The following is a 57,671-nucleotide window of genomic DNA, read 5'->3' as shown; positions in this document are numbered from 1 at the left end:
TTTTCCTTAGTTTTGAGTTCAAATCCCCATGCTTTTTGAGGATTGGGATGAGCCAGATAATACCCATCTTGATTTAAGATAAAAGATCGATCTGATAATTCATGATTAAAATTTTTAACCCTATCGATCAGAGTGCTACCCAGAGCATTGCTAATCAAAATACCTTGTCTTTCCCCTTTGGGATTAAAAATTGGAGTTGCGTAGCGAATTGTTGGCTTGTAAGGAATTTCTATTTGCCCCCTTTCCTGATTCAGCTCTAAAGAAGACACATAGACTTCTCCTAATTTTAGCTTCATAGTTGCCAGAAAGTAATTTCTGTCTGCTTTATTTTGTAGTTGAGAATCTGGAATAACTTGGATATTTTTGCCGTCAGAATCTACGCGCACGAGCTCCTTGCCACTGTTATCTATGTAACGTAATTGCATATAATATGGCTTAGCTTCCATCATGGCTAAAAATGTTAGTTGCATTCGATAAACCCAATCTTTATAAGTTGAATTAGTTTGTCTGTCTAATCCATTTCCTTCTTTAGCTCTAATCATTCCCTGAACAGGGGGAGTTTTGGGGAGAAACAAAATATCGGCTCTCAGATTTTCAAATTTGTTAATCATTTGATTGGCGGTAGAATTAACACTATCACTAAGGGTGATTAATGCTAAATTTTTCAGGGCTTCTGTTGAAGAAGAAATTCCATACCAACCAACAAGAGATACTGGAATCAAGGTACTTAAAATTAGGAGGAGGAGCAGTCGGTTCTGCATGTTTTGGAAAAATTTGTTCATCATTGGTTACGGGGAATTGGTTACTGGGAATTTGTACGCTCGCGCAGTCTAAGTATTGGAAATTGGAAAATTGTACGCTCGCGTAGCCGAAGTATTGGGAATTGGGAATTGGTAGTAAAGAAAAAATAACAACTTCCAAATAATAACTGACAAATCACAACTAACTACACTGCTGATTTGAGGTTAGGTTCTGATGTACCCAGAAGGAAGTTATTACTACCGTTAATATCGCTGGAATTCTACCGAGGCCGATCGCCAAAGCAAGTGATTTAATTTTTAAGGATATATTTGGCATTTTTTGGGAACTACTCATAATTCATGGCTCTCCTACAAAACTGCCTTCAAATCTAAGGCTGCTTCATTCAATTTTTGAGTGCCGACTTTAGTTTGACTGATACCGCAAGCGGTTTGGGCAGCCGCTTGATTGAGAGAGTTCATAGCTTGCACTACCTGTTCGATCGCGATCGCTTGCTGTTTGGCATTCAGAGAAATCTGCTGAGAACTCAAAACCACATTGTTAATGGCATTGGCCACTCCTGCAAATGCCGCTGCGGTTTCTGAGGCAATATTCACGCCCGATTCCACAGTTTTAGTCCCTTCGTCTGTCACCATTACCGTTGAGTTAATCGCCCTTTGAATATCAGCAACTAATAGATTAATTTGCGATCCTGATTTTTTACTGCGATCGGCAAGTTTGCGAATTTCTGAAGCCACCACGCCAAACCCCTTGCCGTGTTCCCCCGCTCGCACAGCTTCAACAGCAGCGTTGAGTGCTAACATATTAGTTTGATTGGCCAAATCGCTAACTACAGTTGAGATATTACCAATGTGATCTGTTTGTTCGCTCAACTCTATAATTTGTCCTTGGATATCCTGAACTTTAGTTTTTAGAGTTGCCATTGCTTCTAAAGTTTGTTCTACAGCTTTTGTGCCACCTCCAGCTAAATTCAAAGCTTGCATTGCTTGAACCACTGCTGTTTCTATCTGCTGTGATGTCGCCCTGGAAGATGCTCCCAATTCGTCCATTGTAGTAGTAGTTTGATTTACTGAAGCTGCCTGCTGACTTGCCATCCGTTCCTGTTCTTCCACAGTGGCTGCAATCTCAGTGGAAGAAGTGGCGATCGAGCTAATTGCGCGATCGATAGTTTGGGCAATTCCTGAAGAAGTCAGCCAAGCTATAACCGCACCTAACACCAACAAAAACACGGAACCAAATACCAATGCCGAGAGCAAGAAAACTAAAGATTGCTTCGTTTTTTCTCTCGCTTCCTTAATCGCTTTTAATTCTATTTCGCGAAATTGCGTATTTACTTCGACAAATTCATTCACAAATTGTGTCTGTTTTCCGGTGTTAAAAAGAGCCAATGCTTCGGCTCTCTTATTTTGTTGTAATAAAACAACTATTTCATTAGAACCCTCATAATATTCGTTGCAGAGTTCTAGCATCCTCTGTAAGCGCCTTCTCTGTTCGGGATTTTCTATCTTCAACTCCGCACTATTTCCCGAATCACGAGCTAATTTTTCTCCTGAATTAAAATCATTTAAAAACTGCTGATTTTTATTGATTAAATATCCGCGCATCCCCCGTACCATTTGTTCAGCACCAGTGGACATATCATTTGTGTATCCGATCACATTTTCGATTCTTTCTACTTCTTTAAAATTATTCAATGCCTGATTAGTAGTTGTATAAACTAGCAGAGGAAAACCCAAGTATATAGTTGCTGGTGCTACATATGCAAGCAGCATTCTATTTCTAATATTTAATTTTATTAATTTAGAAAACATATTTTTCTCCTTAATTTAAGCACGTGCATACACGAATTAGATTGCTTAGTCACATCTCGCTTGAAAAGCAGATTTGGTATAACCCAATATGCTTGGGTTAAAAATATTTATTACTCAGAGATACTCCTCGCATCCCCCGCATCGTTGCGAGGACTTTGAGTAAGTTCTTGTCCCCCCCTTGAGAAGGGGGGCTAGGGGAGATCTAGCTTAACTCAACCGTATTCTGGTATAACTAACTTCTTTAGTCCTGGACGCATTTCAAGATAATTCTCTCATGCTGAGTCTCAATCCTTATCAGTCCAGATCTCTGCGTTGGATCGGGATTCCGAAGGAAATGAAGTATCAAGCGAGATGCTTCACTGGACTCATGGCACATAGGCTTTGCGTAAGTCCTGTTCTGGATTCAAACCTCTTCATCAACAACTACTCCTCCTTTTGTCAGCAGTTTTTGCAAGTTCAGAATAGCCATAATTTTTTCCCCGTAAATAGCTGTCCCCCGTAGATATTCGCGGTTTGCAGAATGCAGTGCTGCCGGAACAGCCGCAATTTCCGACACATTTAAGTATATAATATCTAATATTTCGTCAACAACTATACCAGCGACCAAATCCGCCACTTCAACAACGATCGCCTTAGAGAGATAATTTGCAGCATCCGAAATATTTAAAGACATATTTAAAACACTGCGAATATCAATTAGCGTCACAATTTCTCCCCGTAAATTTATATTTCCCACTATGCGATCTGGAGTGCAAGGAACCGGAGTTACTTGGCTAATATCCGTAAATTCGCGGACTAGATCTAAATGAATACCAAAGTATTCGCCATTCAAAACAAACACCGCGAGGGACATATTAATTGCAGCATCGTTTTCACCCTCGCTTCGCCGCCTCAAATGATTAGCGCGCGATTGAAAAATTGCTTTTTCTTCCGGGGTAGCCTGCGGGCAAAAAACGTGACGATCGGTCAAATTTTTATAATTTTTTCCTGACAATTTTGCATTGATTTCCCAGTGTAAATTTTCCGTCTCTGCCTCACCTGCTGCTGCTTGACTACCTACATTGTTTGGAGAAACAGGCCAGCTTTCCTCTGGCTTTTCGGGAGAATATCGAATTAAGCGATCGAGATTCAGCAGCATGATAATATCGGCTTCGCAGCGGGCCAGTCCAGCTACAAAATGATGAGATGCTTCTGAATTCTTTCGCCCGTAAGATAGCTGCGGAGTGATGGCATCTTCTGAGAGTTCCTTAACTTCGCGAACTTGATTGACAATTATACCGACTTTCGATTCTTGCCACTCTATGACGATCGTACTATCTGTCACAGAATACTCTTGCCAAACGTATCCAAAACGGAGATTCAGATCCATCACGGGCAGAATTTCGCCCCGAAGGTCGATCGCCCCAACAATATCTTGAGGTGCTTCTGCAATTGCTGTCAACTCCGGCAGAAAGAAAATTTCCCGAACATAGCAGGCTTCTATACCGCAGAGAAAACCGTTCTGTTCAAAGATAAGATACGGTTTAGTTTCCATATTTTAGCGTACAGTTTCTTTACTGTATAAGTTTAACAATTTTTTTTTAACATTCATCAGCACTTGACTCGCTGTCATTTTCCCCTGTGAATCTATGGGAGTGTTTGGCGGTAGTGATTTCAGGATTTCACAAGATGAATTGTACATTTTAATAGCTCTTTTTACTTGACCTTCTTTATTGTATATATTCCCTAGTTCTATATAAGCTGCCACAAAAGATGGACACATATAAATAGTCCTCTTTAATAAACTCTTGGCTGTTTCCAATTGCCCCTGTTCTTCAGCAATTTGAGCTTGTAAATAATCAGTATATACCGATCCAGGCTCTACTTTTCTAGCTCGATTACAGTATTCTATTGCCTGAGAATAATTGCCGGCATTTGCCTGAACTTGAGCGATTAAAAAATAAGCATCAAAATTATGGCCCTGCAAGTCTATTACCTCTTGTGCCTTGTTGATTGCCTCAGCATAATTTTTATTTTTAAAAGATTTTTTAGCCTCTAAAATTAGCATTTGAGGCGTTTTATTTTGAGTATTTTCTGCTATTTTTTGTGTAACTGACACTGCCTTGTTCGGCAAGCCGTCCTCCAGATAGCGCGATCCCTGCATCTTTCCCAGCGGATTACTTATTTTTAATACGGGTGGCATCTCTATCTCTGGAAAATTGCTGTTAGTAGTAAAACTAGGTGGCATCGTTTCCCCTGTTAGCAACTCACCACTCTCATCGCCCATAGTATCTGCTTTCGCGAATTCCCGAAAAGCCGAGTTGGCTTCCCCTACCGTCGCAACCCTAGACTCTATTTGACACCCTTCCTCCGGTACTGCATCCCGACGCTGATACACCACCGACTCCGGGAAAATCTTGGGTTCAAACTCGTTCATAATTTGACCGTAAACTTCAGCGTGACCGGTCATTAAATATCCTCCAGGTCTCAGGGTCTTGGAAAATTTTTTCAGTACCAGTGAAATATATTTATGTTCAAAATACACAAAAACGTTTCTACACAAAATTAAGTCTATGTTATAAATATTTTGGTAAATATTGGGAAACTCATCTTTAATTAAATTTAAACAGCTAAAGTTGACACTTTGGCGCAATTCTAGATTAATTTCCCAATCATTTTGCCTCTGATGAAAATACTGCTTTTGTATCTGCGGTTCGACCAAGCGAAACGACCAATGACTGTAAACTCCCTGCGGCGCTTTTTTGATTACTTTTTCATTGATATCTGTACCTAAAATTAATATTTTCCATAGATCCCAATCGGGAATCAACTCTTTTAAAACAATAGCTAAAGAATAAGGTTCTTCACCGGTGGAGCAGCCCGCACTCCAGATTCGCAGTGTCGGCTGCATTCCCAAGGTCTTGTGCAAGTTTCTTTTCTGCTCTATCAATTCAGGAAAAATTACTCGTTTTAATAGAGCAAACTGTCCTTTATCTCGCATAAAATAACTTTCAATTGTTGTTAATAGCAATACTAATTCTGCCCATTCAGTTTGACTTTCAAAAGTTTTGGCAGTTAAAAGTTTATAATATTTTTCGGGTTCGGAGATTTTTTTCTCTCTCATCCGAGTCATGATTTTATGAGACAAACCCGCTCTGTCTTGGGTTCTAATTCGCACACCAATTTCCGCAGTAATTAAGTTGATAAATAGCTGAACTATGGAATCATTCATGTCCACTAAGGTAGATTAATTTAATAATTTTGGAAGTGGCAACTTTTACCGAGCTGGTGCTGAGTTTGTGCTGAGGATAGCTCCTAGGCTGCGGCTCGTCCGTTCGCGAAGCCGAAGGGAGCCGAAGGGAAGTACGTAGCCGAACTATTGGGAATTGGGGAAGTTGTAAGCTCGTGTAGTCGAAGTATTGGTGATGGGAAATTGGGGAATTGGAAATTAGAAATTGGGAATTTAGCCGATCGCATTAACAAGAACACTGTCACACCACATCATAATATCAGAAACTTGCCAGCGACTTAAAGGAAAAAGGCAAAAGGTAAAAGACAGAAGCCAGGAAAAAATTATCCCTTCTGCTTTCTACCTTCTGCCTTCAAAGGCACTACTCTCCAACTTTAAGCTGGATATATCCGCAAGCGGCGATTGGGTTCTTCCCCAAAACTGTGGGATTTCAGGTGATAGTGTTCCACAAGTTCGTGCTGCATTTTGCGGACGTTGGGAGAACGAGGCAGGAGTTCCACCGGCTGTCCCTTGGGAATGACAATTTGCTCGACTGCTAAGCGCGTTTCTTCGAGAGCTTCGAGCTCGTCAGAAGAACCGCTGCGGGAGAATAAGGCGAGGTCTGCCACTTCCGGGGTGCCCGGGTCATCCATGTCCAACAGGCGCCGCAAAGCTCTCGCTACGTGGGGAATAGTGCCGGCTTTAATTGTGTGCAGGGGAACTTGGCGAGTTTTGGCCAAGTGCCTCAATTTCGACTGGTTCCGAACGTTCGATCGCAAAGCCAAAACCACGTCAGCACTCTCAATATCCTTCGTCAGCAGCACCGGCAGGTTCAGCGTCGAAATCACCTGTTCGAGCTGGTGGCGAGCTATGCCGTAAGGATAAACGTGGAGGGGCAAATCTTCGCCGTTAGGGCCGACATTCTGGGAAAAACGTCCCGGCTTAGGTACCGGCTCGACGGACAGGGATTCTTCGAGCAGTTGCTCGAAATACCGAGTCTCAGCAACCGGCGCGCTTTTAGCAGCGAAGTTCTGGCTGGGAGCGGGCATCGGCACCATTTTGCCAGCACTCCGCCACCCAGAGAGCGGTGTGACGGGTCGGATTGCCGATACAGCAGCCGTGCTGCCAGAAGATGCCATCCCCGGAAACCGGGCGGGCGGAGCGGCAGACTCCCGCTCGATAATTACCTCTCCTGTCTCGCTGACGCTTCTGATTTGCTGGTTCGGTTCGCGTCCCCGCAGCAGAGTGTCGATCGAATCTGCAACTCGCTCGTGGATTACCCAGCGCTGGCGTTCCAGCATTTCGACGGCTATTTCAAAAGTTGGCGGTGATTTGCGCTCCAAAACCGTCTTTTGAGAACCGCGGCGCCTTGCTTCGTCATCTCCCAGCGTCACCGCTTGGATGCCCCCAATTAAATCTGCCAGAGTCGGGTTTTTCATCAAGTTTTCGAGCCGGTTCCCGTGGGCGGTACCGACCAACTGCACGCCCCTTTCGGCGATCGTCCGAGCCGCCAAAGCTTCGAGTTCCGTGCCGATTTCGTCAATCACGATCACTTCGGGCATATGGTTTTCCACTGCTTCGATCATGACTTGGTGCTGGAGTTCGGGACGGGAAACTTGCATTCTGCGAGCTCTGCCGATCGCCGGGTGCGGGATATCTCCATCTCCGGCGATTTCGTTGGAGGTGTCGATAATTACCACCCGTTTTTCCAAGTCATCGGCGAGCACGCGGGCAATTTCCCGCAGGGCCGTGGTTTTGCCGACTCCGGGGCGGCCGAGCATCAAAATTGACTGACCGGTTTCCACCAAATCGCGGATAATGCCGATCGTCCCAAACACAGCGCGGCCCACTCTCAAAGTCAGGCCGATAATCTCGCCGCTGCGGTTGCGAAGGGCGCTAATTCGGTGCAGGGTTTGCTCGATACCGGCTCGGTTGTCGCCACCGAAGTGGCCGACTCGCTCGATGCAATAGTTGAGGTCTGCTTTGGTAATCGGCGTTTGGGAAAGATGTTCGGCCGAGGATGGAAAACGAGCTTCTGGTCGGCGGCCCAAATCCATGACAATCTCAATGAGATTGTTGCGCTGCGGGTGCTGCTCTAAAGGCTGCCGGATCTCATCTGATACGATGTCTAATAATCTGTTGAGGTCGTCTGTAATCTGCATTCGCCTCGATGTGTTCGGTGACGTTTTCAACTTTTTAGTCAGTTGTCAGTTAACAGTTAACAGTTGTCAGTTAACAGTTGTCCGTTGCCAGTTGTCCGTTGTTATTTGTTGTTGGAATTAACTACTAACCACTAACCACTAACTACTGACTACTGACTGCTGACTACTGACTGCTGACTAAAATTCTTTGAGCTGGGAAACTAGAGAACGAGCTAAACTCACGGCCTCCGAGAGAAGTTCTGGGACTGCTTCGAGCTGAGGTAGCCGAGATGTTTGAACTCCGGCTGCTGGCCGCGCGAGTGCCACCGGAACGGCATAGGCTCGATCGGTCTGCATTGTTTCTAATTGTTCTAAAATTGGCGACAGCAAAACCCTGGCATAGCTGCCGTAAGCTACACCTGCAATGTACGGGACAGGGGGAACTGACAAATTTTTCCCGCCATCCAACAGCAGTCCGTCGGCTCTCAGCTTGCTGACAGTGTGAGCATTAGTGCCGCCTGCAAGTTGCACGTATCCCGGCAACTGGGCAGCTAAAACTTTTTGACCGAGTTTGACCGCGGCTCTAGCAGTTCCTTTTCCGATATCTCCGCTCATCGGCCTACCGTCGGTTTGCCAAATTAGGGGACAAGGAAGGGGGGAAATTATTTGATAGAGTGTCCGCAAATAATCAATCAAACCGTCTCCATCGGGGCAACTAATTGCTATTACCTTGAGTCGATCGACCCAGGGAGCTATGCTCGACCAAAGTCGCCCAAAATCTGCCTCTCTGCCTACTTGCGTGTGGATTTCTAGGGCGTCCGCACCGGATTGCAAGATTAAAGGCGCGATCGCGGCGGGAGCAGACACGTAAGAACGAGTATAAATTAGTTGGCTCGGACAAATCGGCAGACAGCGACCGCAGCCATAGCACTGCTGGTCTATCACCCCGGAAAAACCACTGCCAGCACTCTGAAAAACTATTGCTTCGGCTGGACATATTTTTTCGCACGGCCGCCAGCAGTCCGCCGGACAATCGGCTGGGTTGAATTCGGCTTTGCGAAAATGCGGGTCTTCCCCATCATTTAAACTCACCATCAGCAACGGCAACCCTTTGCCGCCAAACCTGCGGTTGTGAGTTCTTGCCTGTAATTCGCTGGCCACTTGTAGGGCTTCTTTCGCTGCGGTGACGGCGGCGGGATCTGCCGCGACATCGATACAGTCAGCGCCTGCTAAGGTGTAAGCCAAGGTGAGATTTCGTACAGCAGGCAGGTGTTGAAAGCTCGCCCCACAAATCAGCTTGAACCAATGGCCACTTTTTAATGAGTTTAGGGGATGATAATGTTCTGTCACCCTTATATGCTAATCCTTTGAGCTAAAAATTACGAGGTGCAAATTTCTACTTAATTTTAAAATTTAGGCTGATACAAGCTGGAAACGCTACTGATAGCAGTAGCTCTGGTGCTGTTTGCCCTATATGTAGAGTTCTGACGTAACTATTTTTTGAGAAATCTAATTTTTTTGAGAGTGACTGAGGATGACGCGATTTTCAACTTTGTCGATCGGCTTAACTTACAGACAGACTCTCTATCATATCATATTTGGGGGGATTTGGCAAGGTAAAAGTAGACTAGAGATTTTTTTTTGAAGTTGCGGTGCAGTGGCAATGGCCATAAAGTTCGATCGAGCATTGAAACCCATCGACCAACCGCAGATGAACATTCTCCTCCCTAACTAGAAGCTAAATTCATCTGGGTTAATCTCCGATTCAACGAGCTATGCTACTTGCTCAGCCGCTTGTAAACCGTAGCCAAAGCATGGCTATCGCCCACATTTCCCGGAAACAAAACCACTGGTAAATTGGGAAATAGAGGATGATTATCCTCGGTTTTGACCACAGAACAACCTGCGATAATTTGACCGATTTGCCTGACACTTTTTAGCGACAAACCTGTACTCAAAACATCATTAGAAGTAATGCCGCCCTTGCTAATTAAAAACCCGATCTCGGCAGGCAGTCCCCGCACGATATCCATCAATAAAGCAGAAACAGCCTCTCCAAATTTTAACCTAATTTCTGCATTTTCAAATTGTAGTTCCTGGCGGCTGGTATAAATTACAGGCGTTTTACCATCGGCATGAGCAGTGCGGGCTTTTTCGAGAATTTCATCGAGCATTTGGGTGCGATACTCGGGTGAATCTTCTAACAAGTGAGATACATCTATTTCAATGCTAACTGTATTGGGTTCTTTTAACAAGCGCTCCAATTGTTCAGTAGTTTTCTTAACGTGGGAACCAACTATTACTGCACCCGGTTTGCCATCCCTCACGTATTTTGCCATTTCGTCGGCTGCTACTGGCTGCGGGCCGAGGTCAGCTAAGGATGTCAAAATACTCGCCGCGCTGCGAAATAAAAACTTTTTGCCTTGACTGACTGCATTGAGAATGTGTTTGGCAAATGTGTCTAAATCGCCTTGGCTTTGACCGTCAACAACTACACATTGGTTGTCTTCCATCTCCATCAGTCGATCTAAACTTCCGTAGCGGATGTCTGCGAGTAAAATGCGATCGACTGCATCAGCGGGGATGCGACCTTTGGTTTTTTCTTCTACATAGTCTGGCAGGTAACTGTGACTGTACCCGAAGACTGAATCTTTGGCAAATTCGGTTTCGTGTACGGGTGTCGGGACGCTGTTAACTATTAGGTAGTGCACGCTGTGGCGGGTAATTCTGCCTCCTTCAAAAAAGGCGGGAATTAGAAAATGGGCGTCGAAGGGGCCGAGTTCTTCGGCGATCGCGTCGGTTTCGATCGGATAGTGGCCGCGCAGGGTAGAATCGGAACGGCTAACTATTAGGAAATCTTCGATTTCTTCGCTGGCGATCGCCCTTTTTAGATTTTGGCACACTTCGCGGGTGACGGAGGCTGCTTTTTCCGGAGTTAGCGATCGAGTATTTGTCAGTATGAAGAAAATCGGGCACTTGTCCCGCAGCCCCAAACGCAGGGTTTCTTCGTCCCAACGTGTCAGCAGCAAGCAACTGTGCACGGTTTGAGAACCTGTGGGATCGTCGTCGAGAACTATAATCTTGGGTTTGACAGAAGACATACTGACCTGGTTGTTAACGTCTCCTTTCCAAGATATCCTTACCTGTTACCTAACAGGTAAAAATTTACAATTATAGCAGCAGGAAGCAGGAAGAATCAATCAGGAAAAAGCAGTAACAGCAAGGGTTTTGGCTATTAAGAACGTCCTCAACCTCTGGCGCGGTTGCTAGATGATATTTCTTAACAATTCTCACAACTCATAAATTTTAAAATGTGTTTTAGTTGGAGCGCTTCAGTAAGGTGGGCGTTGCTACAAAATAAGGTGCGCGGCCCGGCGCACCCTAGTAATATTTTCCATTTTTTTAATTAGCTGCGTTTCGGTCTTGCAACTTTTTCATTTCTGCTTGAACTCCGATAGCTAGCTGCAAAGCTTCGTTGAGCAATCTCCCCGGCTGGCTCGATCTATCGCTAATTTGTAAAGCATTCAAAGTTCTCAAATTATTGGCAAACAATTCGGAGTTAGTAGCGACAAATTTTTTGTTTTCCCTGAGAATTCTCTCGGTTTTCAAAGCTCGAACTAAATCGTCTCTGATTAGCTGCAAGGCTTGAATGACTTTGGCGCGATCGCCGATTTTGACTTCCACATTGCCGGCATCTTCTATCTTGTCATTAATTTCAATCGCTTTGATTATACCGTTATAGCGATCGACATCATCAAAAAGATTGATTAAATGTTGGTTTTGGCGGCTGCACTGAATTTTCCACACATCCTCAAAGATTAAACCGGCGATCGCAGCGAGGTGGAGTGCTAGCCACAACACATACGCCCTAGGAAATATCGCAACCAGCAGCCAACAACTGATGAGAACCAAAACAATTAAACCGACTGTTTTGAGAACTTCGCGGGCAAACTTAGTAGCACTCGCCGGCCGGTATACGCGATCGGGCCCCGCGCCGCTGAGGTGCTTGAGCTCACCGACAGTAATTTCTAATCCCTGAATGTCAGCTCGCATAAATCTTTACAAATATTTGTTAATTATAAAGTTTTGTTGTAGAACAAGGGGCTCGTCTACAATAAACCTAACATTTTTTTCAACCAAAACTGCACTATGTCCGCACGTCCTATATACCTCGACAACCACGCCACAACTCCCGTAGACAAACGGGTGCTTGATGCGATGCTGCCGTATTTCACCGAACAATTCGGCAACGCAGCCAGTATCAACCACGTCTACGGCTGGGAAGCAGAAGCAGCGGTAAAACAGTCACGACAAATTTTAGCAGATGCTATCAATGCCTCCCCAGAAGAAATTGTTTTTACCAGCGGTGCAACAGAGGCAAATAACTTAGCGATTAAAGGCATCGCTGAAGCTTATTTTAGTAAAGGAAAGCACATTATCACAGTAAAAACCGAACACAATGCAATTCTTGACCCCTGTACCTATTTGCAAAAATTGGGGTTTGACATTACTGTTTTACCGGTGAAAAGCGACGGGCTGATTGATATAGGCGATTTGATCAAAGCGATTCGCGCAGAGACTATTTTAGTTTCAGTGATGACGGCTAACAACGAAATTGGCGTCATCCAGCCGATCGCAGAAATAGCAGCAATTTGTCGCGGAAATGACATTCTTTTTCACACAGATGCCGCACAGGCGATCGGCAAAATTCCCCTCGACGTACAGGAGATGAATATCGATCTAATGTCCTTGACAGCCCACAAAATTTACGGGCCAAAAGGCATCGGTGCTCTGTACGTGCGCCGCAACAAACCGAGAGTGCAGCTAGCGCCGCAAATGCACGGAGGAGGCCACGAACGGGGAATGCGATCGGGAACTCTCTACCCACCGCAAATAGTTGGGTTTGCCAAAGCAGTGGAATTGGCAATTGCAGAAATGCCGTCGGAAACAGAACGAGTTGTTAATTTGCGGCAGCGTTTGTGGGAAAATTTGAGTAAATTGGGCGACGTTGTTCTCAACGGTCACGCTACGAAGAGATTGCCGGGGAATCTGAATATTAGTGTAGGCGGCGTTGACGGTCAAGCGTTGATGTTGGGTTTGCAACCGGCGGCGGCAGTTTCTTCGGGATCTGCTTGCACTTCGGCGAAAATATCTCCATCTCATGTTTTAGCAGCGATCGGGCGATCGGACAAATTAGCTTACGCTTCTATTCGGTTTGGCATTGGTCGGTTCAATACCGAAGCAGAAATAGATGCAGTCGCCGAACACGCGATCGCAACCATTACATCTCTCCGACAAGCTCAAAAAGTCAATCAATTTTAGATTTTAGATTTTAGATTTTAGATGGGAGAATTGAAGATTAGGAAGTAGTTTTGAGTTTTGAGTTTTAAATTATTTAACTTAAAACTCAAAACTTTTCCTCTTGTTATCACCGAGTATAATTGGGATCGACCCCTTATTTAGAACCAAATACCTCGCGCACCCGATAAATAGGTTTTCCCTGCGACTCGTGATAAGTCCGCATCATCACTTCCGCCAGCAAACCAAAACAAAATAACTGCACGCCAGTTAACAGCAAAACCACAGCCAAAATCAGCAAAGGACGGTTCCCAATACTTTCACCAAAAGCCAATTTCAGAAAAGACAAATAAATTCCTAAAACCGTTCCCAACGTCATAGAACTCAGTCCCAAAAGTCCAAAAACGTGCATCGGTCGAGTCAGGAACTTTTTCATAAAAGAAATAGTCAGCAAATCCATCAACACCCGAAAAGTCCGCCAAATTCCGTACTTACTTTGACCGAAACGGCGGGCGTGGTGCCGCACTGGCAGTTCTGCAATTCTCGCGCCTTCAATAAACGCCAACGCAGGCAAAAATCGGTGCAATTCCCCATAGAGATTCAAGTCGGCTACCAACTCGGATTTATAAGCTTTCAAAGAACAGCCGTAGTCGTGCAAAGTTACGCCTGTAACGCGACCAATTAACCAGTTAGCAATTTTAGAAGGAATCAACCGACTAATAGTATTATCCTGCCTATTTTTCCGCCAACCACTCACTAAATCGTAGCCTTCATCTAACTTTGCCAACAACAGCGGAATATCAGCCGGGTCATTTTGCAAATCGCCGTCTAGGGTAACAATAGCACGACCGCGAGCGCGATCGAAACCTGCGGACATGGCAGCAGTTTGTCCGTAATTGCGGCGCAAAATTACAGCACAAAGGTCATCGCGACTGCTGGCTAACTGCTGGAGAAGTTCAGCAGAACCGTCCTTAGAACCGTCATCTACACAAATAATTTGATAACTGAGTCCAGATGGTTGGATAGAAGAGGCGATCGCCTCAATCAAATGAGGCAAACTTTCCACCTCATTATACACCGGCACCACCACCGAAACGTCGAGAACAACCTCATCGCCAGCCTGCTGTGCAGCCAATTTTTCCAAAAATAATGCAGCGTCCATTTATTTATTCGATAACATCAGTAATCGTTAGTCATTGGTCATTAGTCCTTAGTTAACAACTAACTAGGTAGATAACTTGCCACAACTTTACCACATCCCCGCAATTGCTGGTAATAAGCTTGACTGACTAGATCCCCATCCTCCGACAAAACATCGATACCGATACCGTTGCGACCTTGTACTTGTCCAGAACTGTGAATGTAGCGATTATCTCCGAGATACAATCCTACATGAGTGGCTTTTTCCGGCGTACCAAAAAATACTAAATCCCCCGGTTCTAAATCAGTAATACTAATAGGTTTAGTAAAAGCTTCCTGCTGATAAGCATCTCTAGGCAACCAGATGCCCGCAGCCAGAAAAGCCGCTTGCATCAAGCCAGAACAATCATAATTCGGGCCGACTGTACCGCCCCAAAGATAATAATTGGATTGGTTCATAGCCTCGCGAGCAAAAGTAATTACAATTGGTAATTTTTCCCTAACTTCCTCCTCAGAAATCACCAGAGGATGATACACTGTTTCTGCCACATCAAGCAACTCAACATCTCGAAGATCCAGCCATCCCGGATAATCATCTTCGCACAGCCGCACCATCACAGCCGTTGTATCCCCCTGAACAACCGAGTCTATACCATTTGTCATCCCCTCGATCGGGGGGGGGTCAACGACGCGCAAATGTCGCCCCATGGCTGCTTGAGTTGCCAATCGATCGCACTTTGGGGAATCGTAAATATTTATGTGCGATCGGACCCGGTACTCCACAACATCAGATAATTGATAATTGGCCATTGCTAATTGCTAATTGTTTACTGTTAATTGTTCGCATTTAACGATAGATTGCCATTAGCTGCTAGCCGTTAACCGTTAACTGTCAGCCATTAACCATGACATTTTTTCACAAAGACGAACAATTAGAAACCCTCGGCAGTAGCATTATAGACTCCGCATTGTCAGAATTTACAGGATTAAGTGGCGATCGTACAGCGATTACCTGGATAGTCTACGATCCCCCGGTGCGAGTCAATACAGGCGGCGCCCTGAGCCCAGAAGAATTTTGGAAATATCAACCGCGAGGTTTTAGCGCCAGAGCTTCCGAACGAATTTATCCCGCCAGCATCGTCAAATTATTCTACCTCGTTGCCATCTGGGAATGGGCACAAAAAGGCATGATTCAAACATCGCCAGAATTAGAACGCGCCGTCCGAGATATGATAGTTGATTCTAGCAACGACGCCACCAGTTTAGTAGTAGATGCCCTCACCGGCACTACCAGCGGCCCAGAATTATCACCAGGCCCCTTTGAAACTTGGAAACAGCAGCGAAACATCGTCAACCGTTACTTTCAATCATTAGATTGGCCGGAATTACAAAATATTAACGTCAATCAAAAAACCTGGTGTGACGGCCCCTACGGTCGCGAGCGAGCAGTTCTGGGAGAATTAATGGAAAATAGAAATATGCTGACCACAAATGCAGCGGCGCGTTTGCTGCACAGTATAATCGGCGGCGTAGCTGTTTCTGCCAAAGCATCGCAAGAAATGATGGGTTTAATGAAACGCAGTTTAGACCCAGCAGAATTAGAGGCAGATCCCGAAAATCAAGTAACGGGTTTTTTAGGCGGTGGATTGCCAGAATCAGCAAAATTGTGGTCAAAAGCGGGACTGACAAGTCAAGTGCGTCACGATGCTGCTTATATTGAAATATCGGGCTTGCGGCCGTATTTGTTGGTTGTATTTACCGAGGGGAAAGAGAATAGCAAGAATGAAGAGATTTTACCTTTTATCTCGCGGGAAGTTGTCGAAGCGATGAAAGTGCTTAATTAAACTTTAACTTGTAAATTGACAAAACTTAAATTTTTTGTGGAGCCTGCTCTTATGCCAGCCCCAAATTAGGAGCTTAAAGATACAGCAGGCTGCAGGTTTATGGAGTACAGTGGCAGCAGTTTCTAAAACACTTTCGTAAGTGCTTGGGATTAAAGCGTACTCTATTCACCTGTACTCTACTGTATCATTTAAATAGCGTGATATAAAAGAGGTCAAATATGGACATACAGCTTATCCCTCTACGTGCTGCCGTTTGTTCCGAACGCTCAACGACTCTAGATGTTTTAGTCAGAATTACGCCCCCAGCACCGGAAAAAACAATTGAGCGACCGCAGCTTAATTTAGGTTTAGTAATTGATCGCTCTGGTTCTATGGGCGGACAAAAAATTGAATACGCACGGCAAGCAGCTAGTTACGCAATCGAACAGTTGTTGCCAAGCGATCGCGTTAGTATCACAATTTACGATAACCAGATAGAAACCCTAGTCCCTAGCACCCTTGCTACTCATAAATCCCCCTTTTTGCAGCAAATTCAAAAAATTCAGGCCAGAGGCAGTACGGCACTGCACGCCGGATGGATGCAAGGAGGAATTCAAGTTAGCCAACACCTCAATCCAGAACACTTAAATCGAGTCATTCTCTTATCAGATGGACTAGCCAATGTCGGTGAAACAAATCCCGATGTAATTGCCTCCGATGTGAACGGTTTAACCAAACGAGGTGTCAGCACTACCACAATGGGAATTGGTAATGATTACAACGAAGACTTGCTAGAAGCAATGGCGCGGAGTGGGGATGGCAATTATTATTACATTCAATCTCCCGAACAATTGCCCAGTATTTTTCAACAAGAATTACAGGGCTTAATGGCGACACTTGGCACAAATGTCACCTTGGGAATTGAGCCACAAGCTGGAGTAGAAATGGTTGAGGTACTCAATCAGCTAGATGTCACCCCAAATGGTCGATTTCGCTTACCTAATTTAGTAATTAGTAATCCAGTTGATGTAGTGGTGCGGCTGAAAGTGCCAGCCATGACAGAGGAAGTAGATTTATGTTATTTTCGCCTCAGTTGGAACGACCCCGAACAACCACAGGAGCAAAAAATCCGCGTTTCCTTGCGCTTACCCGTCGTCAGTGCTGCACAATTAGAGGAATTTCCCTTCAACTCTGAGGTACGACAGCAAGCGATTTTAATGATGACAGCACGCGCCAAAAAAGAAGCCGTCAGACTGGTAGATGGAGGGAATTACGATCGCGCCAGCCAACTATTGCAGGAGACAAAACAGCAGTTGCTCAATAATCCCGATCTGCCCATGAGTGCGCCAGAAGCGGAGGCAATCGCCGACTTAGAACTACAACTCAAACAGCGAGATTATAACACATATCGCAAAACGTCAACTCATCAAAGCTACAGCCGTACTACTACTACTCGCAGTAGCGGTCATGTCAGCCTTTTATACGCCTATCGCAAAGGCCCTGTATTGGGGAATATTACTGAAAATTTAGGAGTAGATGCGATCGTTAACTCGTGCGATCGCTACCTATCCAACTCTGGTGCCATATCCAGCGCAATTCACCAAGCAGCAGGACCAGAACTTCTAGAAGAATGTCGCCGTATAGGTGGTTGTGAGGAAGGGGAGGCGAAAATTACTCCTGGCTATAATTTGCCCACACCGTGGGTTATTCATACGGTTTGTCCCCTTTGGCGCGGTGGCTCTCAGGGAGAGGAAGAGCTATTAGCAGAATGTTACTGGAGTTGTTGGGAATTAGCTGTACAGCATTCACTTCGGAGTATGGCTTTTCCAGCTATTGGAACGGGAGCAATGGGTTTTCCACCCGAGCGTGCGGCGGAAATTGCTTTTGAGCAAACCAGTCGCTTTCTTTTAACATCTAGTGCGATCGGATCTATTCTTTTTGTTTGTTTCGATTCAGATACTCATCGTTGCTTCCAAAATGAATTCTTGAAAATTTCTGGTTTGTAATGGTTTTAGTAACAAAACTAAGGTAAAACGCGATCGCTTCTAGAGCCCCGACTTCTTGAAGAAATCGGGGCTCTAGGTAGGGTTTGCTGAATAATCGATCGCACGTTACGTAGCGAAAGCGATCGAGAGCGTGCGAGCGAGTGAAAAGTGCAAGATTGACTGGTAAAATGGGTCAAAACCCGTGCATCACCATCTACAAAAGTGTATCGAAAAGTTGAGCAAGCTCAAAGTCCCCCATCCGAGTTTGAACTACCCTTCGGGGGCAAGTTGTCAGCGGACAACCGTTGGGTAAAAATGGCCGAACTGATACCTTGGAATGAATTTGAAGCAGAATATGCTAAAATTTTTCCGAGCGAAAAAGGTGCGCCAGCCAAATCTTTTCGGATGGCATTGGGGGCATTAATTATCAAAGAAAAACTGGGTATCAGCGATCGTCCAAGAGTAGAACAAATTCGTGAAAACCCCTATTTGCAATACTTTATCGGTCAATTAACATACAGTAATGAACTGCCCTTTGACCCATCACTATTAGTTCACTTTCGCCAACGTATCGGCGCGAACCTAGTCAATAAAGTGAACGAGCGCACGATTGAAAAAATTCGAGAAACCACCGATAGCCCACCAGAAAAAAAAAAGCATTCGGACGCAGAAAATGAGTCATCAAATCGAGGAAAACTGATTATAGATGCCACCTGCGCCCCCGCCGACATCAGCTATCCCACCGACATAGGACTATTAAATCAAGGCCGAGTTCATACCGAAAAAATTATAGACATCCTCTATAAATCCCTCAAAGGTCAAATTGCCAAAAAACCCAGAACCTACCGCAAAAAAGCCAGAAAAGATTACTTATTCATAGCCAAACAAAAACGAATTTCTCGTAACAAAAGAAGGCAAGGAATTAAAAAACAACTGCAATATATCAAAAGAAACTTCGGTCATATTGAACAGCTAATAAACTCAGGTGCTTCCCTGACAAGTTTGACGAAAAAGCAATATAAAACCTTGCTAGTAGTCACAGAAGTCTATCGGCAACAGCTCTGGTTATTTGAGAACAATAAACAGAGCATATCGGATAGAATAGTCAGCTTAAGCCAACCTTACATCCGTCCCATAATCAGAGGAAAAGCAGGAAAAAATGTAGAATTTGGAGCAAAACTGTCAGCGAGTTGCTTTGAGGGGTATGTATTTTTAGACCGAATAAGTTGGGATAATTTTAATGAGTCAGGGGACTTAAAAGCGCAAGTAGAAGCTTATTATAGATTCACAGGATACTATCCGGCGTCAGTTCATGCCGACCGCATTTATCGAACAAGAGAAAACCTTGCTTGGTGTAAAGAGAGAGGAATTAGAATTAGTGGACCGACTTTAGGAAGGCCTCCACTTGATGTCAGTAAATCAAAAAAGAAGCAAGCTCGAGAAGATGAGAAAATTCGTCAGGCGATCGAAGGAAAATTTGGACAGGGTAAACGAAGATTTAGCTTGAACCGAGTGATGGCAAAACTTAGTAATACGAACTCTACAGCGATTGCAATTACTTTTTTAGTAATGAACCTTTCTACCTGGTTGTACCGGGTTTTTTTGTGTGTTTTTATGTCGAGTAGCCCAAACAACACCTGTTTTGAGATTGAGAATAAGCTTCACTTATATTTGAAACAAATTAATACAGAAAAACTCATCTTAAATGGAGCTAGAGGATATCGATCGCACTTGTTCTTTGCGGGCGATCGATTATTCAGCAAACCCTAGGTATTCTATTTTGTTAGCTGGGCTTTTAGAACGGAGAGGGAGGGATTTGAACCCTCGAAGGATGTTAACACCCTTAACAGATTAGCAATCTGCCGCTTTCGACCACTCAGCCACCTCTCCAAGATGACAGTAACTAACTATAGCACACACATCTTCTTCTTGCCAACCCCTAATTTTAAAATTCCTCAATCCCTTACTCTGTATACTTTTCGCCGCCGGCAAAAGGCAGGTTTTACCCTATATCCGCCTCTGATCCAACTCGATACTCGAAACCTACTCCCCAAAGCCCCTAGCCTTCAAGTGCTTCTCCCAACTAAAATTGGAACTCAAAAAGAACCTCTTAGTATACAAATACCCCAAGCGGTACAGGTGAGCCTTGCGATCGGCATCGAGATTAAAGTCGGTCGTCGTCACCCCAGCTTCAGTCACATCAATATTAATCACCCTGCCTTTATCCATCTCCCGCTGGTGATAGCGGTCTCTTGCTTTCATCATCGTTCTGAACATCGCCGCCAGCATCGACAGCGGAGTATCAATCTTAGCTTTAGTCTCAATTCCGGTATCGACTAATCGAAACCCAAAGGTAAACCAGCGCGGCGCCGCAGGAGTCGAACCGACGGATTGTTTGTCATAAATCCATAGGGGGAAATTGCTCAAAATTCCGCCATCTACAATTAAGTCATCGCCGAGTTTTCCAGGTTCAAAAAATAGCGGAATACTCATCGACAACCGAACCGCTTCAGCCACGCTAAAATGTTCAGCACTTTTGAGTCGCAACTGTTCGTACAAAGGATCGGAATCCGTCGATTCGCGTCGGTGTAAGTCGTCGGGCAGCACCAACATTTCACCGCGAGAGAGGTTGGATATTACTACTTTTAATTCCCGCTCTTTTACAATTTGTTTGACATCGGCAAAAGTGTGCAAGTTACCTCGACCGAGCATTGCTTCCAGCCACTGCCGGAACGGTTGCGCCGAATATTCTCCCATCTGACGGCTAACTGTTAAGAAAAGTAGAGTCCAAGCAGGAGATTGCAAGTCGTCGGCGGGGTCGCCGTTTAAAATTAGAGGACTGTTTTTTTGAGTTAAAAATATGCTGTAATCGAGCTGTCCTAAAATTTCCTCTAAATCATCAATTGACAAGTCGGTTGCCAATACTGCGGCAGTAATTGCACCTGCCGAAGTGCCGGCCAATTTTCGCCACCGGATGCCCAAATCGCTGCAGCACCTGAGTGCTCCTAAAAATGCAACTCCGCGCACGCCGCCGCCTTCAAAAACCCCGTCGGCATAGATTTGACCGTTTTCGTCTGGAGGCGGAAATTTGCTGAGAATTGTTTGTTTCTCGGTGGCGGTGATCCTGACACCAGGTTCTTGCAAAATTTGCTGTGGATACCACTGACTCATGGGAAATACCTCGACTCGATTTGGGATTTTAGATTTTAGCTTGATATCTATTGTTCTTGATTTTTGTAGGCATTCATTGCTTCTTTGACGTGTTCTTGAACTTGCGATCGCACTTGTTCGTAGGCCACCGACGCGCACCAAGGCCGGAGAGATAAAATAGTTGTATCTGGAGTAATCTCGAGCACCAAACAAGTCGGGGGCGGATTCTCCAAAACCAGGGGGTGAGAGTGGGCAATTTCTAATAACTCAGCCACTGTCCGACGGATCGGCAGATCGCCAATATCAATCTTCAAGTCTACTCGCCTCGTTCCCATTGCCGTTGTATTTTTCAGTGTACCGTTAAACAACTGATTGTTCGGTACAATAATTTTTACGCGATCGTCTGTCACCACGGTTGTGGAAAAAATCCCGATGCTGTCCACCACTCCCTTAACATCGCCAGCTTCAATCCCGTCCCCGACTTCAAAGGGCCGCAAACTAATCAACATTACCCCAGCAGCAAAGTGCGACAAAGTATTTTGCCACGCCAAACCGATCGCCAAACCCGCCGCACCAACCACCGCAACCACACTGGTAGTTTGAATTCCCAACTGACTCAAAGCTGCGACTACTCCCACTACCAAAATCGTAATTTCAGCAGCTTGAACTAAGAATTTCCGCAGTGTGGCTTCGGTGCGACTCAGTGCTCGGCGAGTCACGCGGCCCGCAAAGCCGATCGCAAATCGCGTAATCAACAAAATGCCGATCGCCCACAGCAGTTGAGGTACAATTTTAAACCCCAATTCTACGAATTTTTTCGAGAATTCTTGGGCTACTTCCAAGGCTTGTGTTCTTTCTACATTTAGCTGAGAATACAAGGTTTGGGCTATTGGTATAAATGTCTGAATAACTGTCATATCAATTGGTAATTGGGAATGGGAAATTGAAAATTGCAGTCTCAGTCTTATCGCTTATTCCGAGAGTCCGACAGGGGTTTAAAAACCCTGTCTCATAGCGGAAGTCCTCTAGAAGAGGACTAAAGTCGATAATTTTATCCTTCTTCAAACTCTTGAGTCGGTTTCAACCGACTTTTGCTATGAGGCAGGGGTTTCAACCCCTGCCGGACTGTCGATAATTTTATCCTTCAAACTCTTGAGTCGGTTTCAACCGACTTTTGCTATGAGGCAGGGGTTTCAACCCCTGCCGGACTACTGTTAATAGTTTACTGCTACCCGGGGCAACCGGTGTTTAAAACCGCAGAGAATTTCCCACGAAATAGTTCCTAAAGTCGCGGCCCAATCGTCAGCAGTAATTTGATATTCCCCATCTTTTCCCAACAGAGTCACCACTTCACCGACTTCTAAATCGGGAATATCGGTTACATCCAGCATTAATTGATCCATCGTCACGGCTCCCACTTGCCGCACGAATTCACCCCTAACTAAAACCTGCATTTTATTAGAAAGATTGCGCGGAATACCGTCTGCATAGCCGATACCAATTACGGCAATCTGTGTCTGCCGCTGAGCTATAAATTGATAGCCGTAACTGACGCCTGTTCCTGCTTCAATTGTTTTCACCTGCGTTACCCTAGCTTTTACCTGCATTGCGGGCTTCAAATTGGCGATCGGCTGCAAGTGAGGAGCTGGATAAAGACCGTAGGTAGCTAAACCGACTCGTACTAAATCGTAGTGCAAATCGCGGTCAGCGAGGGCGGCAGCAGAGTTTGCCAAGTGCAGGCGAGGAGGGTTAATTCCTGCTATTTTAATTTGGTCGATCGCCCGTTTAAACCGCTGGTGCTGCTCTCTCATCACGGCAGGATCGGGACTGTCTGCTGTCGCTAAATGAGAGTAAATGCTGGCTAATTTTAAATTGGGCAATCGGTTGACTAATTGTACAAATTCTGTTGCTTCTTGCCAGGGCGTACCCAAGCGAGACATTCCCGTATCTAACTTAGCGTGAACTGGCAAAGATTGGTTGAGAGTGGCGAGAACTTCGGAAAAAATTAGGGCTTGTTTGGCAGTACAAATAGTGGGCTGCAAGTGCCATCGGGCGATCGCCTTTACCTGTTCTGCTGTATGGGTTGACCCCAACAGCAAAATCGGCGCTTCTATCCCAGCTTCTCGCAATTCTATTCCTTCGGGAATTGTCGCCACTCCCAGCCAACTAGCACCTGCTTGCAATGCTATTTGACTGACTGCAACAGCACCGTGTCCGTAAGCATCCGCTTTCACAACTGCCATCAGTTCTGTGTGGGGAGATAAGAGATTTTTAAGCTCTTTTACATTGTGAGTTAAAGCTGATAAATCCATTTCTACCCAAGCCCGCTGGCAAATTCCCCCGTCACCGTCCCCCAGCACCGTCTGGCGGGATTCTTTTGTCGTTGATTCTGCGGTTGTTTGTTCCCTACTCCACATTGTCGATCGCTCCTACTTGCTTGCACGCTTAAAAACTGCTCTAAAAGCTGCTCGGATATTTTACCCTAAGTTTGATTATAATAAGATTTTTCTTTTAATCAATTTTATACAAGTTTAAAAAAAGCATGCAACTGCGGGCAAGCTGCAAACCCATATTGCATCAGTTATTCCCAATCTCAAATCTCAAATCTCAAATCTCAAAGGGTATTAACTGGTGTATCATAGCACCAAAAATACCCGGTAAAAACTATGGACGGACTGGCCTACCTACATTTAGCTGAAACTTGGGAAACGGTTGCGTGTCAAAGTCGATCGACCAACTCAAAAATGCACCTGAATTTAGCCTCAACTCCTTTACTTTTCTTTACGATCGCTCTCACAATTTTAAATTTAGTCAATCCCGCACTCGCCCTCAAAAAAGGCGATTCAGGCCCGGAAGTTGCAAACCTCCAGAAAACTCTGCAAGCAGCAGGATATTTTGGCGGTAAGGCTACAGGATTTTACGGTTCTCTCACTCGCGCTGCTGTGAAAAAGTTTCAAGCAGACAACAACCTGAAAGTTGACGGAATTGTCGGCCCTAAAACCTTGTCAGCACTGAAAGGTAAGTCAGAAGACGCAAGCATGGAAGCGGCGGAAAAAATCTCGCCAAATGTCGATCGACCTTCGCCATCTCCTAGAGCCACAGAAAACACAAACCAACCCGAAGATACAAATCAAAATCCGCCCCAAGAACCTCTATTTCAAGATACCTCTTTGCCGCCATTTAAAACAGAAAGTTCCGAGGAGCTAGAAAGTCAATCACCGCCACAAAAGCTAGTAAATCCTCCCGACAACACTCTCGGAAAAATGACATTGAAAAAAACCATTTACGGTAACATCTCGCCCAAATCAATAGTTTATTCGGGTTCGGGTTTGTTTTTTGCTCAAAACATGATGTACCGCCACACAATCACAGTTTACGACAGGAACTTTAAATTAGTCAAGACTATTCCAGATACAGTAAACTTATCGAAGTTTGGTTTTTCTAAATTCAAAGGCAATTATCAAGGCTCTCCCGTAGAAGCAGCTTTTTCAACAGACGGCAAATATGCCTATGTATCCAACTACAAAATGTACGGTTCGGGGTTTAGCAATCCGGGAACCGACAGGTGCTCTCCAGCAGCAAAACACGACCAAAGTTTTCTGTACCGCATCAATACCCAAACTTTGAAAATAGAAAAGGTAATTCCTGTAGGTGCAGTTCCGAAATTTAATGCTGTTTCGCCTGACAATCGCTTCGCCCTCGCTAGCAATTGGTGCAGTTGGGATTTGAGCGTAGTTGATATCAATAAAAATCTCGAAGTCAAGCGGGTGAAACTGGGTGCATACCCTCGGGGTATTGTTGTCACTCCTGACTCAAAAAATGCCTATGTTGCCATCATGGGTTCTTCCAATATTGCGAAAGTGAATCTCATAGACTTTTCGGTAGAATGGCTGAGGAATATTGGCAATGCGCCGCGTCACTTGACGATCGATCCCAACGGAAAGTATCTTTATGCCACTTTGAACGGTGAAGGAAATGTGGCAAAAATTGACCTAAAAACTGGTAAAGTGGTGGACAAAGTTTCGACAGGAAAAGCACCTCGCAGCATGACAATTTCTGATGAGGGCAAACTGCTTTATGTGGTCAACTATTTCTCGAATACTGTTAGCAAAGTTAGGACGAGCGATCTGAAAGTGCTGCAAACAGTGAAGGTTAATTCAAGCCCGATCGGGATTACTTACGATCCGGAAACTAATCAGGTTTGGGTAGCTTGCTATTCGGGCAGCATTATGGTGTTTCAAGATTAATATAGCTGCTTCGCAGTCAGGGCTGGAGTCCTGACTACAAACAATAGCGATTAAATGTTATTTTGGGGCGGCGGATGAGCAACGCCCCTAAAATACTATTTGGACGACTTTAAAGGCTTCACAACATACTCTGAAGCCTTAGCAGGTACTTGACCTTTTTTGGCCATAGCTTGGTAAATCATGGCTGCTACTTCAGCGCGAGTTGCTATTTTATTCGGCTGCAAAAGTTCGCGATTCGGGTGGTTGACAACAATACCAGCTTCTGTGGCTGATGCTACTTTGTTAACGGCCCATTTCGGCACTTTTGCCCTGTCTGTATAAACTCGTAAAGTTTTGGTTGCTTTTGTTGATGGTTTCAGGCTCAAACCGCTTGCTAAAGCTGCGATTACTTCGACACGCGGAATCTGTTTTTCGGGACGGAACTCATTGTTTGGGTATCCTTTAAGATATCCGGTTTTGACGGTGTGGTCGATCGCAGGAGCGACAGGACTCTTGTCTTTTACGTCTTTAAAATTAATTGGTTTTCGGATCGGCTCTTTGTCGTCGGACATTCGCTGAATCAAGCGCGCTAGTTCGGCCCGCGTCATCGGTTCGTCGGGCTGAAATTTGCTGTCGGTGAAATCAGTAAAGATTTTGCGATCGACTAAAGCTAGAATGAACGGACTCGCCCAATATTTGTCAGGAATATCGGAGAATCTAACGGGCCCAACTTTTGGTTTAGCCGCTTTGGGTTTGGTAATTGCCGGATCGGGAGTCGATGGCACAATTGGCTTGGGAGGAACAACGATTACACCCACCGGAGGAGTTGCCGGTACAACTGGCCCTAAAGGTGCCACAGGTGCGACATCCGGTTTTGAGGGAACGGGGGTTGTAGCGGGAGATGGCACAGCCGCATTCGGCGGCACAGGCGTTAATATTCCCGGGCTCGCGGGTGTAACAGCAGGTAGAGAGAAAACGGCTGGAAATTGCCAATTTTTGGCATTAAATCGATCCGGATTTTTACCTGTTACCCAAAATAAAATTGCTCCCATCGTGCCGAAGGCCACCAGGATAGCAATCAACTCATCCAATCCCAGACGGTTTCTTTCCCCTGACGGGGGTTGTGAAGAAGACATATTGTCACCTACATACCAATGTAGAAATTAAATCACATATTTTTTTGGTCTGGTGGTGACTGAAATAAATAAATCAACTATTCCAAAGTTCTCACTGTCAATACTTGCGGCGGCGTCGAATCTGGAGGATAAATAAAATCAACTTTTATCGATCCTCAGTTGCTGATTTTTACAATCTTCAACTCAGCGCCTTCTGCCACTCCCGAAAGAGCGAGTCCGACTGGGTTGACGAGAATTCCTGCCGCTACCAAAACTCGGCTGCCGCTTGTATTGATTTTGACGCGGCTGCGGCGATCGCCTCAAAGTGCTGCCACCGTAACCCGAACCGGTCGATCGATTGCCATTAGGACGTACTGAGGGTCTTACTGGCTGGTTGTACGTGGGCGATCGCAAGCGGCCGGTCGTCCTTAAAACTTGACGGTTCCTCACCTCAGGAGGAGGAGTTCGGTAGCGAGTTTGATATTGGTTAACAGCTTGGCTGTAAGTATTGCCATAGCCGCCATATCCTGTCATAATTCCCGGCTGATAGACTGGCGGCATATAATATTGGGGTCTAAATAACAAACTGCCGATCGCCTGACCGGCTATAGCCCCAGCAAACGGCGCCCAGAAGCCAGATTGCTGTCTCACTACTACGGTTTGGGGCTGACCGGTTTGAGGGTTAGTGACGGTTTCAGTCACGTTGTGAACGTACTCAATTTTAAAATCTTCTGTCAAATGCAAAACCGCTTTATTGTTATCCAGATTTAGATAACTTTTCTTGCCTGCCGATATTTCTTCATCCGTTAAGCGAGCCATTTGCAAATCCCTAGTGCGGTAAACTGGGGGACTGCCGGCGGGAGTATTCAGCAACATTAAACTGTATTCACCATCCGCATCGTTGTAGGTAGCTTGCTGTACGGGATATTGACCTTGAGCCAAGTTATTGTTTGCCGCCGGACGCACCGTGTTAACATTAGTATTTGCAGCCGGATTGACAGGAGGTTGTGGGGTAGGAGAACCGCAGGCGGTTGCCGTCCACAACAAAGTTAAAGCCATTAAATAAATTGTCAGTTTTCGCAGCATCATCATAAATAGTTATTGGTAATTAGTCAGGAAAAAGGAAGCAGCAAACAACTTCTAGCTCGGGTTCTGTGAATTGCGTGTCCTGAATCAAAGTAATTGGTAACGCTCGACGGACGGCTCGATTTACATTCTATCGCTAGTCCAGCTTGCAGTCATGACTTGATTTCTTATTTATTCCCAGCTTGAGGAATTCCCTCCTCACTGCAAACCTGTGTTATTTTCCCTCTTTTGCGCTCGTCCGCTTGCAGTGGACATCGTTTTTATGTCTGAGCGAATTCTCTTCGCCGCTTCGATGGTTGGGATTTTTCTAGTTTTTAAAGGGGAATGAGTTCGGGGAAATTGACCAACACTTGGTCGCTGGTAAGTTCGTCACCCAACTGTGCGGGAGAAAAGTGAACTTGCACAGCTCGGAGCCTTTGCTGGTAATTTAAATTAATCATTGCTTTTAAACCGACTTTCAGCGCGCTGATGTCAGCGAGGTCTGTTTCTAGGGCAGGAACTTCGCCTTCATAAGCAACTGTCAGCATCACTACGACATTTCTAGTTACCGGCAAAGACAAGGGGGAATTTTTATCGTAAACAGATGTGCTGTATTGAGGCTCGCTGAGATAGCGCTCGGCTGAATCAGTGAAAAGTTCATCCACATAATCACCGGCTTCACCTTCATTCCAAAAAATATCGCCTTCATTGGCTGCTGCTTGCCAGTAGTTGTCGTACTGCAACAGGTGATTGCAAATTTCTACAAGACCTTCTCCTAAGACTGCTACGTCGCCATCGGCATCAATTGCTTGTCTGGCGGTGCGGTTGAGAACTCCTAACAGCGGTGCAACTTCTTCGCCTGTTAGGTGAACGAACACCCGGCAAACTGCCAGTCGAGTTTTACCTGTAAATTGATTGAACCGATCGCGCCAAGCATTCATAATAACCTGTAGTTGTAATTTCTAGGGCTATATTTCCAATGATAGCAGGCGATTTCACTCTTGCCGTCTAACCTCAGATTGATATCGAGGGCATTTTGAGCGATCGCCTCCTTACCGTACTGTCTCGCTTTGAGTCATCTAATTTTATCGCAGTTTTCAATCGGAGCAAATACAGTAGGGAAACAGCACTGGCTTGTCCTGACAATCAAGCATCTAGGATACAAGCCCCCGGATTCATCGGTCCAGAAATAAAAACCTGTATCCGATAAAGGAACCGCCGAATTTATCCGTGGGGTCAATACTTCAATTCTTTAATCTAAAATCTAAAATCTAAAATCGCGCAATCGATTGACTGGGAACTGCGACTTTTAAGAATTGGTATGAGATTGAGAATTTTAGCCAGACTTTTTTAAATTAGTATTAATTCCGCGCTCCGAGAGCTTGGCCGGAATATGATATTGCGTGCTATCGATTCATCTGTTGTCAATTGTTTGCTGTGCTTCGCGATCGCCGTGACAGGAAATTGTAGGGGCAGATAATTTTACCTCAAAAAACCTCCAATCTTGCAAGATTGGAGGTTTTTTGAGCGAATACTTTGGTTTGAGATAACTATTTGACGATCGCGCTTTGGACTTGTTCGATCGCAATTTCAGAACTCAACTCGGCAACTGGCGAAACCGGCAAATCCAGCTCGCCGCCTGGAGCTTCCGGGTGTTCGCGAACGGCTGCAACCGCATCTGCTGGCTCAGCTACAGCACCGGCCGCCGCCAAATCGAGCAGGGCCGGAACTTCCAGGTGTTCGCGAACGGCTGCATCTGCGATCGGATCGATCGGCTCTTCAAAAACTTCAAAATTATCGGTCATCGCAGCGCAAGCAGCAGAGGCGCGCTTGCCGGCGCGGTAGCTCATGTAGGCCGCACCTGCGCCCCCAAGCCCAGCCAAACCCAGCAAACCGAGAGCTGCTGTTTTGTAAGATTTCCACGGATTCATGCGCTCCGAACCGCCGGAACCCAGGATCGTTGTCGCAGAACCAGACTTAGCCGCCCCAGATTTGCTGTAGGAACAGGGGAAAGCAGATGCGGCGTCACCTATGGCGATGCTGCTTGCGATCGCGACGACGGAAGCAATGCCAGCTAACACTTGAAACTTCTTCATGGTGTTCTGGAGATTGTAAAGGATAATTAAAAAATTAATGGTAACAGCTCTTTACAAATGTATCAACTCTGCCCGCCCTCCAAATCGCGGATCGATCGCAAAAATCAACTATAGCCTGACGCAATTCAAATTTAAAATTGCCAGCTTAAAAATCTGCAATGGTTGCTCTGTAAGCGTTTTGACTAACTGAACGGAATTGTTTGAAGTATTGTGAAGCAATATGCGCGATCGCGCCCAAATTAGAAAATCTGAGGCGAGACAGTAGAAAATTTAGTTACAGGCTGGCAAACACTTGGTGACAAACTACTTTTAAGGCTACTTTTGAAAAGGCTTAGTTATTGGAAAAACTCTTATTTTTATGACAGACAGCGGGAATCATGGCATTGAGCGAGCCCCTCGCCGATTGTTAGTGACGGGCGGGGCTGGATTTATCGGCTCGAATTTTGTGCATCACTGGTGCAGCAGCTATCCGGGCGATCGAGTAGTCGTACTCGACGCTTTAACCTACGCCGGAAACAGACAAACCCTGGCAACTTTGGAAGGAGGAGAAAATTTTCGGTTTGTGCAAGGGGATATTTGCGATCGTACCCTAGTCGATAGCTTGCTCAAAGAAGAAAACATCAACACAGTCGCCCACTTTGCTGCAGAATCCCACGTTGACAGGTCAATTATCGGGCCTGCAGCCTTTGTTCAAACAAACGTTGTCGGAACCTTCACACTTTTAGAAGCCTTCCGGAAGCATTTTGAAGCAATTGATGAGGCATCTCTCAAAGCACAAATGCGCTTCCTCCACGTTTCTACCGACGAAGTTTACGGCAGTCTCGGCCCCGACGACCCAGCATTTACAGAAACAACCCCGTACTCGCCCAACAGTCCCTACTCAGCTTCCAAAGCTGGTAGCGACCACCTCGCCCGCGCCTATTTCCACACCTACGGCGTCCCGACAATTATCACCAACTGTTCCAACAATTACGGCCCCTATCACTTCCCAGAAAAGCTCATTCCGTTAATGTGCATCAATATGCTATTGGGCAAACCGCTGCCAGTTTACGGCGACGGTCAAAACGTGCGAGATTGGCTCTACGTGCTCGACCACTGCCGCGCTTTAGACGCCGTTATTCACCGCGGTCAACCAGGGGAAACCTACAATGTTGGCGGCAACAACGAGGTAAAAAATCTCGATTTAGTAAAAATGCTGTGCCAGCTAATGGACGAATTAGCAGAGGATTTGCCCGCCCGTCCTTGCGAACAATTGATTGCATTTGTCAAAGACAGAGCGGGGCACGATCGGCGTTACGCTATTGATGCCACCAAAATTAAAACAGAGTTAGGTTGGACTCCCTCAGTAACCGTTGAAGAAGGTTTGCGGCAGACTGTAGAATGGTACTTAGCCCATCGGGAGTGGTGGGAACCCCTGCTTTCGGAGGAATATCAAACTTACTACCGGAAAGTCTACTCTAATTAATCTACTCCTGGACGCACGGGCTACCAAAAACCAGAACCGGTAAAAAACTGGTTTTTAAGCTCAAGAGTGCGTCCCCAAAGGTTTCTGTCTTGCCTTCAAGCTTTAGATTTAAACTCTAGGGGCAGAAACCGGGTTTGAGGTACCAAAATCTTTCGTTAAGTGCGATCGATCGCACTTAAAAAACCTGTTTTCTTTGGTATCAGCGCCTAACTTCAGATTTAATTAGGTGCAGGTGATTATCACACACATTCGCCCTTGTCAATCTTTGTGAAGATTTAGTTAAAAATCACCCCAAACGCATAAATTCAAGTGTTTGTAGCTGATAATTTTAATAGAGTTACAATATTAAGCATTTTAGAAGCTTTTAGTAAAAACAAAAAGCAGCAATGACGGAAATAAACTGGCTCAAGCACGTCCAAGAACCTAAATACTGGCTGTTAGGCATCGCCTCCGGTTTGATCGCCCTACACCTAACTCTGACTTCCCGAACAAACGACACTGACTTGTTCGGTACAATGTTACTGTTTTGGGGAGTCGTAGCATTTCTCATTTGGGAAAGGCACGAATCCTTAACTTTTGAAAGCGGAGTTTTCGCCAGCTTCTTTGGGACATCGTTAATTGCTTTAATATTGATCAAAAGTTCATCGATCTCGGGATACGACTTTTTTATCAGAGCAACGCCTTTTTTGTCTGGAATCAGCCTAGCATTGCTGGCTTCTGGAACAAAAGGACTGAAACAATATTGGCAGGAACTTCTAATTCTTGCTTATACAGCTATTCCTCCCGGATTGATCGGAGTATTCGTTGATGTCGCCCTATTAACAGCAAAATTTTCAGCATTCATTTTGCACTATCTAGGATTTGAAGTTGTGCGGAAAGGGGTTTTGCTAATCCTGGAAAATGGCAGCGTGGAAGTGTATCACGGCTGTTCGGGGGTGAATGCGATGCTACAATTGTTAGGAATGGCTCTGGTTTTCTTGCTGATGTTTCCTACAACTACGGGGCAGAAAATTGTAGTGCCACTCGTGGCAATAATTATTGCATTTGTAGTGAATGCTGCGCGAGTTGCTCTCATGGCAGTGCTGGTATCGCTATCTCAATCCCAAGCATTTAAATACTGGCACGAAGGAAATGGTTCAGTAATCTTTTCGATGATTGCTGTATCTATTTTCGGGTTATTCTGCTGGTTTGCCATCTTGCAAGACAAACCGCAAAATAAGGAAAAACAGAATTGCTAATGGCTATTACCTATTGGAAACCAGTTAGAATTTCCCTGTTGGCTATTACTTTGGGAGGGGTTTTGTTGGTTGCCGGAAAATTGTTTTTTTATCCATCGACTAGCAATAATATTGTTACCCCGTTTGAGTTGCCCGAGTCGGTGCCTCTAGCCGATTGGAAACTAAACAAGAGCGCTCCTCTGGAAATTAGCGACAGTTCAGGATTAAAAGCTGCCAGGAAATATGAATATCAAAAAAATAGCATGGCTCTAGAAATAGAGATGCGCTATGCGGTAGACACCATAGGAGATGTCGAAGGTATGATGAAAGGACATACTATTCTCAAGTCATCTCCTGGTAAACTAGCATTAGCAAGCACTCAAGGCGCAGGGTTTCACGGAATTTTGCAACAGCAAAATCGACTGTATTTGAGTTCGTGTATTAATCCTCGCGGCCCTGCTACAGTAACTTCCCAACAGTTTAGATACAATCGAAATACTCGCGATTGGGAGCCGAACCGCATTCTGTTTTGGCTGTTGGGTAGGGGAAATATTCAAGACCGGCGCTGTTTGTGGACTCAGATGTCTGTGCCTTTGGATAAAACAACTCCAGAAAATGCCCAAAAAATTCTAGAGAATGCTTGGGTTTCTTGGTATGGGTGGTGGCAGCCGCGATTTCCAGAACCTTAAGTCGAGCCAGTCGATTTGAGATTTGAGATTTGAGATTTACTCCACAGGTGAATCTGGAAGCTTGAACAAGAGTCTAAAATGTTTGACTCTCCACGGCTGTTGTCGGAAAGCAAGTATCCGTTTTTGGGCGGGGTCAAGAGAGAGTTTTCTTAACAACAATTCTGATTATTTTATGAATGACGTACAAGGCGAGCAAGGTTTTTCTATCTACAGGCTGCGTTGGATTGGCTACGGTCTATTAATTCTGTCTTTATTAGATACGATTGCAGTTCTCATACCAGCAAATTTTGGCAATCGCGTCTGGGAATTGCAGACAATTGGGGCTGTAGTGGAACGGGTGCCAGTTCCTTTACTGGCAATGGCCCTGATATTTTTTGGAGAAGGGTACGACCGCAGACGTTTGGAAGACGTTTTTTTGAAGGTTTTGTCTTGGGTCTGTCTGCTGCTGGCCCTGGTTTTTCTGTTAATGCTACCTTTGGGAATTTTTGGCGCTATCCACGTCAACAACCAAAATAACCAGCAAATTACTAATCAAGCAAACCAACAATTAGCTCAGTTGCAGCAGGTGGAAGAACGGCTGAATAAGGGTACTCCTGAAGATTTAAGGAATTTGGCGGGGGAACTTACCCGTTTGGGGGTACAAACGGATACGCAAAACCCGCAGCAATTGAAAGAGCAAATTCTTTCGAGAATTACTCCGGCTAAGGAACGGTTGCAGACGCAAAGCGCTGCGGTTCAGTCAAGCCAGCGCTTGGGGTTATTTAAAAATGCTGTTAAGTGGCTGCTGGGCGCGCTGATTTCTAGTGTTTTGTTTTTTACGATGTGGCGCGGTACTGACTGGGCTCGTTAGTAGTTTTGAGTTTTGAGTTGCGAGTTTTGAGCTAGTAAGGTGCGCCTAGCGCACCCGAAGAGTCTTGTTGAGCAATACTTCGGACAGTTTTTAAGCAGCGAGAGTACCATAGGATACAACTGATGGAAGGTTAGGGTGATTTAAAATTAAATTATGGTCTAAATCTAACTTATCAATAAAGGTGTAAAGTATATGCAAGTTTGTATTCACGGCGTTTATAAGAGGTCAGGGAAAACACGAATGGAGCGGGAGATGAATGACGATTATAAGCTTCATATTTGGCTAAATTTAAAGCAATTAGACTGGCATTAAAATGAAAATTAAGGCTTTGACCACTACGGGATTGACAATCGGATCAACCCGTAAATTGTTTGGCATCACGAAAAATCAACTCAATCTGAAAACGAGCCTGATAATACTCAAGTATTTGCTCACCTGTTAGAGCGATATCAGTGCTGAATAATCAAAGATTTTTAATTTTACCATTGGGTTCAACTCTGAAAGACAAGCTCAACGTATTTGATATTTTAAACAAACACTCCATACTACTAATGAATAAAGCTTAACCCGGCTTGATTTATTTAATAAAGATTAAATTTTTCCAGTTGTTACAGTCTACTTTTCCGTCATATTTACGAGGGGCGCCTATTTTATTTCTTTCACCTGTATAGAGGTAATTCAAGTTGGCATCAGACCGTAATTTACTAATCAAATTTCAATCTGAATCCCGTACAGCCTCCCAGAACTTAGCGCGACAATAATAACCGTCAGCTACCAAGTAACGTACAGATTCTGGCAATAAAAAACAGTTTTTTTTTAATGTTGAGCATAGTCGTCAACTCTTGTTATCTCAAGGGTTTAGCTTCGAGAAGCCTTTTTTTTAGTCGGTTTTTTTGAGTTTTTTTGAGCTTGAGCAGTGAGGGAATTTTTCGGTAGTTCTGTGGGAAGACGCCAGGGCGTTTGTTGTACGCTCACACTATAAGACAAATGAGTTTCAACTTCTTCGACCAGAGAAATTACAGAAATTTCTAATCCTGCTTCTGGTCTGCCAGCTACACCATTATAAAAGCTAGCTTTTCCTTCAGTTTTTTTGCAACTTTTTTTAATAAATGAACAAGCGATTACAGCAATAATGGTTCGCTCAGAATTCAAGGCTTTCTTGATAAAGTATTGATGAAATTATGCGAAATCAAAATTTTTCAAAAAATGACGACGATAAGTTTTTTCACTCAAGGAACTGTAACGGCTCAGATTGGTAAAGTTCACCTTGCCATAAACAAGCAATATGGTGGAAAAGAAAGTCACCATAAACTTTTTTTGGGATTGACTCATCCCTGACATTTGTTGTAAGATAGATTCTCGAATATTCATCAGACATTTTTTTAAGTTCGTGTGTTTTTTGAGCTTAACGTAAAAAGTGCCTTTTTTTTGGGATTTTCGGTTAAAATCCCAGGGACTTTTTAGCTCTGCTCGGGGAGCGTCCCTGTTCCAAAACAGTCCGAAGTATTGATTTAAAGAGGAGCATACAAAAGGATTATTTCGTTCCTACTATCCATTGATTAAATCCGTTAGGGTTTGTATTTCCGGCCGGGTTCTAGGTGGTGCGCTATCTCGGTAGTAGAATGCTGATAGTCCTTACCCTTGTCAGATATTCCTGACCCAGAAGTTCAGATTTCTCTGAGAGAGCTTATATCCTCTGGAACTAAGTTACGACGGTTATGTTGACAATTTGTTAGCTTGCGCTTCTACCCCACGACTTCATTACTTTCGTAATGATTCGGTTATAGGATTTTTGCTTGCGGTGTCGGTATTCGGCTATCCCGATTGCCCGCTTTCACCCCCGCTTTACACCAAGGTTGTCAATCTTCATGTAGGGAAACGAGTTTTTATTTCTGGTTCTTTGTGTGCTTTCAATCACGCACCATGATGTCAGGACTTGATTTGTTTTGGATTTTGGTTATGATGTTGGTTGCACCTTCATTTTTCCCATTTTCCCTTAGTTTTCTTAGCTGGATGATCGACTAGGTTTTCTCACCTGCATGGATAGTAAGTTGTCGGCGATGGGGGATTAAAGTGCGAACTTTAAACCTAATAGGTTTACCCCATCGCTGCTAGCCATCCCCCTTTTCAGGTTTCGGCTAAACGAATCGCACCTGCTATCTAAGTTTACCTTCAGTTTGGGACGCTCAAAACTCTCTTAACTTATGTCAGAAATCTTTCCATCCCTGGGCAGCAAACCGAAAAATCGCTGGAATGACAGTTTTACAGACAGACTGTGGATGCTGGCTTTTTTGTTGGCTGCAGTGCTGATTTTCGGGCTGAATCTGGGTGGCGTGGCTTTGCGGGATTGGGATGAAGGCATTGCAGCGCAGGTAAGCCGCGAAATTTGGCGCGGCAACTTAAATTGGCTGTATCCGACGATCGGCTCAATGCCTTATTTGAACAAGCCACCGCTGGTACACTGGCTGATGGGGCTGTGTTTTGCCGCCGGTGGTGTCAGCGAATTGACCGCGAGGTTGGTACCGGCGATGCTGACAGCCGCTTCAGTGCCCCTGCTTTACGCGATTGGGAGGGAGTTGTTTCCGCAGCGTTCGAGCTCGATTTTTTCGGCCCTCGTCTATCTGACGCTGCTACCGATAGTGCGGCACGGACGTTTGGCGATGTTGGACGGGGCAGTTTTGTTTTTTTTGCTCGCTGCAGTGTGGTGTTTGCTGCGATCGCGCCGCGACTTGCGCTACGCTTTGGGGGCAGGGATTGGGTTCGGACTCATTTGCCTGACGAAAGGCGTCATGTTGGGGCTGCTGCTGGGGGCGATCGGCTTTTTGTTCCTGGTTTGGGATACACCGCGACTCCTCACTTCTGGGTATCTTTGGGGCGGATTGGCGATCGGAACTTTCCCCGTAGCTGCTTGGTATTTTGCCCAGTGGCTGCATTACGGCCAAGATTTTATCAGCGCTAATTTAGTCAGCCAATCTTTCAGTCGCATTTGGGAACCTGTGGGCAATCACAAAGGCCCGCCCTGGTATTATCTTTTAGAAATTTTAGAATCAGCTTGGCCGTGGCAGTTATTTTATCTGCAAGGGCTGTATTTTAGTTGGGAAAATCGCAATTTTCCCTGGTCAAAATTAGTGTTGGTTTGGACAGGAGTATATCTGCTGGCTATTTCTGTGATGAATACTAAATTGCCTTGGTATGTTTTGCCAGTTTATCCAGCTTTTGCTCTAGCCGTTGGCAGTTATCTCGCTGAAGTTTGGGAGCAACTGTCGGTGCCACCTGAGCCGGTCAAAGATGAAGTCGAAGAACATTTTGATGCTATTTCTTTTTTGCCTCATCCCGCGATTTTAGCAATACTGGCTGTAGTTGCTGTCGCCGGTTTCCTGTATTTCGGGTCAGGATTGCCACTGGGAGGGCGCAATTTATCGCCCGAGCGAGATTTGCAGTTAATGCTGATGTTTGTAGCTTTGACAATGACAATGGCTGCCGTCTTGCTGCACCGCAAAGACCGGCAGTTTATATTAGTTTTAATTTGGGGAACTTACTTGACGCTGTTGGTATTGGTCGCTTCGGATAACTGGGTTTGGGAACTGGCAGAGGATTATCCAGTTAAGCCGATCGCCGAAATTGTCCGCACAGGAACTCCGGCCGGTCAGGAGGTTTTTACCTCTCACCGTTTACCGCGTCCTTCGCTAAATTTCTACAGCAACCGCCAAGTTATTGTCGCCGACGCGCCGACACTCAAACAGAAATGGCAAACTCTTCCTCAACCTTATTTTCTGTTAGAAAAACCAGTTCTCAAACATTTAGGTTTGCAGAATGCTGAGATTGTGAAAACAGCAGACGATTGGGTTTTGGTAACTAAAAAGTAAGTTGGCTAGCCAGAAACCTGGTTTTTCCTACCATACTAATTACCGACCAAAATACAAAAAAAAACTCAGTTTATTAGATTTTCTGCGAGCCAGAAACCGGGGTTTTTCCGACCATCCTCATTACCGATCCAAACACCCCAAAAAAACCGATTTTTTTGATTTTGATGCGTCCAGGACTCAATATTTAACCGGAACTTCCCTCGCGTGCGGGGGAAGTTCCGTCTAAAAACAACCATCTCAAAAACCAGCCACCGCCCACGAAGAATAGTTAGTTAAGGAATGAGAATTAAATAACTTACAATGCCTGATAGTTCTTGTGGGATGGGCGTCCCGCCCGTCCGGAAAGGGCGGGCTATAAGAGCCCACCCCACTTTCCTTGTGTAAATTATTTAATTCGCGATCCTAAGCTGTTGGGCATCTAGATTCTATTTTTTCGCGGGCGGGACACCCCACAAGAATTTCAGCAAAATTGACTGTAAAATTTTGATGCGCCTGGGCCGATCGCTGGTTAATTATTCTGTCCTTGTTTCGCTGTACAGGCGTTCTATTTTCAACGCCGTTTCGACTCTTTGATACTCCGCCTCAACCTGCTCTAAAAGCGCGCAAGCTGGAGTTGATAAAGGCTTGTTCGCCTCTGTTCCGATGCGCCCCATGATTTCGAGTTTCTCGCACAGCTCAAACAAGCGAAAAGCACCGAGAGTACCGCTAATTGACTTCAAAGAGTGTGCCGATCGCCGCAAAGCCAGCGGATCGGCGTTGCCCAGGGCCATAGAGATGCCTCGCAGCAGTTCGGGAGCTGTTTCGAGGTAAATCTCGATCGCGTCGTCCAAAGCTTCCACTTCTCGCAGTCCCTCTATAATCTTGGCACTCAGGGAATCGCGGCTATCTGACAAAGCCCGATCGAGATTTGATTCACCGCACCCCACGACTGCGTGCGATTTGGGAATTGTCAGTTGTTGATTTTCCGAAACAGCCCCTTTCGATCCCACTTCTAATTCACTCGTTCCTCCTATCTGTTCTGCTTGCGCGTTCAAACAAAAAATCGACTGCGCGCGATCGAACTCCCCATTTGAGCGAGATTTACACGCGCTCAAAGCTCGAACCAACTCCTCAATTTCGATCGGCTTGCTCAAATAATCGTCCATCCCCGCAGCCATGCACTCTTCGCGATCGCCCTGCATCGCATTTGCCGTCATCGCCACAATCCAAGGCCTCGTCGATTTTCGATTTTCGATTTTCGATTTTCGATTGTTAGATTCCTCGGGAGTCAATTTTTGATTTTTGATTCGATTATTAGATTGCTCATCTGTTGCGGAAACTTCTGATTCTCCCGCGGGATTGTTTGTCGAGTTTAGATTACTAGATTCCTGTTCTGTTGCGGAAACTTCTGATTCTCCCCTGGGATTTTCTAAGGTGAAATCTCCTGAAAATTGCTCGCGGATGCGGCGGGTAGTTTCCAAACCGTCCATTTCCGGCATTTGCACGTCCATCAGCACCACATCGTAAGGCTGGCGGCGCAAAGCTTGGAGCACTTCGATACCGTTTCCCGCAACATCCGCGCGATACCCCATCCGCTGCAAAATTTGCAAAGCAACCTTCTGATTCACCAAATGATCGTCAGCCAAAAGAATCCGCAGGGGTAACTTCTCGGCCAGCACAGGTATGCTTTGCAAAAAAGGCCCGCTGCTGCGCTGCACTCTAATTTCACTTGGCTGTTCCCCAAAAATATTGATTAAAACATTGTAAAGCTGAGATTGTTTAATCGGCGTGTTCAAAAAAGCAGCAAAATCCACCTCAATCCCAGGGGTGTTAATTTCTTGCCTGCCGATCGAAGTTAGCATGACTAACGGCAACTTTTCGCAATTAGGATACTGGCGAATTTGTGCAGCTAAAGCCAACCCGTCCATTTCCGGCATTTGCATATCCAAAACTACCAAGTCAAACTCCTCTTTAGCAGCTAGCCAATCTAAAGCCAAACGAGCCGAAGCTGAAGCCCTAGCCACCATTCCCCAAGACTGAGCTTGGAGAGTCAGAATTTGGCGGTTAGTAGCATTGTCATCGACAATCAAGACTCGCTTGCCAGCTAATTCAGGTTGAGAATTGCTCAAGTTAACGGGCAAGGAACTGTTGCAGCCAGAAACGATCGTGCTGAAATAAAAAGTAGAGCCAACGGATGTGAGATTTTGGCCGATCGGCTTGTTGCTGAGTACAGATTTGGCAGAGCAATATTTTTCGGCAATTTCGCAAGATTCTCCCCATTCCACATCAAAAACTGTCGCTATAAAATCTGCGGGAGGATTGCCCGCCAGACTACCCATACTTTCCACCCACATCCTGCCGCCCATCATTTCGGCCAAATGCTTGCTAATTGCCAAACCCAATCCGGTACCGCCGTAGTGCCGACTCGTTGAAGAATCTACCTGGCTGAAAGATTTAAACAGCCGATCCATACGATCGCTTGGAATGCCGATACCGGTATCTTTGACCGCAAATTGTATTTCGTATGATTGGTTAATTGCTAGTGGTTCGCCATTAATTGCTGGCGGTTCTTTAGCGTTGGCCGCCGACAGTGAAATTTTTTTTGCCGTCACTGAAACCACCACTTCTCCAGCTTCGGTAAATTTAACAGCATTGCTGAGCAAGTTGATTAAAATTTGCCTCAAGCGGGTGCTGTCGCCGATCGCAGTTACGGGTACGGAACGATCGATCAAGTAACCCAATTCCAGTTTTTTTTCTGCCGCCTTGGCAGCTACCAAATCGAGGGATTCCTCAATGCAAGTGCGGATGTCAAACGGATGTTCCTCCAAGTCCAATTTGCCCGACTCAATTTTCGAGAAATCTAGAATATCGTTGATCAGTGTCAGCAAAGCATCGCCGCTGCTGCGGATAGTTTCTACAAAATCGCGCTGTTCGCGAGTTAAGCAGGTATCCAGCAGCAAACCCGTCATGCCGATGACTCCATTCATCGGAGTGCGAATTTCGTGGCTCATGGTGGCTAAAAATTCGCTTTTGGCTCTGGTAGCCGCCAGTGCTTGATCCCGAGCTTTTGCCAAATCAACGCCTGTTTGCTGGCGTTCGAGTTCGCTTCCCACCCATTGAGCCATGAGTTTTACCAACTCTCTATCTACAAATCGGAACGGTTCTGCCAAAGGAGTTGGAGAAAAGAAGCACAGAGTCCCGTAAACTTCACCTGCCACTGTGACGGGAATTCCCATGTAAGCTTCGATCTTGAAGGCTGGATCGTCCGTGTTGAAGGATAAACCCGAAAACCTCACCGACTCAAAGTAGATCGGTTCTTTTGCCATTGCCGTAGCTACGCAAAAGGTTTTTTCCAAATCGTAGATTTGTTCTTTCACGATCGACCCATCGGGACACTCAACAGCCATTATTTGATAGTTGTCCCCTTGAATGCGCGACAAAATTCCCACGGACAGGCTTAACTGCCGGCATCCCATTGCCAGCAGTTCTTGGAGGCGCAAATCAAAGGTAGAGAGGCGGTTGAACGGGTCTGTAAGGGGAGCCGAAGTCACTTGGTACAAAGCTTTAATTGCAGCTTCGCTTTCTCGCAGTTCTTGTTCTGTTTGCTTGCGCGCGCTGATGTCGCGGGAAATGCCGATAATTTCTTGCACTTCGCCGGTTTCGGGATCGCGGATCGTGCGGCCGGTGGTTTCAAACCAAATGTATTTGCCGTCTTTGCGGCGGATGCGGTAGCTGACGGTGTAAGTAACTGGCAGCGCCAGGACTTTCCAGTGAGCTTTGGCGATGGTTTCTAAATCGTCGGGGTGAAAATAATCGTTGGGAACGTGGCCGATTAGTTCAGAAGGTTCGTATCCCAGCAAAGCGCGGCTGGCTGGCGATACGTAAACAAACACGCCCTGGGGGTTGTGTCTGGTGATCATGTCGGTTGAGTTTTCGGCCATCAACCGATAGCGGTCTTCGCTATCTAAGCGTTCGACTTGAGAATTGCTTAATGCTTCTAGCATTCGGTTGATGGTGTCTGCCAAGCTTGCGAGTTCATCTGCTCCAGCTATATGAACCCGCAAGTCTGGGTCACCGTTGGCTGCGATGTTGCTGACGCTGGTGCTTAAGCAAGCCAATCTCGCCAAGACTAATTTTTCTAGCAACAGCAGGGCGATCGCGCTAAATATTAAACCTACTGCCAGTATTGATAAGGTAAACAGCTCCAAGGTAGCCTGACCTTGGCGGTAGATGATGCGGTCTGCCTCTACTCGCAGCAGCAGTGCTAGTTTGCCGTGGATGTCGCGAATCAGGGCGTATCCTGCGACTAAGCTCTCGCTGAGCGGCTCGACTAAAATTTCTACTGATTTGAGGTTGGAAATTTTGAGTTTGACATTTTCCAACTCCTGCCTCGATCGAGCCATGGACTTGGCACCGTGGCCGGAGTAGTTCGCGGAGCCGACTTTAAAATCCAAACTCGGCAATCTAAAATCCACTGACAGGTGAGTTAGTTCTGAAAGCAAAATGATTTCGCTGCTGTCGAGGTAGCGTCCCAGGATCAGTGTCCCGCGCGGCGGGCCTTGGGCGTTGCTGTTAAAAATGGGCTTTGAGGCAATCAGCAGCGTGGCTTCTGGCAGGGTGAGGACGCCTGTTTTGGCAGAGAGGCGATCGCCTCCTGTTGAGGAGTCTCGCAGCGCGTCTGTCAAGTGCTGTTTTAAGCTTTCGGGAATCGGGAGTTCGGTTTGGGATTTCAGGTCGAAACCTTTGCTGAAGATCGTCTGACCGTTGGAGTCGAGCAGTACCAATAAGTTTAGTCTCAAGTAAATAAATGTCGAATCGACGAAATTTGACTTGACAAAATTTTCGTTCCGTGTATTGACGAAAGAGTAAGTATCGTCCCACTCGGCGTAATCTTGGGCGCTGGTGTCTAAATTCGACAAATCGTCATCTAATGCGTCCAAAGCCCGCGCGACATCCTGGCGGACGTACTGTGCCTCGAGGTTGTGAAAATCGTGCAGCAAAATGGTTGATGCAGTGGCATAGAGAACCAGAATCAGGCTGATCAGTGCTGCACCGATGATTAATAGTGTTTTTTTTCGGAGTTGCATGGCGTCGCCCTCCTCACGGTGCTACTAGGCAACTAGCCAGGGGAGGTTTGAGACGTAGGTTGTTTAGCATTGGCGATCGCAGGGCCTGCGTGTTTTGAATGTTGTGGGCTGAGTTGGAAAAACCCTTGGTATTTCCAAGGTATCGCGTATGTCGCCCCCCACAGTCAGTATAGTATTTTCACACCTTTAGCTAGGCAGACCAGAACCCCCACACCGTACTCTTAGTTCGGGCGTGGAGGAAAGTCGAGCCAGATCCTCCTGAGTATTCTTGGGCGTAGTTCGCACTCCTGGAAAGGAAGGACGACGAAACAAGCGCACCCGGCAGATTCCTCGCTAAGGAAATCCGATCTAGTACAAATGGTTGTTGACCCGCCCGAGCGATCGGACAGACAGGCTCATGTAGGGATGATACGCTTACCTGGCGAAAGAACAGATCTCGGGGAAGGAATATCTCTAGCTGGTCGGCTATTGCCGTAAATCCAAGAGATTTGGTACGTAAACAACTGAAACTCCTTGGGAAGCAGGGAGTCTGTCCGATCGCGTGTTTCGGCACTGTGGGAGTGAGGGAACGAACTGTCAAACCTCCGGACGCTTTGTAAGACCGCGATCGTACTCGGTACGAACTGCATCGGAAGTCCCGCTTTCTGGCAACGGTGGATGAAACGGGAAGCCCAGGCTGTACCGCGAGAGCGGGAGCGTGTGGGTACTTCACTTACCTATTATGCACAACCTATTACCTACCATTTACGATCTGACGATCGGCATTTTCAAAAGAAACGGGCGATCGAACTCAAAACAGTTAGCGTTTGATAGGGCCTGTGCGCCGGCTGCAGGCAGTTGGCAGAACTTGGTGCTGGGTTGAGAACCCTAACTATTACTATAGCTGCAAAATATTGGGTCGAGAGCGGACTGGCGCGTTTAGTTTGGCGCGCAAAAACGTTCTAAGTCCAAAAGCTATTTTGTCGAGTGTAAATAATATCGTTTCCAGTTGCATCGGTAATGATACCGAGAACACCGCGAGATCGAGATTGTCCCTAACCCGATTAATTGTAGGGACACCCGGCACGGCGCGGTGTCTTGACTGTGGGTAATATTAATTCCGATGCTACCGGAGTTGATATCATATCTAATTCTGTAAAACAACGGCGATCGGGTTTGTATTGAAGACAAAATTCCTCAAGATTCCTGGACGCAAAAACCCGGTCTCTGCACGTAATTCGGTCATATAGGCTCGATCGCGACAGCGATAAACCGTTTTTTTTTTGAAGCGTGCGTCCTGGACTGCCTTTGCTATTTTGGATGAATAAAAACGGCTAATTAAGGTGTAAAAATTCATAGGTTTTACTATCTTCAAAAAAACGCTAATAGCGTTTTTACTAATAACATTAAGTGCTGCAAATAAATTAAATAAACCCGCTTCCACCCAGGATAAAATCTTTTACTAAAAATAATGCCTGATGTCAGTATAAACTCACATCAGGCACTATCTGCAATCCGATCGCAACTTGAGTCTTGTTTACCGGATGACGGCTAAAGCACCGGCGCCTGCTGCAGCTGCAGCCGAGGAAAGAGCGGTGAAAAACAGCCACCAAGAGGCAACTTCTGCTGCTTTTCGGGTTTCTTCGGCTTGTTTTTCGGCTTGTAATTTGATGCTTTCGAGGCGAAGCTGCGCTTCTTGCTGCAAGCGTTCTGCTCTTTGCAAGACGCTGTTGCGGCTTCTCTCAATTTGGTCGATCAAGCGGTTGGCATCTGCTTCGGAAATGTCCTCGCGGGAACTAATTAGTGCTACTAAAGTATCGCGGTTGAACTGACCCAGCCGATCGCGCAAAGCGTCAAATCCGGCTTGCGGGTCGTCAAATAACTTCCGCACGTCCCGCGTAATGCCTTCGTAATTTAGTTCTGGGCGATCGAGCGAATTGAGGTAATCCCGAATTTTTCCGAGAATCCCGTCAATTACCGACTGAATGCGCTCCTGTATTTTCTGAATTTGCAGTGCGAACTCGTCGCGCACCGACAAAATTCCATCGACAATGCGATTGGCTTCTGCTTCAGAAATATCAGGCCGCTGAGACAGCAGAGAAACAACTGTAGCTCGATCGATGTGCGACAGGCGCTCGCCCAAACTGTAAGCGCCGACTTTCGGGTCGTGTAGCAGCAGTTGCAAGTCGCGCTTGATGGCTTCGGGATTTAATTCATCCTTGCCCGTATTGCGCAAATAATCTTCTAAAACACTCTGAAAATCCTGTACTTGGCTTTGCATCCGCTTTGCCAAACGGCGCGGCGCTTTTGCAATCGAGCCGAGAGTTTCCTGCACTTGGTCGATAATTTGATTGACTTGTTCCTCGCTCAAATCTTTTCTCTGAGAAAGCAGTTTTACCAAAGTATCGCGATCGACTTGAGACAGGCGGCCGCGCAGCGCTAAAGCTCCTTCTTTAGGATTTTCCAGCAGTTTTGTCAAATCCCGCTTAATCCCTTCAGGATTGAGTTCTGATTTGCCAGTATTGCGAAGGTAATCTGCAAGGGCGGTTGTGGTTTGATCGTACTGATCCTTAGCTTTTTGGGCCAACTTTTGCGGCGCGTGCACCGCGCTGTGCCAAGTTTCTTCGGCGCTGTCGAGAAGCTGATTTACTTGGTCTTCGCTGAGGTCTTTCCGCTGAGATAGCAATTTTACCAAAGTTTCGCGATCGAACCTAGAAGCTCTAGCTCTCAGCGCCCACATTCCCGCTTCCGGATTGTCCAGCAGCGTTTTGAAATCGCGCTTGATGCCTTCGGGATTGAGTTCTTCTTTGCCCGTAGACTTCAAGTATTCTTGCACTCTTTGCCACTGGTTATCTAGTCGGACTTGCGCTGCTTCTTGCAGACCTTTAGCATCTGCTAAAACTACATCTCGCGTCCTTTCTAAATCTTTAACAATCTGTTCTACTTCTTGGAAGCCAAAGTTTTCACGACCTCTGAGAATTTGCACGAAACTGTCGCGGGTGTAAGGAGAAAGCCTCGCGCGCAACTGTTCGTAACTAGCGTCTGAATCCTCTAAGATTTTTTTGAAATCGCTCCCGATACCTGCTGCTGTAAGTTCTTCTTTCGGCGTCAGCTTCAGATAAGTTTCCACCCGCCACTGCAAATCGCGAGCTTTTTCTTGCTCTTCGGCAAAGATCGCGGTTTGTAAAACGCGCTGTCTAATTGCTTCTAATTCCTGGGAAATTTCTTTAATTTTGTCTTGGGTAAAAACGCCTCTACTAGCCAAGATTTCGGCAAAATTAGACTGTTTTAGTTTTTCTAATTCGCGGCGCACAGTTCCCGGATCGGCTGTAGGATCGTAGATAACATCCCGAAATTCGCGCTCGATCGCTTGCGGGTTCATCTGCCACGAATAAGTGTTAAGCAAGTAGTTTTCTACGTCGGCACGAATTGGGCTGTAAGTTTCTGGTTCGCCTTTGACTTGAGCGGTAATTTTATCAGCTTGCTGGCCAACTTTGTCTTTAGCTTCTTTGAGCTGACCGATTACTTTTTCAACATCTAAGTCAGAAATATCCGTGCGACCCAATACTATTCCCATTAAAGCATTGACTGCCATTGTCGTTGCTTGCGACATCATGGTCGGGCTTTGTCCGGAATTTTGCCCCCCCAGATTGCTGAGGGCTTTTTCTACCCTACTTGCCAATTTATCTGAGACCAAATCTCCCGATTTTGCAGATTTGAGATAGTCTACTAATTCGGCGATGCCGTCTGATTGCTGCCCTTGTTTTCCTACTTGTTTCCAAGCATCTTGAAGTTGGTCTACAATCCGGTTTACGTCGCGTTTTGATAAGTCCGATCGCGAACTTACTAAATCTACGAGAGTTTGCCGGTCGAGATTCGGCAAATTTTCGCCAGCAATTGCTTTGAGTTGGGGATCGTTGAGCAATTTTTCAAATTCGCTGCGCATCCCTTTGATGTCTAATTCAGGCGGTTTGAGGCTTTGGATGTAGTCTTCGACATTTTCGCGCAAGCTTGTAGGGTCGATCGCGCTACCGAGTTCGTGACCCACTGCTGCTGCTGCTGCTTTCGCTGTGGCGACTACTTGGTTGCTGGCTGCTTTTGCGCCCAGGGCCGAGGCTGCGGTGCCGACAATGGCTTGAACGCCTGATGTCGCGGTATTGACGACAGAACCGATCAAGGAACCGACGGTGGTGGAACTAACCCAGACGAGTAGTGAGAAATAGGTAGCCCACACGACTAAACCGACGATCGCCCCTAAACCGGGACTGCTAATCAAGCTTAGCTTAACTGCTAGCAAGCAAGCGAAGAATAGGGCGACGGTGACGGTGACTAGCGTCCAAGTGCCTACCTTTCGACCGATGTGGCGGACTGGGGGGCTGCCGCTATCCGACTGGCGGTCGCCGTCGTGGGATTGTCCTATGTAGGAAAGGCCCGCGGCTACTGATAAATTTGTTAGCAAGAGTTGGAAAGCGCAGGCGAGTACGACTCCAGCTATCAAGGCGATAAAAAATTGCGGCCCGGAGTAGAGGAGTGCTGTGTCTTCTACTACTGTGTTTGTAGTAGTCTGCTCTACTGGCACTTGGGCCAGCCAGAACCCGATGTTATACAGTTGTGGATTTATTGGCAAATTTTGATACATAGTATATGCCTCGTTAAGGGGTGGGTGCGCCCGATCGTGGGCGCGAGTTGACTAATTATATAGTTTTAGACTCATGCCCCCAATGGCAAGCATCACCTTATTGACGAGCTAAAGCATCCCCCTACAGTTGGAAGTGTAGAACTATGTCTGCGGCCGGCTATCAATTTAGGGATATTTGTGATATGTAAGTTGGCAGTTGTTAAGTTGTTAGTTGTGAGTGATCAGTAAAGCGCGCTGTGGCGCACCGGAGATTTATAGTAGTAATGGTAAGTCGGATAAAAATAATTGCCGAGGAAAATCTTTGGTCGATCGATATTAAGAGTCGGCACAGAAGCCCAGACAAATTGTTCGCAATTCATCAAGCAATTCCATAGCAAATTAGCCTTGAAGGAATTCGATAGTGCAGCGAGAAAGTCATGCAATTATTATTGGCGGCAGTTTAGCAGGACTGTTGGCCTCTAGAGTATTAGCAAAATACTTTGACCGAGTAAGTATTGTTGAACGAGATTTTTTTCCAGAAAAACCGGCACCTCGCCCCGGTATTCCTCAATCCCGTCACCTTCACATCCTGTTTAATCGGGGAAAAATCATCCTAGAAGATTTTTTTCCCGGCTTGGAAAACGAACTGGTAGCTGCTGGTGCTCCTAGTTTAGATCCGAGGTCGATCCGGTGGTTTAGTCCGGCGGGTTGGGCCCCGCAATTTAGCCCGGATCTAAATGATTTAATTATGTTCAGTCGGGATTTACTTGATTGGCACATTCGCCGCCGCTTGGCTGAAAATACGAACGTGCATTTCCTCGAAGGAGGGAAAGTAACGGGGTTGCTGGGGAATGCCTCGCGCGCGGAGATTGCTGGCGTATCGGTGCGTTTTCGCGATCGCCACAACCCTGGTAACATCCATGCAGAGAATTTGTACGCAGATTTAGTAGTCGATGCTGGTGGCAAAGTTTCCCAAACACCTCAATGGTTGAAAAGTTTGGGCTATGAACCTCCGCAAGAAACCGTTATCAATGCTTTTGTCGGCTATGCCAGCCGCATCTATAAATGCAGCGGTAAATTGTCAGACACAGCGCCAGTATTTGTATCACCAGGACCGCCGTTCCGCAGCCGTGGCGGTGCAATTTTCCCGATCGAAGGCAATCGCTGGCTGGTGGGTTTCGCCGGGGGCGATCGCGATTATCCTCCCACCGACGAAGCAGGTTTTCTAGAATTTGCCCGCACTCTGCCAACTCCAACAATTTATGATGGGATTAAAGATGCAGAAGCAATAACACCTATTTATAGTTATCGAGGTACAGAAAACCGTTTGCGCCACTACGATCGCCTCTCCCGCTATCCTGAAAATTTGGCAGTTATCGGTCATGCAGTTTGCGCTTTCAACCCAGTTTACGGCCAAGGAATGACCGTTGCTGCACTAGATGCTCAGATGCTAGATCGATGCCTGCAAAAGCAAAGAGAGCGGTATCCAGAAGGCGATTTAACAGGCTTTGGGCGACAATTTCAACAAAAACTAGCAAAATTACACACTGTTCCTTGGACGTTTGCCATCAGTCAGGACTCCCGGTATCCGGGAAGTGAAGGTGCAAAACTAAACCTTGCTACGCGGCTGACAATTGATTACATGGATCTGGTGTTAAAAGTGCTGGTCTCAGATGCTAAAGTTTGTCAAGCATTTTTGGAAGTTCTGCACATGATTGAGTCGCCGGCTGTACTTTTTTCTCCCAGTATTGCGGTTAAGGCGATCGGGCAATTAGTCACGCGAAGACATAAGGCAGAATTAATATAAATAGTTTATACAGAATTAGGTTATTTTTGCTAATTCTATTGGCTCACCGCCGATAAAGGGAGATAAACGCAGACGAATATAAATTAATCTGCGTTTATTTAAGCTAATATTATGTCCGCTCGAACCTGCATGATAAAAAGCTTAACTTGGGCGACTGACGTTTTCAGCTATTTGAGGTAATAAGATGGGTAAAATCAGATTTTATACCCCAATCGTCGATTTTTGAAATAAATTATTATTAGAGTTATTTCAAAAATTGTTTGTAGTCAGGAATTCGCCAAAAAAACTCAAAAAACTGTTTTTTTAACCCATATTCCTTGCATTTCACGCTATTTTGTTGTAAAAAAAATCGGTTTCTGCATCAATCTATATCTGTGCAATTCTCAATTTCCAGCCAAACAATCTAATTGTTCTTGCATTTGGGCGGTAACTAAATCGAAACAAGCATCGACATAATCGCGATCGCGCGCCGCCTCATCTCCGTACCTCTCGAATACAATCGGTTTGCAGACGCGAGTCCGAATTTGCACCGGTAAAGGCAGGTTAGGCAAAGGCCCAATACTCAGTCCCCAAGGCAATCCCAAGTACACCGGAAATACCACCGGATCGATGCCCAAAAACCAGGGCATTCCCCATTCGTGCAATTGCTTAACTTGTTCGTACAAATCCGCCAAAACTATCAGAGTATCGTGGGCACCGTGCGAGATAATTGGTAAAATTGGCACTTCTTCTCGCAATGCTAATTTAATAAATCCCTTGCGTCCGGCAAAGTAAATTTTATTGCGCAAGTGATAGGGGCGAAAAGTATCTTCTGCGCCGCCCGGATAGACGAGAACCGGGGCATTTTTTCGCAAAGCTGCGATCGCCATTTTCGGATGCGCCTTGATCGCACCACACTGAACCGCCATGCTAGCAATATCAGGAGAAACCTTCCAAACTGTCGGGTGCATCAATCCGTAGGCCAAGCGTTCCGTGCCGTACCTGTGGAACCATTCGTATAGGAACATAAACATATCTGGAGCCGCGAGCCCCCCGTTGTGAGAACCGACAACGAGCATTTTGCCGTTCGCGGGGACGTGGTGCCAGCCATCGGTTTGTACGCGAAAATAGTAGCGGTACAGCCATTCCCAGATGGGCAGCAAAAGTTTAATGAAGTCGGGATTGCGATCGTCCAAAGATAAACCGTCAAATGGATAGGTGGATGATTTACCGTCTTTTTGGTTAGTAGTTTTTGTCACTGCAAAATTATTTAAGGTTTTGGTCATTATATAGCAGAAGGAAGATGGAAGAACGAAGACCGAAGTTTCACTCAACCCTTTATATTCCCGCAATTAAGAACTTCATAAACGTCGGGCGAGGTTGCTATATCAATATAATTAAATCAGAATTTACGCCAATATGTGGTTTCTGAGTGCGTTCGCAGGCAGGTTTTGTTCGGAGGTTTTGTACTTGTTGTCTATTTTGTGCGCAAACCCGCCCACCAAATTATATGGTTTCGGAGATTGTGTGCGGGATGTCAATATATAATAGTTAACACACAACTAATGACTAATCACACTTTAGTAGAAAAGTCAATACCGTTTCATCAATTCCCTTGAGTTTGAGTGGCTTATATTTAATAATTCGATTTTCCTCCACATAATCTGCAACCGCCGCCGAAAGTAGCACAGTGTTTGGTTGCGCCACCTCTTGCAAGCGGGCGGCAATATTGACGCTCGGCCCGATCGCAGTATAATCCGATCTGTCGGGGCCGCCAAACATCCCCACCACCGCAGTACCCTGGTGAATGCCGCAGCGAAACCGCACCGGAAGCACTCCATTGTCCCCAACAATTCCCTGTTCCAACCAGCGCTTGTTAAGCTCCTTCAGAGCTTGCAGCATTTGCTCAGCAGCAGCTACAGCGCGGCGTACTTGCTCGTTAGGCGTTAGTTCCTCCGGCGCGCCAAAGAAAGCCATTACCGCATCTCCGACAAACTTGTCCACCGTACCGCCGCTGTCAAAAATAGCCTTAGTCATTGCCGCCAAATATTCATTCAAAAGCTCAGCTACCCGGCGCGAGCGCAGCGTATTTGCCATTTCCGTAAAACCGACAATATCGCTAAACAAAATAGTAATCAATCGCGGTTCCGGGCGCAAATCCAGCGCCAAATCTCCAGCCGCCGCGGCCTTCACCATCGACGGAGGCAAAAATCGGCGCAGCACCGACTCAGTTAAATAACTGTTCAACTGCTGCACTCGGCGCTCGTTTTGTTTGAGGGCGATCAAATTCCGCACTTCCGCCAACAATTCGCGATCGTTAAAAGGCTTGGACAAATAAGCGTCAGCACCCCGTTCTACTCCTTCAATTCGAGTATCTTCGTCGGCTTTAGCAGTCAGCAAAATTGCCGGAGTTCCCTGCAATTCCTCATCCTCTCTAATCATCCGAATCAAATCCAAACCCGAGAGCAAAGGCATCATCAAATCCGTTAAAATTAAATCCGGACGGCGGTTTTTTGCCACGGCAAATCCTTCTTCTCCGTTGCGGGCAAGCAAAACTGCAAAGCCGGAATCTCGCAGAATTCCCGACACGTAAAAGCGCAAATCAGGATTATCGTCAACCACCAAAACCGTACCCGCTGCTGTTTCTGAAGTTACCGATACTAGCGACTCAAAGTTATGATTTTCTGCCTCATTTTCCGACAAATCCGCCTCCACATCTGCCAGTTCCACCGCAGCTTTGGATGAATGAAACTCCGCAGGTATTTCTAGTACCTGTTCCGGGGGCAAGTGAGTCGAACCAAAGTGCAGCCACACGCTAAAAGTAGTACCTTCGCCGTAAACAGACTCGACGGAAATTTGGCCGCCGTGGAGTTCGACTAATTCTTTGACAAGTGCCAAACCCAAACCGCTGCCTTCGTAGGAACGGCTGGCAGAACCTTCGGCTTGGTGAAAGCGCTCGAACAAATAGGGAATTTGTTCGGTGCGAATGCCGATGCCGGTGTCTTTTACTTGCAACAAGCAGTGAGCGCCGGCCGATGCAACTGTCAGGGTAATATTTCCGCCTTCTGGGGTGAATTTGACAGCATTTGATAGCAGGTTGTAAATAACTTTGTCAAATCTTTCAATATCCAAATAAAGTAAAGGACATTCTTGCAGTTGGGTAATTAAGTGCAGTCCTTTTTTCTCGCAGTAGGCGCGGAACGACTCTGCGGTGGAGTAACAGAAACCGACCAAATCGCAGGGGCGAAAACTCGGCTGCATCCGTCCGGCATCGAGTCGCTGCAAGTCCAGCAGTTGATTTACCAAGCGCAGGAGGCGGCGGGAATTTCGCAAAGCGATTACGGCTTGTTCGTAGGGCAAGTCTTCTTTGCGCCCGCAAGCTGATTCTAGAGGGCCGATAGTTAGTGTGAGAGGGGTGCGGAATTCGTGGGAGATATTTTGGAAAAACTCGGTTTTGAGCCGATCGGCTTCCAGAAGCCGTTCTGCCTGCTGTCTGGTAGTCTGGTAGAGGCGCGACTGCTGCACGGCCAGAGCAGCTTGAGTTGCCACTATTTGAGCCAGGTCAATGTCTGAGAGGTTCCAGCGGCGGATGCTGTGATTTTGGCGCAGGGAAATGCTGCCGATGATTTTGCCTTCCGAGAGCAAGGGAACGACTAACAGGGCGCGGGCGGGCGATCGAACTTGCAGTTCTGTAACATTTAACTCGGGGTGTTCGTGGAGGTCTTCGATCGCCACCGGCTCTTTTGATACCATGACTTGCAGCAACACCGGATTGCCCCGAATCGGTACCAAAGACTGCGGTAAGGAAGGATGGGCAAACACCCAGCCGCGAGCGTTACCAGCAGCAATAGCAGAAGCCAGATCGGGGCTTGGAGGGTTCCCAACTACCTCTGCATGGTTAAAACCTGGTTCTACAGCCACGGTATCCCTAGCGGTGTCGTAGAGCCCCACGCACTGGACGTACTCATCATCTTCTGTCCACAGAGATAGGGCGCAGCCGTCAACTTGCAAAGCTTGGCCGAGCTGTTGAGTAATGGCTGCAAAAATATTTTGGGGGTCGAGGCTCGATCGAATGGCAGTAGTAATAGTATTGACTAATGCCTCGCGCTTTGCCAGCGCCCGCACCTTTTCGTAAGACCGGGCTTGAGAAAGCGCCAAAGCCGCTTGGTCGGCTACCGTAATTACCAACTGTACCTCGTGGTCTTGCCACTGGCGCGGTTCCTCGAACTGGTGCAGCGCCAAGACAGCCATCAGTTCGGTTTTGTAAAACAGCGGTACGATCAAGCTCGATCGAATATTCGCAGCTTGGTAAGCCTGTTGTCGCTGCTGATTGTCCCAGTTTAAAACTCGATCGTCAGTTTGGGCATCTTGAATCACCTCCACATCCCGAGTTTCCCAAACCAAATCCCGCAGCAAATCCGGGGACAGTTCGGCGGCTGCATCATCTTGGGGTCTGGCTTCAGCATCGCCCTTCTGGTAAACGAACCACTCATCGGCCACCTGACCGTCTTGGAACGGCCGCAGCAGACAGCAACTCACCTCAAACATCTGCCCGACGCTTTCCACAATTCTTTGCAGCATTTGCTGGTAATTGGGAGCCGATCGGATAGTATTTGTAACGGCATAAAGCAGCGATTCTTGCGAGAGAGCCCTGCGCAGTTCATTGGTGCGCGCTTTCAGGATATTGTGAGTATCAACAGCTTGACTGACAAGAGTTCTGAGTTCTTGAGCATCCCAAGGCTTGGTAACGTATTTGAATACTTTGCCAGCGTTAATAGCTTCAACTAAATCTTCAACATCGGTATAGCCAGTTAAAATAATTCGGATCACGTCGGGGTATTGAGCCGCCGTCAGGCTGAGAAACTCCGTACCGCTCATTTTTGGCATTCGCTGGTCGGAGATAATCACAGCAACTTCTCCCTGTTTTGCCAAAATTTCGAGGGCGGCGGGGCCAGATTCAGCTCTGAGCACTTTGTAGTCTCGATGGAAGGTGCGGTAAAGCAAATCGAGGTTATCCGGTTCGTCATCGACGATCAGAATTTTTAGCTTAGGATTTTCTTGGGAATTCATGCACCGTTCTCCTGTGCCCCAGGGCTGTTCGATTTAATAAGTCTGATGAAAGGAAGAATTCGCGGGTTTCAATTGCTGAAGTCACAATAATTCGTGATTTTGAAGTTGTTGTGAGGCAAGCCGAAGCAAGAATCAACCTTGATTTTTAATGTCTGGGCTTTCAATTCGGAATTCTTCTGAGCCACAGTTGTCTGTCGTGCACCCCAATTTTATTATTTAATGATATTCACATAAACTCGTCTTGCCGGAAATACCGTTGATCCCTCACCTCTATGCGTGAGAGGAAACGCGAATCCGGCACTTTTAATTGCCGTCGGGATATCTCATAATACATAGGAATAACCGTCCTGATTGTAAGTATATTTGCCAAATTTATGTGCTATTGTCGATCCTCTGCATGTTTTATTTGGTATGTTAAAACTGCCCGCAGCACCGTACAATAGACAGCCAACATCTTTGCCTGTATTTTTCCCCAGACGTGACAGCAACTTTAACAGTCAGCCAAGGATAGGGCTCCCGAGCCGGCGTCAAGCCCCTGACTGATATTCGGGGGTGGCTCAGAGACAACAGAGGCTGCGAGTGCGAGGGACGCAATTACTGTACCATTTGAGTTAGACTTGCTCTTTTTCCCCGAACGCGGCATTTTTTGTACCTCCTGCAGACCTTCGACAAGCCAATTACTGCGATCGAACACCGCAAGCCCGAGCCTCCATCTGTTAATCTTAGCTAGGGATGTACTCTGTGGAAACCGGTCAATCAGCTCGATCGAGGTTTTGAAGGTCTCGATAGCGCCCAGCACAGTATCGCAGCACAATATCGAGCCGACGCGGGAAAATCCCCGCAGACTTTTTGCAGGCATCCAAATTTAAATTGGACGCTGGGGAGAGTACCCCCTGGCGCAACAGGTAAGGCCGGTTCAATCGGGGACGGGGGATGGATTCCCCAGAACAGGTCGAAGGTGAGTTGCCTGGCCCGGGTCGGCGATGAACATCTGATGCGCCAGCGCGCCCGGTGTTCGTCTGACGAGTCGTTGAGTTTTTCAATTACCGCTTGACGGATAAATTATATTCGATCGGGTATTTCCGCAAGCACAGAGCGGTAAGATTCCCGGAACCTGACGTTCAAACCTTTTTGATTGTTTTTAATACCTTTCCCCCTACCCAGAAATCTAGTATTAGGAGATGGGTTTTTATTTGTCATAACTAGAGTCTTAAATGCTTAAAGGTTCCAACTTACATCAGATACTACTTAAAGTCAAGCACAAAAAAAAGTGATTTAATCCGGCTAATAAACTATGCCTATAAGTTACGTTATAAGATCGGTATAACATCAGTGAAGCTTCTAAGATGGGCAGCTTAGAAACCAACCTAGAAAAATTAATATAGTGGCCTGGCATTGTGAACCCTTCCTTTTTTTCCTCACCGTCTCACGAACAACAAACTCCCGGACTTTCTGGCTTTTCGATCCGGATGGCTGCGTCGAACGACTTGACGCAGCTAGCCGATATTTTGGCCATGAGCTTTCACTCCCGCGAGGGGTTTGTAGAATGGGTGTATCCGGTATTGCGTTTGGGAATTTACGAAGATTTAAAAAATCGACTGCGTTCTAAAGCTGAACATTACATTTGTCTGGTTGCTGAGCTAGTCTCGCGCGAGGAGGGAACGCAGAATTATCGATCGCACCGAACTCAGTGCATAACAGGAACAATAGAAATGGCTCTGCGTTCTCGCTTCCCTTGGCAAGTCCCGAGTTCTGACTATCCTTATTTGTCGAATTTAGCGGTTCACCCCGAGTACCGGCGGCAGGGAGTTGCTCAACAATTGCTCAGCAACTGCGAGCAGACAGCCATAGAATGGGGATTTTCTGAGATTTACCTCCACGTTCTGGAAAACAATCACGCGGCGCGACAGTTGTACTATCAGGCCGGCTATCGCTTGCAACAGGTCGATTGGAATTGGACTGGTTGGCTGTTGGGCCAGCCGCGCCGACTGTTTTTACGCAAGCAGATTTCGGTCTCCTAAGCTAAGTATTTGAAGTGATGGGAATTTGAGGATTGGGAGTTAGGAGGTATAAGGAAGAAGGAAAAAACAGCTATCCGTGTATCCGTGACTTGTAGAGCATGAATCAAGGAATTGGTAAGAGGGAATTGCGGCATAAAAGGAAGAAGTATTTAGCTATCTAGGAACTCAGAAAAAAATACCTATCCGTATATCCTTGAGTTCCGCATCTTGAATCAAGGGAATTGAGAATTGCAAATTGCGAATTGATAATGAGTTTTAATTTCCTATTAAGTCCGTCCGCTCGCAAAACCCTAAGAAAATAGGTTTTTAATAAAAACTTGAGCTGCCAAACATTGTGTACTTTCAGACACCTGAAAACCGCGATACAAAGTTATACCAGTTTCCCCAAGATATGCTACAGTGACTCTTCGAGTGTGAGGCTTGTTATTTGAAACAGTCACCGACTATCAGCCACCTTGATTCTTGACACTTAATTGGGGTCTGCTACCGAAGTAGTCTAAGAGGATGTTTGAAAAGTAGAGGCTGTTGTAAGAAAGCTCACAAGGCTTAAGCTGAAATTTGTAGAAACCAGCACCACGCTCACGCGAATGACGTGCAGCATATCCTAGCAATCTAACGAAAGGAACAGTGGGAGTTAATCGCCTACCAATTTCCCTCAGAAAAACCTGGTGGTCGTCCACGTACAATAGCTTTATTTAGCAACGCCATTCTCTATGTACTGATGCCTTGCGATGACCTGGCGAGGCTTGCCAGGCGATTTTCCGGGTTGGCCTACCGTTTGTGGTGATTTTTGGAGGTGGAGCAAAGATGGTACTTGGTTAAAGCTTCGCGACAACCTTTCCTTTACCAGCGGGTAAGAGTAGCTGCCGGACGGGAACCGAGTCCGTCACAAGCAGCCCCAAACATCGGAGACTTTTATCTACATAGCGATGATTCGGATCGCGGTCAGACGACTAGCATGATTTTTTACTCACTTCTAGTTTTCAAACATCCCCTTAGAGAAAAACCAGAGGCAAGTTTAGGATAGGTTTCAAGCGCCCTGGGGGGGTAACAACCCGCCTGAAACCCAGACGGAGTAAAGGTTTAGCCAATCCGCTGCTCAAAAAAGATAGGCAGCCGAATTGTTACACGCGCTTCCTATCCAAAAAATGTCGGGTAGGGCGGGAGTGTTACCACTCCTTTCCCCCCTCAGAACCGGACTTACAAGTTTCCAAGTATCCGGCTCAA

The 57,671-nt window shown here is 46.1% G+C and carries 39 protein-coding genes and 1 tRNA gene (1 of these 40 running past the window's edge); 14 read left to right on the top strand and 26 right to left on the bottom strand.

Annotated elements, in window-relative coordinates:
- The 8 genes from QUA80_RS05955 to QUA80_RS05920 form a co-directional block, all read right to left on the bottom strand.
- Nucleotides 1–611, bottom strand: partial view of a methyl-accepting chemotaxis protein gene (locus tag QUA80_RS05955; RefSeq protein ID WP_333422325.1) — the start only. It extends 1,099 nt beyond the left edge of the window; 611 of the gene's 1,710 nt are visible here — the first part of the coding sequence; the start codon lies at nucleotides 609–611; its stop codon lies beyond the left edge, outside the window.
- Nucleotides 612–1,109: 498 nt separating this feature from the next.
- The gene (locus tag QUA80_RS05950) at nucleotides 1,110–2,570 is read right to left on the bottom strand and encodes a methyl-accepting chemotaxis protein (protein WP_333422323.1); all 1,461 of its coding nucleotides are present in this window, start codon (nucleotides 2,568–2,570) and stop codon (nucleotides 1,110–1,112) included.
- A 403-nt stretch (nucleotides 2,571–2,973) separates the two neighbouring features.
- On the bottom strand, nucleotides 2,974–4,104 hold the full coding sequence (locus QUA80_RS05945; protein ID WP_333422321.1) for a chemotaxis protein CheW: 1,131 nt from the start codon (nucleotides 4,102–4,104) through the stop codon (nucleotides 2,974–2,976).
- Between the two features lie 3 nt (nucleotides 4,105–4,107).
- Entirely contained in the window at nucleotides 4,108–5,781 is a 1,674-nt protein-coding gene (locus tag QUA80_RS05940; protein ID WP_333422319.1) for a CheR family methyltransferase, read from the bottom strand.
- Between the two features lie 392 nt (nucleotides 5,782–6,173).
- Entirely contained in the window at nucleotides 6,174–7,940 is a 1,767-nt protein-coding gene (locus tag QUA80_RS05935) for a R3H domain-containing nucleic acid-binding protein (protein WP_333422317.1), read from the bottom strand.
- Nucleotides 7,941–8,117: 177 nt separating this feature from the next.
- Nucleotides 8,118–9,269 carry a circadian clock protein LdpA gene (gene ldpA, locus QUA80_RS05930; RefSeq protein WP_333422315.1) on the bottom strand — a complete coding sequence of 384 codons (1,152 nt, stop codon included), beginning with the start codon at nucleotides 9,267–9,269 and terminating at the stop codon, nucleotides 8,118–8,120.
- Between the two features lie 428 nt (nucleotides 9,270–9,697).
- Nucleotides 9,698–11,020, bottom strand: coding sequence for a four-carbon acid sugar kinase family protein (locus QUA80_RS05925; RefSeq protein ID WP_333422313.1), 1,323 nt, complete (start codon nucleotides 11,018–11,020; stop codon nucleotides 9,698–9,700).
- A 301-nt stretch (nucleotides 11,021–11,321) separates the two neighbouring features.
- Nucleotides 11,322–11,972 (bottom strand): hypothetical protein, encoded by a 651-nt coding sequence (locus tag QUA80_RS05920; protein WP_333422311.1) that lies wholly within the window; start codon nucleotides 11,970–11,972, stop codon nucleotides 11,322–11,324.
- Nucleotides 11,973–12,068: 96 nt separating this feature from the next.
- On the opposite strand from QUA80_RS05920, the gene QUA80_RS05915 reads away from it, so the two are divergent.
- A complete protein-coding gene (locus QUA80_RS05915) occupies nucleotides 12,069–13,241 on the top strand; it encodes an IscS subfamily cysteine desulfurase (RefSeq protein ID WP_333422309.1) in 1,173 nt (390 codons plus the stop codon).
- Between the two features lie 133 nt (nucleotides 13,242–13,374).
- Here the strand turns inward: QUA80_RS05915 and QUA80_RS05910 are convergent, their stop codons facing one another.
- Both QUA80_RS05910 and QUA80_RS05905 read right to left on the bottom strand, forming a co-directional pair.
- On the bottom strand, nucleotides 13,375–14,379 hold the full coding sequence (locus tag QUA80_RS05910; RefSeq protein ID WP_333422308.1) for a glycosyltransferase family 2 protein: 1,005 nt from the start codon (nucleotides 14,377–14,379) through the stop codon (nucleotides 13,375–13,377).
- Between the two features lie 59 nt (nucleotides 14,380–14,438).
- Nucleotides 14,439–15,167: a C40 family peptidase gene (locus QUA80_RS05905; RefSeq protein WP_333422306.1), complete on the bottom strand. Its 729-nt coding sequence runs from the start codon at nucleotides 15,165–15,167 to the stop codon at nucleotides 14,439–14,441.
- A gap of 95 nt (nucleotides 15,168–15,262) precedes the next feature.
- Between QUA80_RS05905 and QUA80_RS05900 the strand changes: the two genes are divergently transcribed.
- The 3 genes from QUA80_RS05900 to QUA80_RS05890 all read left to right on the top strand — a co-directional run bounded on the left by QUA80_RS05900 (nucleotide 15,263) and on the right by QUA80_RS05890 (nucleotide 19,935).
- Nucleotides 15,263–16,201, top strand: coding sequence for a serine hydrolase (locus QUA80_RS05900; RefSeq protein WP_333422304.1), 939 nt, complete (start codon nucleotides 15,263–15,265; stop codon nucleotides 16,199–16,201).
- 218 nt (nucleotides 16,202–16,419) lie between these two features.
- Nucleotides 16,420–18,186, top strand: coding sequence for a macro domain-containing protein (locus QUA80_RS05895; protein WP_333422303.1), 1,767 nt, complete (start codon nucleotides 16,420–16,422; stop codon nucleotides 18,184–18,186).
- 201 nt (nucleotides 18,187–18,387) lie between these two features.
- Entirely contained in the window at nucleotides 18,388–19,935 is a 1,548-nt protein-coding gene (locus QUA80_RS05890) for an IS5 family transposase (protein WP_333422301.1), read from the top strand.
- Between the two features lie 31 nt (nucleotides 19,936–19,966).
- Here QUA80_RS05890 and QUA80_RS05885 read toward each other — a convergent pair.
- The 4 genes from QUA80_RS05885 to alr all read right to left on the bottom strand — a co-directional run bounded on the left by QUA80_RS05885 (nucleotide 19,967) and on the right by alr (nucleotide 23,732).
- A tRNA-Ser gene (locus QUA80_RS05885) sits at nucleotides 19,967–20,055 on the bottom strand.
- 153 nt (nucleotides 20,056–20,208) lie between these two features.
- Entirely contained in the window at nucleotides 20,209–21,336 is a 1,128-nt protein-coding gene (locus QUA80_RS05880) for a patatin-like phospholipase family protein (protein WP_333422299.1), read from the bottom strand.
- Between the two features lie 47 nt (nucleotides 21,337–21,383).
- Complete coding sequence (locus QUA80_RS05875) at nucleotides 21,384–22,232, bottom strand: mechanosensitive ion channel family protein (RefSeq protein ID WP_333422297.1); 849 nt, start codon at nucleotides 22,230–22,232, stop codon at nucleotides 21,384–21,386.
- Nucleotides 22,233–22,529: 297 nt separating this feature from the next.
- The gene (alr, locus tag QUA80_RS05870) at nucleotides 22,530–23,732 is read right to left on the bottom strand and encodes an alanine racemase (protein WP_333422295.1); all 1,203 of its coding nucleotides are present in this window, start codon (nucleotides 23,730–23,732) and stop codon (nucleotides 22,530–22,532) included.
- Nucleotides 23,733–23,981: 249 nt separating this feature from the next.
- Here alr and QUA80_RS05865 point away from each other — a divergent pair, with 249 nt between their 5' ends.
- Complete coding sequence (locus QUA80_RS05865; protein ID WP_333422293.1) at nucleotides 23,982–25,562, top strand: peptidoglycan-binding protein; 1,581 nt, start codon at nucleotides 23,982–23,984, stop codon at nucleotides 25,560–25,562.
- 95 nt (nucleotides 25,563–25,657) lie between these two features.
- Here QUA80_RS05865 and QUA80_RS05860 read toward each other — a convergent pair whose 3' ends face one another.
- The 5 genes from QUA80_RS05860 to QUA80_RS05840 form a co-directional block, all read right to left on the bottom strand.
- Entirely contained in the window at nucleotides 25,658–26,677 is a 1,020-nt protein-coding gene (locus QUA80_RS05860) for an S-layer homology domain-containing protein (protein WP_333422291.1), read from the bottom strand.
- Between the two features lie 77 nt (nucleotides 26,678–26,754).
- Nucleotides 26,755–26,826 (bottom strand): DUF3370 family protein, encoded by a 72-nt coding sequence (locus QUA80_RS05855; RefSeq protein WP_333422449.1) that lies wholly within the window; start codon nucleotides 26,824–26,826, stop codon nucleotides 26,755–26,757.
- A 34-nt stretch (nucleotides 26,827–26,860) separates the two neighbouring features.
- Nucleotides 26,861–27,745: a hypothetical protein gene (locus tag QUA80_RS05850; protein ID WP_333422447.1), complete on the bottom strand. Its 885-nt coding sequence runs from the start codon at nucleotides 27,743–27,745 to the stop codon at nucleotides 26,861–26,863.
- Between the two features lie 311 nt (nucleotides 27,746–28,056).
- A complete protein-coding gene (locus QUA80_RS05845; protein WP_333422289.1) occupies nucleotides 28,057–28,662 on the bottom strand; it encodes a DUF1517 domain-containing protein in 606 nt (201 codons plus the stop codon).
- Nucleotides 28,663–29,271: 609 nt separating this feature from the next.
- Nucleotides 29,272–29,817 (bottom strand): hypothetical protein, encoded by a 546-nt coding sequence (locus QUA80_RS05840; protein ID WP_333422287.1) that lies wholly within the window; start codon nucleotides 29,815–29,817, stop codon nucleotides 29,272–29,274.
- A gap of 358 nt (nucleotides 29,818–30,175) precedes the next feature.
- Between QUA80_RS05840 and rfbB the strand changes: the two genes are divergently transcribed.
- The 4 genes from rfbB (at nucleotide 30,176) to hpsJ-A (ending at nucleotide 34,038) form a co-directional block, all read left to right on the top strand.
- Nucleotides 30,176–31,282, top strand: coding sequence for a dTDP-glucose 4,6-dehydratase (rfbB, locus tag QUA80_RS05835; protein WP_333422285.1), 1,107 nt, complete (start codon nucleotides 30,176–30,178; stop codon nucleotides 31,280–31,282).
- A gap of 386 nt (nucleotides 31,283–31,668) precedes the next feature.
- Nucleotides 31,669–32,520 carry a cyanoexosortase A gene (gene crtA, locus QUA80_RS05830; protein ID WP_333422283.1) on the top strand — a complete coding sequence of 284 codons (852 nt, stop codon included), beginning with the start codon at nucleotides 31,669–31,671 and terminating at the stop codon, nucleotides 32,518–32,520.
- Complete coding sequence (locus tag QUA80_RS05825) at nucleotides 32,520–33,188, top strand: cyanoexosortase A system-associated protein (RefSeq protein ID WP_333422281.1); 669 nt, start codon at nucleotides 32,520–32,522, stop codon at nucleotides 33,186–33,188. The genes crtA and QUA80_RS05825 overlap by 1 nt, the downstream gene beginning before the upstream one ends.
- Before the next feature lie 172 nt (nucleotides 33,189–33,360).
- Nucleotides 33,361–34,038, top strand: coding sequence for an HpsJ-like protein, cyanoexosortase A-associated (hpsJ-A, locus tag QUA80_RS05820; RefSeq protein WP_333422279.1), 678 nt, complete (start codon nucleotides 33,361–33,363; stop codon nucleotides 34,036–34,038).
- A gap of 858 nt (nucleotides 34,039–34,896) precedes the next feature.
- Here the strand turns inward: hpsJ-A and QUA80_RS05815 are convergent.
- Nucleotides 34,897–35,190 carry a hypothetical protein gene (locus QUA80_RS05815; RefSeq protein ID WP_333422277.1) on the bottom strand — a complete coding sequence of 98 codons (294 nt, stop codon included), beginning with the start codon at nucleotides 35,188–35,190 and terminating at the stop codon, nucleotides 34,897–34,899.
- Nucleotides 35,191–35,244: 54 nt separating this feature from the next.
- Between QUA80_RS05815 and QUA80_RS05810 the strand changes: the two genes are divergently transcribed.
- Together QUA80_RS05810 and QUA80_RS05805 are read left to right on the top strand one after the other, a co-directional pair.
- The gene (locus QUA80_RS05810; RefSeq protein ID WP_333422275.1) at nucleotides 35,245–35,376 is read left to right on the top strand and encodes a hypothetical protein; all 132 of its coding nucleotides are present in this window, start codon (nucleotides 35,245–35,247) and stop codon (nucleotides 35,374–35,376) included.
- An 866-nt stretch (nucleotides 35,377–36,242) separates the two neighbouring features.
- Nucleotides 36,243–37,904: a glycosyltransferase family 39 protein gene (locus QUA80_RS05805; protein ID WP_333422273.1), complete on the top strand. Its 1,662-nt coding sequence runs from the start codon at nucleotides 36,243–36,245 to the stop codon at nucleotides 37,902–37,904.
- Nucleotides 37,905–38,416: 512 nt separating this feature from the next.
- Here QUA80_RS05805 and QUA80_RS05800 read toward each other — a convergent pair.
- Entirely contained in the window at nucleotides 38,417–42,970 is a 4,554-nt protein-coding gene (locus tag QUA80_RS05800; RefSeq protein ID WP_333422271.1) for a response regulator, read from the bottom strand.
- Between the two features lie 657 nt (nucleotides 42,971–43,627).
- Here QUA80_RS05800 and QUA80_RS05795 point away from each other — a divergent pair.
- Nucleotides 43,628–43,780: a hypothetical protein gene (locus QUA80_RS05795; protein ID WP_333422269.1), complete on the top strand. Its 153-nt coding sequence runs from the start codon at nucleotides 43,628–43,630 to the stop codon at nucleotides 43,778–43,780.
- Between the two features lie 706 nt (nucleotides 43,781–44,486).
- On the opposite strand, the gene QUA80_RS05790 is transcribed toward QUA80_RS05795, so the two are convergent.
- Entirely contained in the window at nucleotides 44,487–47,588 is a 3,102-nt protein-coding gene (locus tag QUA80_RS05790) for an MFS transporter (RefSeq protein ID WP_333422267.1), read from the bottom strand.
- A gap of 221 nt (nucleotides 47,589–47,809) precedes the next feature.
- Nucleotides 47,810–47,947 (bottom strand): hypothetical protein, encoded by a 138-nt coding sequence (locus tag QUA80_RS05785; RefSeq protein ID WP_333422265.1) that lies wholly within the window; start codon nucleotides 47,945–47,947, stop codon nucleotides 47,810–47,812.
- Nucleotides 47,948–47,988: 41 nt separating this feature from the next.
- On the opposite strand from QUA80_RS05785, the gene QUA80_RS05780 reads away from it, so the two are divergent.
- Nucleotides 47,989–49,374, top strand: coding sequence for a 2-polyprenyl-6-methoxyphenol hydroxylase-like oxidoreductase (locus QUA80_RS05780; RefSeq protein ID WP_333422263.1), 1,386 nt, complete (start codon nucleotides 47,989–47,991; stop codon nucleotides 49,372–49,374).
- 383 nt (nucleotides 49,375–49,757) lie between these two features.
- Here the strand turns inward: QUA80_RS05780 and QUA80_RS05775 are convergent, their stop codons facing one another.
- The 3 genes from QUA80_RS05775 to QUA80_RS05765 form a co-directional block, all read right to left on the bottom strand.
- Entirely contained in the window at nucleotides 49,758–50,639 is an 882-nt protein-coding gene (locus tag QUA80_RS05775) for a lysophospholipid acyltransferase family protein (protein WP_333422261.1), read from the bottom strand.
- Nucleotides 50,640–50,922: 283 nt separating this feature from the next.
- Nucleotides 50,923–54,423 (bottom strand): response regulator, encoded by a 3,501-nt coding sequence (locus tag QUA80_RS05770; protein WP_333422259.1) that lies wholly within the window; start codon nucleotides 54,421–54,423, stop codon nucleotides 50,923–50,925.
- 490 nt (nucleotides 54,424–54,913) lie between these two features.
- Complete coding sequence (locus tag QUA80_RS05765; RefSeq protein WP_333422257.1) at nucleotides 54,914–55,282, bottom strand: hypothetical protein; 369 nt, start codon at nucleotides 55,280–55,282, stop codon at nucleotides 54,914–54,916.
- 538 nt (nucleotides 55,283–55,820) lie between these two features.
- Here QUA80_RS05765 and QUA80_RS05760 point away from each other — a divergent pair.
- Nucleotides 55,821–56,444 (top strand): GNAT family N-acetyltransferase, encoded by a 624-nt coding sequence (locus QUA80_RS05760; protein ID WP_333422255.1) that lies wholly within the window; start codon nucleotides 55,821–55,823, stop codon nucleotides 56,442–56,444.
- Nucleotides 56,445–57,671: the final 1,227 nt, after the last annotated feature.

Source organism: Microcoleus sp. F4-D5 (assembly GCF_036704885.1).
Taxonomy (GTDB): domain Bacteria; phylum Cyanobacteriota; class Cyanobacteriia; order Cyanobacteriales; family Microcoleaceae; genus Microcoleus.
This window is presented reverse-complemented; position numbering and strand designations above follow the sequence as displayed.

What these genes read in the sequence shown, in the direction of transcription:
- QUA80_RS05880 (WP_333422299.1), bottom strand. Translation starts at nt 21,336, where the DNA reads ATGAGTCAGTGGTATCCACAGCAAATTTTGCAAGAACCTGGTGTCAGG.
- QUA80_RS05925 (WP_333422313.1), bottom strand. Translation starts at nt 11,020, where the DNA reads ATGTCTTCTGTCAAACCCAAGATTATAGTTCTCGACGACGATCCCACA.
- QUA80_RS05845 (WP_333422289.1), bottom strand. Translation starts at nt 28,662, where the DNA reads ATGAATGCTTGGCGCGATCGGTTCAATCAATTTACAGGTAAAACTCGA.
- QUA80_RS05940 (WP_333422319.1), bottom strand. Translation starts at nt 5,781, where the DNA reads ATGAATGATTCCATAGTTCAGCTATTTATCAACTTAATTACTGCGGAA.
- QUA80_RS05945 (WP_333422321.1), bottom strand. Translation starts at nt 4,104, where the DNA reads ATGGAAACTAAACCGTATCTTATCTTTGAACAGAACGGTTTTCTCTGC.
- hpsJ-A (WP_333422279.1), top strand. Translation starts at nt 33,361, where the DNA reads ATGAATGACGTACAAGGCGAGCAAGGTTTTTCTATCTACAGGCTGCGT.
- QUA80_RS05775 (WP_333422261.1), bottom strand. Translation starts at nt 50,639, where the DNA reads ATGACCAAAACCTTAAATAATTTTGCAGTGACAAAAACTACTAACCAA.
- QUA80_RS05785 (WP_333422265.1), bottom strand. Translation starts at nt 47,947, where the DNA reads ATGAATTGCGAACAATTTGTCTGGGCTTCTGTGCCGACTCTTAATATC.
- QUA80_RS05875 (WP_333422297.1), bottom strand. Translation starts at nt 22,232, where the DNA reads ATGACAGTTATTCAGACATTTATACCAATAGCCCAAACCTTGTATTCT.
- QUA80_RS05895 (WP_333422303.1), top strand. Translation starts at nt 16,420, where the DNA reads ATGGACATACAGCTTATCCCTCTACGTGCTGCCGTTTGTTCCGAACGC.
- QUA80_RS05860 (WP_333422291.1), bottom strand. Translation starts at nt 26,677, where the DNA reads ATGTCTTCTTCACAACCCCCGTCAGGGGAAAGAAACCGTCTGGGATTG.
- QUA80_RS05790 (WP_333422267.1), bottom strand. Translation starts at nt 47,588, where the DNA reads ATGTATCAAAATTTGCCAATAAATCCACAACTGTATAACATCGGGTTC.
- QUA80_RS05910 (WP_333422308.1), bottom strand. Translation starts at nt 14,379, where the DNA reads ATGGACGCTGCATTATTTTTGGAAAAATTGGCTGCACAGCAGGCTGGC.
- QUA80_RS05825 (WP_333422281.1), top strand. Translation starts at nt 32,520, where the DNA reads ATGGCTATTACCTATTGGAAACCAGTTAGAATTTCCCTGTTGGCTATT.
- QUA80_RS05765 (WP_333422257.1), bottom strand. Translation starts at nt 55,282, where the DNA reads ATGCCTGCAAAAAGTCTGCGGGGATTTTCCCGCGTCGGCTCGATATTG.
- QUA80_RS05915 (WP_333422309.1), top strand. Translation starts at nt 12,069, where the DNA reads ATGTCCGCACGTCCTATATACCTCGACAACCACGCCACAACTCCCGTA.
- QUA80_RS05905 (WP_333422306.1), bottom strand. Translation starts at nt 15,167, where the DNA reads ATGGCCAATTATCAATTATCTGATGTTGTGGAGTACCGGGTCCGATCG.
- rfbB (WP_333422285.1), top strand. Translation starts at nt 30,176, where the DNA reads ATGACAGACAGCGGGAATCATGGCATTGAGCGAGCCCCTCGCCGATTG.
- QUA80_RS05810 (WP_333422275.1), top strand. Translation starts at nt 35,245, where the DNA reads ATGACGACGATAAGTTTTTTCACTCAAGGAACTGTAACGGCTCAGATT.
- QUA80_RS05900 (WP_333422304.1), top strand. Translation starts at nt 15,263, where the DNA reads ATGACATTTTTTCACAAAGACGAACAATTAGAAACCCTCGGCAGTAGC.
- QUA80_RS05795 (WP_333422269.1), top strand. Translation starts at nt 43,628, where the DNA reads ATGAAACGGGAAGCCCAGGCTGTACCGCGAGAGCGGGAGCGTGTGGGT.
- QUA80_RS05950 (WP_333422323.1), bottom strand. Translation starts at nt 2,570, where the DNA reads ATGTTTTCTAAATTAATAAAATTAAATATTAGAAATAGAATGCTGCTT.
- QUA80_RS05805 (WP_333422273.1), top strand. Translation starts at nt 36,243, where the DNA reads ATGTCAGAAATCTTTCCATCCCTGGGCAGCAAACCGAAAAATCGCTGG.
- QUA80_RS05840 (WP_333422287.1), bottom strand. Translation starts at nt 29,817, where the DNA reads ATGAAGAAGTTTCAAGTGTTAGCTGGCATTGCTTCCGTCGTCGCGATC.
- crtA (WP_333422283.1), top strand. Translation starts at nt 31,669, where the DNA reads ATGACGGAAATAAACTGGCTCAAGCACGTCCAAGAACCTAAATACTGG.
- QUA80_RS05920 (WP_333422311.1), bottom strand. Translation starts at nt 11,972, where the DNA reads ATGCGAGCTGACATTCAGGGATTAGAAATTACTGTCGGTGAGCTCAAG.
- QUA80_RS05850 (WP_333422447.1), bottom strand. Translation starts at nt 27,745, where the DNA reads ATGATGCTGCGAAAACTGACAATTTATTTAATGGCTTTAACTTTGTTG.
- QUA80_RS05800 (WP_333422271.1), bottom strand. Translation starts at nt 42,970, where the DNA reads ATGCAACTCCGAAAAAAAACACTATTAATCATCGGTGCAGCACTGATC.
- alr (WP_333422295.1), bottom strand. Translation starts at nt 23,732, where the DNA reads ATGTGGAGTAGGGAACAAACAACCGCAGAATCAACGACAAAAGAATCC.
- QUA80_RS05770 (WP_333422259.1), bottom strand. Translation starts at nt 54,423, where the DNA reads ATGAATTCCCAAGAAAATCCTAAGCTAAAAATTCTGATCGTCGATGAC.
- QUA80_RS05935 (WP_333422317.1), bottom strand. Translation starts at nt 7,940, where the DNA reads ATGCAGATTACAGACGACCTCAACAGATTATTAGACATCGTATCAGAT.
- QUA80_RS05865 (WP_333422293.1), top strand. Translation starts at nt 23,982, where the DNA reads ATGGACGGACTGGCCTACCTACATTTAGCTGAAACTTGGGAAACGGTT.